The 56,634-nt window shown below is 63.3% G+C and carries 52 protein-coding genes (1 of these 52 only partly in view); 24 read left to right on the top strand and 28 right to left on the bottom strand.

Annotation, left to right across the window (positions count from 1 at the left end):
* A protein-coding gene (locus OSH12_RS21580; RefSeq protein ID WP_266345695.1) for a MurR/RpiR family transcriptional regulator crosses the window boundary here: on the top strand, positions 1-832 show its 3' portion. 104 nt of this gene lie to the left of the window's left edge; only the last 832 of its 936 coding nucleotides appear in the window; the start codon falls outside the window, past its left edge; it ends in the stop codon at positions 830-832.
* A gap of 942 nt (positions 833-1,774) precedes the next feature.
* On the opposite strand, the gene OSH12_RS21575 is transcribed toward OSH12_RS21580, so the two are convergent.
* The 7 genes from OSH12_RS21575 to OSH12_RS21545 form a co-directional block, all read right to left on the bottom strand.
* A complete protein-coding gene (locus OSH12_RS21575; RefSeq protein ID WP_266345694.1) occupies positions 1,775-2,398 on the bottom strand; it encodes a tyrosine-type recombinase/integrase in 624 nt (207 codons plus the stop codon).
* On the bottom strand, positions 2,395-2,928 hold the full coding sequence (locus OSH12_RS21570) for a lipocalin family protein (protein ID WP_266345693.1): 534 nt from the start codon (positions 2,926-2,928) through the stop codon (positions 2,395-2,397). Before OSH12_RS21570 ends, OSH12_RS21575 begins: the two co-directional genes overlap by 4 nt.
* Before the next feature lie 130 nt (positions 2,929-3,058).
* Positions 3,059-4,402 (bottom strand): metal-dependent hydrolase family protein, encoded by a 1,344-nt coding sequence (locus tag OSH12_RS21565; RefSeq protein ID WP_266345692.1) that lies wholly within the window; start codon positions 4,400-4,402, stop codon positions 3,059-3,061.
* 198 nt (positions 4,403-4,600) lie between these two features.
* On the bottom strand, positions 4,601-5,860 hold the full coding sequence (locus tag OSH12_RS21560; RefSeq protein ID WP_266345691.1) for a CaiB/BaiF CoA transferase family protein: 1,260 nt from the start codon (positions 5,858-5,860) through the stop codon (positions 4,601-4,603).
* Positions 5,861-5,863: 3 nt separating this feature from the next.
* The gene (gene acdA / locus OSH12_RS21555) at positions 5,864-7,069 is read right to left on the bottom strand and encodes a 3-sulfinopropanoyl-CoA desulfinase (protein WP_266345690.1); all 1,206 of its coding nucleotides are present in this window, start codon (positions 7,067-7,069) and stop codon (positions 5,864-5,866) included.
* Positions 7,070-7,246: 177 nt separating this feature from the next.
* Positions 7,247-7,942 carry a cysteine hydrolase gene (locus OSH12_RS21550; protein WP_266345689.1) on the bottom strand — a complete coding sequence of 232 codons (696 nt, stop codon included), beginning with the start codon at positions 7,940-7,942 and terminating at the stop codon, positions 7,247-7,249.
* A gap of 173 nt (positions 7,943-8,115) precedes the next feature.
* Positions 8,116-9,060, bottom strand: a complete 945-nt coding sequence (locus tag OSH12_RS21545) for a LysR family transcriptional regulator (RefSeq protein WP_266345688.1) — start codon at positions 9,058-9,060, stop codon at positions 8,116-8,118.
* A 302-nt stretch (positions 9,061-9,362) separates the two neighbouring features.
* Here OSH12_RS21545 and OSH12_RS21540 point away from each other — a divergent pair, with 302 nt between their 5' ends.
* The 5 genes from OSH12_RS21540 to OSH12_RS21520 all read left to right on the top strand — a co-directional run bounded on the left by OSH12_RS21540 (position 9,363) and on the right by OSH12_RS21520 (position 14,001).
* Positions 9,363-10,565: an urea ABC transporter substrate-binding protein gene (locus tag OSH12_RS21540; RefSeq protein ID WP_380224840.1), complete on the top strand. Its 1,203-nt coding sequence runs from the start codon at positions 9,363-9,365 to the stop codon at positions 10,563-10,565.
* 80 nt (positions 10,566-10,645) lie between these two features.
* The gene (locus OSH12_RS21535) at positions 10,646-11,512 is read left to right on the top strand and encodes an ABC transporter permease subunit (protein ID WP_266345782.1); all 867 of its coding nucleotides are present in this window, start codon (positions 10,646-10,648) and stop codon (positions 11,510-11,512) included.
* Positions 11,513-11,514: 2 nt separating this feature from the next.
* A complete protein-coding gene (locus tag OSH12_RS21530) occupies positions 11,515-12,582 on the top strand; it encodes a branched-chain amino acid ABC transporter permease (protein ID WP_266345781.1) in 1,068 nt (355 codons plus the stop codon).
* Entirely contained in the window at positions 12,582-13,298 is a 717-nt protein-coding gene (locus tag OSH12_RS21525) for an ABC transporter ATP-binding protein (protein WP_266345686.1), read from the top strand. Before OSH12_RS21530 ends, OSH12_RS21525 begins: the two co-directional genes overlap by 1 nt.
* Entirely contained in the window at positions 13,291-14,001 is a 711-nt protein-coding gene (locus OSH12_RS21520) for an ABC transporter ATP-binding protein (protein WP_266345685.1), read from the top strand. Before OSH12_RS21525 ends, OSH12_RS21520 begins: the two co-directional genes overlap by 8 nt.
* Positions 14,002-14,202: 201 nt before the next feature.
* Here the strand turns inward: OSH12_RS21520 and OSH12_RS21515 are convergent, their stop codons facing one another.
* The 4 genes from OSH12_RS21515 to OSH12_RS21500 form a co-directional block, all read right to left on the bottom strand.
* Complete coding sequence (locus OSH12_RS21515) at positions 14,203-15,207, bottom strand: ABC transporter permease (protein ID WP_266345684.1); 1,005 nt, start codon at positions 15,205-15,207, stop codon at positions 14,203-14,205.
* Positions 15,200-16,789, bottom strand: a complete 1,590-nt coding sequence (locus tag OSH12_RS21510; protein ID WP_266345683.1) for a sugar ABC transporter ATP-binding protein — start codon at positions 16,787-16,789, stop codon at positions 15,200-15,202. Before OSH12_RS21510 ends, OSH12_RS21515 begins: the two co-directional genes overlap by 8 nt.
* Positions 16,790-16,803: 14 nt before the next feature.
* Entirely contained in the window at positions 16,804-18,105 is a 1,302-nt protein-coding gene (locus OSH12_RS21505; RefSeq protein ID WP_266345682.1) for a sugar ABC transporter substrate-binding protein, read from the bottom strand.
* Between the two features lie 90 nt (positions 18,106-18,195).
* Positions 18,196-19,101 (bottom strand): sulfurtransferase, encoded by a 906-nt coding sequence (locus tag OSH12_RS21500; protein WP_266345681.1) that lies wholly within the window; start codon positions 19,099-19,101, stop codon positions 18,196-18,198.
* Positions 19,102-19,330: 229 nt separating this feature from the next.
* On the opposite strand from OSH12_RS21500, the gene OSH12_RS21495 reads away from it, so the two are divergent.
* Positions 19,331-19,786, top strand: a complete 456-nt coding sequence (locus OSH12_RS21495) for an RrF2 family transcriptional regulator (protein ID WP_266345680.1) — start codon at positions 19,331-19,333, stop codon at positions 19,784-19,786.
* Between the two features lie 137 nt (positions 19,787-19,923).
* Here the strand turns inward: OSH12_RS21495 and OSH12_RS21490 are convergent, their stop codons facing one another.
* Entirely contained in the window at positions 19,924-20,352 is a 429-nt protein-coding gene (locus OSH12_RS21490) for a MarR family winged helix-turn-helix transcriptional regulator (protein ID WP_380224819.1), read from the bottom strand.
* Positions 20,353-20,521: 169 nt separating this feature from the next.
* On the opposite strand from OSH12_RS21490, the gene OSH12_RS21485 reads away from it, so the two are divergent.
* A complete protein-coding gene (locus tag OSH12_RS21485) occupies positions 20,522-22,339 on the top strand; it encodes a chloride channel protein (protein ID WP_266345678.1) in 1,818 nt (605 codons plus the stop codon).
* Positions 22,340-22,587: 248 nt separating this feature from the next.
* Here OSH12_RS21485 and OSH12_RS21480 read toward each other — a convergent pair whose 3' ends face one another.
* The gene (locus OSH12_RS21480; protein WP_266345677.1) at positions 22,588-23,625 is read right to left on the bottom strand and encodes an MBL fold metallo-hydrolase; all 1,038 of its coding nucleotides are present in this window, start codon (positions 23,623-23,625) and stop codon (positions 22,588-22,590) included.
* A gap of 133 nt (positions 23,626-23,758) precedes the next feature.
* On the bottom strand, positions 23,759-24,424 hold the full coding sequence (locus OSH12_RS21475; RefSeq protein WP_266345676.1) for a peroxiredoxin: 666 nt from the start codon (positions 24,422-24,424) through the stop codon (positions 23,759-23,761).
* A gap of 134 nt (positions 24,425-24,558) precedes the next feature.
* On the opposite strand from OSH12_RS21475, the gene OSH12_RS21470 reads away from it, so the two are divergent.
* The 5 genes from OSH12_RS21470 to OSH12_RS21450 all read left to right on the top strand — a co-directional run bounded on the left by OSH12_RS21470 (position 24,559) and on the right by OSH12_RS21450 (position 29,734).
* Positions 24,559-26,280, top strand: coding sequence for a BTAD domain-containing putative transcriptional regulator (locus OSH12_RS21470; RefSeq protein WP_266345675.1), 1,722 nt, complete (start codon positions 24,559-24,561; stop codon positions 26,278-26,280).
* A 170-nt stretch (positions 26,281-26,450) separates the two neighbouring features.
* A complete protein-coding gene (locus OSH12_RS21465; protein WP_266345674.1) occupies positions 26,451-27,017 on the top strand; it encodes a tyrosine-protein phosphatase in 567 nt (188 codons plus the stop codon).
* 62 nt (positions 27,018-27,079) lie between these two features.
* Complete coding sequence (locus OSH12_RS21460; RefSeq protein ID WP_266345673.1) at positions 27,080-27,358, top strand: porin; 279 nt, start codon at positions 27,080-27,082, stop codon at positions 27,356-27,358.
* A 69-nt stretch (positions 27,359-27,427) separates the two neighbouring features.
* Positions 27,428-28,456, top strand: a complete 1,029-nt coding sequence (locus OSH12_RS21455) for a YihY/virulence factor BrkB family protein (RefSeq protein ID WP_266345672.1) — start codon at positions 27,428-27,430, stop codon at positions 28,454-28,456.
* A gap of 177 nt (positions 28,457-28,633) precedes the next feature.
* Positions 28,634-29,734, top strand: a complete 1,101-nt coding sequence (locus OSH12_RS21450) for an AI-2E family transporter (RefSeq protein ID WP_266345671.1) — start codon at positions 28,634-28,636, stop codon at positions 29,732-29,734.
* An 88-nt stretch (positions 29,735-29,822) separates the two neighbouring features.
* Here the strand turns inward: OSH12_RS21450 and OSH12_RS21445 are convergent, their stop codons facing one another.
* Together OSH12_RS21445 and OSH12_RS21440 are read right to left on the bottom strand one after the other, a co-directional pair.
* Positions 29,823-30,212: a hypothetical protein gene (locus OSH12_RS21445; RefSeq protein WP_266345670.1), complete on the bottom strand. Its 390-nt coding sequence runs from the start codon at positions 30,210-30,212 to the stop codon at positions 29,823-29,825.
* Positions 30,213-30,331: 119 nt separating this feature from the next.
* A complete protein-coding gene (locus OSH12_RS21440; protein ID WP_266345669.1) occupies positions 30,332-31,651 on the bottom strand; it encodes a L,D-transpeptidase family protein in 1,320 nt (439 codons plus the stop codon).
* Positions 31,652-31,816: 165 nt separating this feature from the next.
* Here OSH12_RS21440 and OSH12_RS21435 point away from each other — a divergent pair, with 165 nt between their 5' ends.
* The 3 genes from OSH12_RS21435 to OSH12_RS21425 all read left to right on the top strand — a co-directional run bounded on the left by OSH12_RS21435 (position 31,817) and on the right by OSH12_RS21425 (position 33,637).
* On the top strand, positions 31,817-32,440 hold the full coding sequence (locus tag OSH12_RS21435) for a YoaK family protein (protein WP_266345668.1): 624 nt from the start codon (positions 31,817-31,819) through the stop codon (positions 32,438-32,440).
* A 211-nt stretch (positions 32,441-32,651) separates the two neighbouring features.
* Positions 32,652-32,807, top strand: a complete 156-nt coding sequence (locus OSH12_RS21430; RefSeq protein WP_266345667.1) for a DUF1127 domain-containing protein — start codon at positions 32,652-32,654, stop codon at positions 32,805-32,807.
* Positions 32,808-33,133: 326 nt separating this feature from the next.
* A complete protein-coding gene (locus OSH12_RS21425; RefSeq protein ID WP_266345666.1) occupies positions 33,134-33,637 on the top strand; it encodes a DUF1993 domain-containing protein in 504 nt (167 codons plus the stop codon).
* Positions 33,638-33,658: 21 nt separating this feature from the next.
* On the opposite strand, the gene OSH12_RS21420 is transcribed toward OSH12_RS21425, so the two are convergent.
* Positions 33,659-33,934, bottom strand: coding sequence for a hypothetical protein (locus OSH12_RS21420; RefSeq protein ID WP_266345665.1), 276 nt, complete (start codon positions 33,932-33,934; stop codon positions 33,659-33,661).
* 81 nt (positions 33,935-34,015) lie between these two features.
* Entirely contained in the window at positions 34,016-35,506 is a 1,491-nt protein-coding gene (glpK, locus tag OSH12_RS21415; protein ID WP_266345664.1) for a glycerol kinase GlpK, read from the bottom strand.
* 365 nt (positions 35,507-35,871) lie between these two features.
* Between glpK and OSH12_RS21410 the strand changes: the two genes are divergently transcribed.
* Both OSH12_RS21410 and OSH12_RS21405 read left to right on the top strand, forming a co-directional pair.
* A complete protein-coding gene (locus tag OSH12_RS21410) occupies positions 35,872-37,734 on the top strand; it encodes an ABC transporter ATP-binding protein/permease (protein ID WP_266345663.1) in 1,863 nt (620 codons plus the stop codon).
* Positions 37,685-39,016, top strand: coding sequence for a glucoamylase family protein (locus OSH12_RS21405; protein WP_266345662.1), 1,332 nt, complete (start codon positions 37,685-37,687; stop codon positions 39,014-39,016). Before OSH12_RS21410 ends, OSH12_RS21405 begins: the two co-directional genes overlap by 50 nt.
* Positions 39,017-39,269: 253 nt before the next feature.
* Here OSH12_RS21405 and pncB read toward each other — a convergent pair whose 3' ends face one another.
* Positions 39,270-40,586, bottom strand: a complete 1,317-nt coding sequence (gene pncB / locus OSH12_RS21400; protein WP_266345661.1) for a nicotinate phosphoribosyltransferase — start codon at positions 40,584-40,586, stop codon at positions 39,270-39,272.
* Between the two features lie 388 nt (positions 40,587-40,974).
* On the opposite strand from pncB, the gene dapF reads away from it, so the two are divergent.
* From dapF to OSH12_RS21380, 4 genes are all read left to right on the top strand, one after another.
* Positions 40,975-41,859 (top strand): diaminopimelate epimerase, encoded by an 885-nt coding sequence (gene dapF / locus OSH12_RS21395; protein WP_266345660.1) that lies wholly within the window; start codon positions 40,975-40,977, stop codon positions 41,857-41,859.
* On the top strand, positions 41,856-43,121 hold the full coding sequence (gene mtaB / locus OSH12_RS21390; RefSeq protein ID WP_266345659.1) for a tRNA (N(6)-L-threonylcarbamoyladenosine(37)-C(2))-methylthiotransferase MtaB: 1,266 nt from the start codon (positions 41,856-41,858) through the stop codon (positions 43,119-43,121). The genes dapF and mtaB overlap by 4 nt, the downstream gene beginning before the upstream one ends.
* A gap of 3 nt (positions 43,122-43,124) precedes the next feature.
* Positions 43,125-44,468: a signal recognition particle-docking protein FtsY gene (gene ftsY, locus OSH12_RS21385; protein ID WP_266345658.1), complete on the top strand. Its 1,344-nt coding sequence runs from the start codon at positions 43,125-43,127 to the stop codon at positions 44,466-44,468.
* Between the two features lie 64 nt (positions 44,469-44,532).
* Positions 44,533-45,168: a septation protein A gene (locus OSH12_RS21380; RefSeq protein WP_266345657.1), complete on the top strand. Its 636-nt coding sequence runs from the start codon at positions 44,533-44,535 to the stop codon at positions 45,166-45,168.
* A gap of 556 nt (positions 45,169-45,724) precedes the next feature.
* Here OSH12_RS21380 and OSH12_RS21375 read toward each other — a convergent pair.
* The 7 genes from OSH12_RS21375 to OSH12_RS21345 form a co-directional block, all read right to left on the bottom strand.
* Positions 45,725-46,306 carry a DsbE family thiol:disulfide interchange protein gene (locus tag OSH12_RS21375; protein ID WP_266345656.1) on the bottom strand — a complete coding sequence of 194 codons (582 nt, stop codon included), beginning with the start codon at positions 46,304-46,306 and terminating at the stop codon, positions 45,725-45,727.
* Entirely contained in the window at positions 46,303-46,509 is a 207-nt protein-coding gene (ccmD, locus tag OSH12_RS21370; protein ID WP_266345655.1) for a heme exporter protein CcmD, read from the bottom strand. The genes OSH12_RS21375 and ccmD overlap by 4 nt, the downstream gene beginning before the upstream one ends.
* Positions 46,506-47,249, bottom strand: a complete 744-nt coding sequence (locus tag OSH12_RS21365; RefSeq protein WP_266345654.1) for a heme ABC transporter permease — start codon at positions 47,247-47,249, stop codon at positions 46,506-46,508. Before OSH12_RS21365 ends, ccmD begins: the two co-directional genes overlap by 4 nt.
* 163 nt (positions 47,250-47,412) lie before the next feature.
* On the bottom strand, positions 47,413-48,936 hold the full coding sequence (arfA, locus tag OSH12_RS21360; RefSeq protein ID WP_380224841.1) for an arabinosylfuranosidase ArfA: 1,524 nt from the start codon (positions 48,934-48,936) through the stop codon (positions 47,413-47,415).
* A gap of 91 nt (positions 48,937-49,027) precedes the next feature.
* A complete protein-coding gene (locus OSH12_RS21355; protein ID WP_266345652.1) occupies positions 49,028-49,861 on the bottom strand; it encodes a carbohydrate ABC transporter permease in 834 nt (277 codons plus the stop codon).
* On the bottom strand, positions 49,858-50,730 hold the full coding sequence (locus OSH12_RS21350; protein ID WP_266345651.1) for a carbohydrate ABC transporter permease: 873 nt from the start codon (positions 50,728-50,730) through the stop codon (positions 49,858-49,860). The genes OSH12_RS21355 and OSH12_RS21350 overlap by 4 nt, the downstream gene beginning before the upstream one ends.
* A gap of 75 nt (positions 50,731-50,805) precedes the next feature.
* Positions 50,806-52,083, bottom strand: a complete 1,278-nt coding sequence (locus tag OSH12_RS21345) for an extracellular solute-binding protein (RefSeq protein ID WP_266345650.1) — start codon at positions 52,081-52,083, stop codon at positions 50,806-50,808.
* 456 nt (positions 52,084-52,539) lie between these two features.
* On the opposite strand from OSH12_RS21345, the gene OSH12_RS21340 reads away from it, so the two are divergent.
* The gene (locus OSH12_RS21340; RefSeq protein ID WP_266345649.1) at positions 52,540-53,268 is read left to right on the top strand and encodes a FadR/GntR family transcriptional regulator; all 729 of its coding nucleotides are present in this window, start codon (positions 52,540-52,542) and stop codon (positions 53,266-53,268) included.
* 91 nt (positions 53,269-53,359) lie between these two features.
* Here the strand turns inward: OSH12_RS21340 and OSH12_RS21335 are convergent, their stop codons facing one another.
* Positions 53,360-54,109, bottom strand: a complete 750-nt coding sequence (locus tag OSH12_RS21335; RefSeq protein ID WP_266345648.1) for an SDR family oxidoreductase — start codon at positions 54,107-54,109, stop codon at positions 53,360-53,362.
* Positions 54,110-54,257: 148 nt separating this feature from the next.
* On the bottom strand, positions 54,258-55,448 hold the full coding sequence (locus OSH12_RS21330; RefSeq protein ID WP_266345647.1) for an MFS transporter: 1,191 nt from the start codon (positions 55,446-55,448) through the stop codon (positions 54,258-54,260).
* A gap of 101 nt (positions 55,449-55,549) precedes the next feature.
* On the opposite strand from OSH12_RS21330, the gene OSH12_RS21325 reads away from it, so the two are divergent.
* Complete coding sequence (locus tag OSH12_RS21325) at positions 55,550-56,449, top strand: LysR family transcriptional regulator (RefSeq protein WP_266345646.1); 900 nt, start codon at positions 55,550-55,552, stop codon at positions 56,447-56,449.
* Positions 56,450-56,634: the final 185 nt, after the last annotated feature.

Below are 56,634 nucleotides of genomic sequence, written 5' to 3'. Positions count from 1 at the left end.
AGTGGTGCGTCAGGATTTCGAGGCGGCAACACGATCGACCATCGCCGATCTCGCCGCCAAGGCGGGCGTCAGCCAGCCGACCGTGACGCGCTTCTGCCGCTCCGTCGGCTGCGCCTCGTTCAACGAATTCAAGATCGGCCTGGCGACGACGCTGACGGTCGCGGCCGTCTATCTACGCTCCGACCGTGTCTTTAGCGACGATGTCGGCCAACTGGCGCAGACGATCATGATGCGCGCCGCGACGACGGTGCGCGAGACGCTCGATCAATTGGATACGGCCGCCGTAGGCGACGCCATCGCCGCCTTTGCCAAAGCGCGGCGCATCGACATTTACGGGCAGGGCGGCGGCTCGGCAGCCATGATGGAGGATGCAAAACTGCGCCTCTTCCGCCTCGGCATTCCCGTCTCAGGCTATACGGACAGCCATCAGATGCGCATGTCGGCAGCGACCCTGCAGCCGGGTGACGCCGTCTTCGCCATCTCAAACAGCGGCCATTCAAGGGCTGTCGTCGAGGCCGTCGAGATCGCCGTGTCCTTCGGCGCGACGACGGTGGTCATGACCCGACCGGATGCGCCACTGACAAAGGCAGCGACCATAGTGATCCCCGTCGCGGTCGCGGAAGACGAGAATATCCTGCTGCCCACGCCGTCGCGCTATGCCCATATGGCCGTCATCGATACGATCGCCGCCGGCGTCGCGGTGAAGTTGGGTAGCAGGGGGCGCGAGGCGCTGCGCCGCGTCCGCTACACAGTCGCCAGCATCGGCATCGCCATCCAGACGCCCTCGACCGACCCGACCCCGTTGGCATCCACCATCAAACCGCACGAATAGGCCCATGACCACGTGGCCCGCGCATGATCACGCCTTCTGTAAGGCCCTGATCTATGATGGCGCGGGCGGTATACCATCGCGGCTAACTGGCCATCACAGGCGACCGGACTTCAGCCGCAGGACCGACCGGCACGATCGTACCGAGAACCGGCGAACCGGAGCAGGATCTAGACGGCCTGGCGCTTGCGCCCGGCTTCATTGCCGCCCACCCTATTACGACGGCATTGTGCTCGACGCACTGTCAACGGCGGTCGGATTCCTGGCCAGCGGGACGAAGTAGAGCAGGCCGATGATAACGAGACGATGCGACCTGCAAAGGGCCCGATCCTCTCCGGATCAAACCGAGCCACCTCCAGATGCAATCTGGCATCCATTCCAGTCTTGGATTTTCCCATACATTTAGAACTGACATCACATGCATATGCGGCACTCAAATGAAGCGCAGGGAAGCCGAGGGGGCATAACTGCTTGTCGGGTGGCCGCCCGATCCCTGCGCGTTTCGCTGCCTCTTCATTCCGACCACGTTCGTGCCAGTCTATCCATCGAGCGCTGCTGCAATATCGTGGAACCGATTACCTCTGAGGCACGCTTCACTGGATCGTCAGCGAGGTAGGCTTACCTGTTGGTCGCGGAAGCCTGGCTGTGCCCGAGCAACTTCCCGACTATGGAGGCGCACGCCCCTTAACCCTGCCCGCTTGGAAACGAGCGCCCACGGCCTCTTGAGATCCGAGCGTGGCCTCTCGACTTTGGCTCCCACGCTCGTGCCAGCAATCACGTAAATTCCAGTCCTCGGCAAACTACCGAGAACGATCATCGCGGGCGCATTGAGAACGATTGTCTTCTTCCAGGTCTTGCTGTCCGACAAAAGGAGTAGACCGCGCTCCAGGTCAACTTCTTGCCATTGCAGATGGAGGATTTCCCGCAGCCGGGCGCCCGTCAGCATCAGGAGACGAAGCGCCCCGGCAGGTTCTCTGTCGATGATGACGCGACGATTTTCTGCCTTCGGTGCGTGCTTGGTCCTTTTTGCTCGGATCGGGCACAAGGGATACCGACGTTCTCGCCCTCCGTCAGGGCCGCCCCCAAACTTTCCAGTTCTTCAAGGCTGAGAGGCCGCTCCCGCTTCTTGTTGGCAAAGCGCGTGACTTTGGCGGCTGGGTTCGTTCCCTCTGCGATAAAAGCGTGCTCACCGGCCCAGGAATACATCGCGCTGACGACCGCAAGCACACGGTTGGCGCTCGCTCGGTGACCATCGAGCTTGGCCTGATAGCGGAGCAAATCCGCTGGCTGGACATCTGCGGCGCGCTTGCGGCCGACGATCGGGTCAATGTGGACCTGGAACGCACTTCGATAACTGGCCGTCGTATTGGGCTTCAACTTGGGCGCGATGTGCAAACGCTCGAACTCCTCGAACAACGCCTTGACTGTTAGCGCCGCCTTGGCCGTCGATTTGTTCGCTGGATCGGCCCCCTTGGCGGCCACGCTGTAAAATGCCGGCAGCGGCCTCGCGTGATTCCAAGAAGCGGCATTCGATCCTCGGACCGCAGCCTTGCAGACCGTGTGTCTCAATGCTGGGTCCAGCGTAGCAAGCCCACGTCATAGCCGAGCGCCCGAACCTTGGCTTGCAAGATCTTGCGAACTTGCTCGGACGGCTTGGCGGTACGGGTCAGGATCCACAAATATCGGCCGGACGGCTCACCGACAATTGACCATGCATAGTCGGGTCCATGATCGAGCACCCAGTAGTCGCCGTAGAACGGCCCGAAAAAGGATACCTTCAGCTTCGCATTTCCGCTTTCTGGCACGACCTTGGCGTGGCCCTCCGCGACCTTCTTCTTTCCATCCACACCGCCTTCGCGGCAGGTGTTCACCACCCTGACCGTGCCGTCGTCGCGCAAACTGTAATCGGCTGTAACCGCCTCACAATTCCGCTCGAAGCGATTTTCGTATCGGCCAAGTTCAAACCAGCGGCCGAGATAGCGATTGAGCTCAACGATTTTGGCCGGTTGGCGAACAGACGCGTTTCCTACGGGGCCGGCCGGACTGCACGCAGCCACGATGCCGGCAGCAAGAAACGGGAGGATTCTTTTCAGGGCCATCCAATTCAATCAGATGGCTTGGCTTAGGTTCCCTCCAGAGCGGCCGCAGTGGACCGGATATCTCCGGCTATGCCGTCCCGACGCAATTGCCGTACAGCCAGGGCGTCGAGCCCAGCGGCTAGCACCGCGCCTAGTTGGCAATCAGCGAATTCTTGAAAATGCGACCATCCTTCATGATCACCAACAAGCTGCTGGATGGATCCGATAGCAGCGAAATGTCTTTGACCGGGTCGCCGTCGACCAACAGCAAGTCTGCGAGTGCGCCAACTTCGATAACGCCGAGCTTGCCAGGATAGGGATTGCGCCGGTCGGACAGCGCCAGCAGCTCTGCGTTGTCGGCGGTAGCCATTTTCAGCACCTCTGCTGGCGTATACCACCGGGTCATCGTCTGAAGCTGTGCGCCTTGCCGAGCCGCCCGCGCACCGTCGAACAGGATGTCGGTGCCAAAAGCGACCTTCACTCCGAATTCCTTTGCCAGACGATAGGCATTGTCGGTTCCCGAGCGGACCTCTGCTGCCTGCGCTCGACCGGCGGCGTCCGGTTGCGCATTTGCCATTTCATCGGCCAGGAATGGTTGAAGGCTCCACCACGTCCCGGTCTCCGCCATGAGCTTGGCAGTGGCTTCGTCGGCAAGCTGCCCGTGATCAATGACCTTGGCGCCGCCCTCGATGGCGTTTCGAATGGCCTCGGGCGTATAGGCGTGTACCGTTACATAAGTGCCCCAGTTGGCTGCAGCTTCGACCGCTGCCCGGATTTCCGGAACGCTCAACTGCACGGTGTCGATCGGTCCGTAAGGTGACGATACGCCGCCGCCAACGGTCAGCTTGATCTGGCTGGCGCCCTGCAGCAATTGCTCCCGGGTGCGCTTGCGCACCTCGTCTGGCGAGTCGGCGATAGCCGACATGCCGATCCGTTCTGGATAGCTCAGCGCATCGGGGGTAGCCGGCACTTCGTGAAGCATGCGGAAATCGCCGTGGCCACCACTTTGCGAAATCATGGCCCCTGACGGCCATATGCGTGGACCAACCACGACACCGCTGTCGATCGCCATCTTGAGCCCGAATGAAGGACTACCGAGGTCCCGAACGCTTGTGAACCCCCGCAACAGTGTCGCTTCCGCTTCCGCCCCGGCCATCAAGGTAATCAGCGTCAACGGCGCCGTTGACGCCATCGCCATTGTCGGCCGCACCATAAACGTATGCCAGTGGGCATCGATCAGCCCGGGCATAAGGGTCCTGCCGTCGCCGGCAATGCGGGTTGCCGGGTCCGCTGTCGTAATCGGCTCTGCCGAAATCGTGGCGATCCGATTGCCCTCGACCAGCACGTTCATCGGAGCCGTCACTTTTTCGCCGTCGAAGATCCGAACATTGTCGAACACCACGGGAGGCGAGAGCGCGGTCTGAGCCTGCAACGGGGTGATGAAACTGACGGCTGCCAGGCCTGCGATGAGGAGCGCGCCGATCGACTTTGCCATAGTGTTCCCTTGCCCCGTTCCATGCACCCATGAAGGCTATCCGTACCCTAGGGTCATCACACGGACAACCGCCATTAGCTAACCTCCCGCCGACTGCCGCCATGCGGGACGTCATCGGGTGCTGGCGAAAGAGAACTAGGCCGAAGGGATGCTGTTAACGCTCGCGGCAATTGCCGAAATGGGCCGAGTCCCACCCATTCATGGCACTGTCGAGGAAACGACGCCTTTGGCCACCAGATCCACTATTTCGTCATCGGCGAGGCCGGCCAATTGGGAGAGCAGCGTCTTGGAGTGTTCTCCGGCGAGCGGTGGGGCGTAGCGGTAGGAGACGGGGGTTTCCGACAACTTCAGGGGACTGCCGACCAGTGCAACTGTTCCGGAAGCGTCGTGCGGATAGGGCATCTCGATGCGCATCCCGCGCGCCAGAACCTGCGGGTCGCTGAAAACCTCGTCAATGCCATTGACCGGCCCGGCCGGAACGCCCTCCGTCTCGAGAACCGCAAGCCAGTTCGCCGTCGTTCTCAGCTTCATGGCGATGGCGACGTGCCGATCCAGTTCCACGCGATTGACCACGCGATTTGCGTTGCTGGAAAATCGTGGGTCCTCGCCGAGATGACCTAGATCGGCCAGGTCGCACCAGCGCCGGAATTGCGCATCGTTGCCGACGGCCAGAACGATAAAGCCGTCCAGCGTCTCATACGCTTTGTAAGGGACGATATTGGGATGTTCGTTGCCGCGCCGAACGGGGCGAACGCCCGAGACCAGATAGTTCGTCGCCTCGTTGACGAGCCATGAAACCTGGGTGTCGAGAAGCGCTATATCGAGATGCTGGCCCTTGCCCGTGGCATCGCGGTGGCGAAGGGCGGCGATGATGCCGATCGTCGCGTAAAGCCCCGTGGTGACATCCGCAATGCCGACGCCGACCTTCATGGGCGGCCCGTCCGGGCTGCCGGTGACGCTCATGATGCCGCCCATGGCCTGCGCGATATAGTCGTATCCGGCGCGCGCGGCGTAGGGGCCTGTCTGTCCAAAGCCGGTGATCGAGCAATAGACCAGGCCTGGAAACCGGGTTTTCAGGCTGTCATGGTCGAGTCCGTAGCGCTTCAGCGTGCCGGTCTTGAAATTCTCGACCAGCACGTCGCAGCTTTCGAGCAGGCGCAGCAGGATCGCATGGCCTTCCGGTTTGGTGAAATCGAGCCCCAGCGACCGCTTGTTGCGGTTCGCTGAGAGATAGTAGGCCGACTCTGTCGTCTCCTGCCCATCCGGCCCCTCAATGTAGGGCGGTCCCCATTTGCGCGTATCATCGCCCGCGCCGGGCTTTTCCAGCTTGATGATCTCGGCGCCGAGATCACCCAATATCTGCGTGCAGGTGGGGCCGGCGAGGATACGTGACATGTCCAGCACGCGAATGCCGGACAGGGCACCGATCGGCCTTGCTGCTTCGGTTTGGCCTGCCATGGTTCAGGCGCCCGCCTTGGTGTAGCCGTCTCGCGTCTGCGGCAATTTCCGCTCAAGCAGCTTGGAGGCCACCAGAGTGCGCAATACCTGCGCCGTGCCGCCGGCGATCGAGAACATCCGAACGTCGCGCGCCATGCGCTCGAGCGGCAGATCGCGCGAATAGCCGCGCGCGCCAAAGAGCTGGAGCGCATTGTTGACGATGGTAATCGCCGCCTCGGAGGCGAATATCTTCGCCTGCGCAGCCAGCGCGGGATCGGGAAAAAGGCTTCCATTCGGGCCGCGCGAACGCGCCGCCGCATGCAGCATCAGCCGCGACGCAGTCAACTGCGTCTGCATGTCGGCCAGCATCCATTGCAGGCCCTGAAACTCGGCGATGGGCCTGCCGAATTGCTCGCGGGTCTTGGTCCACTCGACCGCGAGTTCGAGTGCGCCCGCGGCAACACCCATGGCAACCGTACCGGCGCCGACGCGCTGGCTGTTATAGGCATTGATCAGGTCGACGAAGCCGCGCTTGAAACCGGACGGCGGCATGAGCACCCGATCCAGCGGAACAACGAGGTCCTCGAAAACGAGTTCGCCCTCGGGAATGCCGCGCAGGCCCATGGTGGGTTCGCGCTTGGCCACGCGCAGGCCGGGCCGTTCGTCGCGGATCGCCAGAAAGCCGCCAATGCCAAGCTCATCTCCGGCCTCATCGAACACCCGCGCGAAGATCAGGTGCAGTCGCGAAACGCCGGCACCGGTGATCCAGTGCTTGCGCCCGTTGAGGACATAGACGTCGCCGCGCCTGTCGGCGCGCGTCGTCATAGCCAGCGTATCGCTGCCCGCCTCCGGCTCGGTGATGCAGATGGCCGGCTTGTCGCCGGACAGGACGAGTTCCGCGGCGAGCTTCTTCTGCGCTTCGCTGCCATAGGCCATGACAGCCGAGATCGCGCCCATATTGGCTTCGACGACGATCCGCGCCGTGACGGTACACGCCTTCGCCATCTCCTCGATAACCAGCGCGGCATCGAAGAACGAGCGCCCACCGCCGCCATAGGCCCGGGGGATGGTCATGCCCATGAACCCTGCATCCGCCAGACCCTTCACGACATCCCAGGGATACTGCTCGCTGCGATCGGTTTCCACGGCGCGCGGAGATGCAATAGAGCGGGCAAAGGACCTGGCGTCCTGTCGGAGCTTTTCCTGTTCCGGCGTCAGTTCAGTATGCATGTGCAATCCCGCATGGTTGTGGCGGCGCGCTGTTGGCGCGCCTGGACGACCTTCGTCAAAAGGAGATCGAGCCAACGCCTCCGTCGTTTCCTGGAAACGCCCAACGGCTCTAGACTTTTGCTTGGTCGCGTTGGCTAACGCGAGCCGGCATCGTTGGCGCCTCGAGAAGCTCGAGCGTCAATCGGCGGAGAGATAGCGAACGAAGTCCGCCGCGCTGATAACCGGCGCAAAGAATTTGTTGATGCGCTCATAGGCGGCTTCCTGCTGGTCGATCCGCTGCGTTCCCGTCGCGTCGCCGATGACGATCGGCAAGAACCCGTTGTCACGGGCTGCGCGCGCATTGCCCTCGATGCACCAGTCGAGATGGAGGCCAGTCAGCACGATCACCTCGATACGCTTCCGCGATAGCTCGATAGGAAGCGGCGTGCCGATGAAAGCGCTCTGCAAAGCCAGTTCGTTGAATTCGAGATCGCCGGAGCGGACTTCGGCGCGGAGCGGATCGACCAGCTCATTGTCCTCAAGCCGCTTCTCGGGCGAAAAGTCGTGTCCCTCCGCCCAGGATGCGAACTGAACCTCGTCAAAAGCGGTCTTGGGCTGGCTGTCGCGAAAGATCGGCGCGCCAACCCAACTATAGGAGAGGAAGTTCGGCTGCTTCCTTGCCGCGGCGACGACTTTCAGCGTGGCTTCCAGGCTTCCGCGTTCCCATTGCTTCTCTCGTGCCTGCGCGCCCCATGGCTCATAAAGGGATTTGGTCTGGCTGATGGAGATGAAGGCGGCGGGACGGCGCAGGATCGCCGCCAGGTCGAGCTTCTTCCAGTGGGCCGCCAGTTCAGGGATGGCAGGCAGGCTGGCTGATGGATCGGAACGTGTCATGCTGGCTCCAGATATGCGATTTTCCGACAGCGCACGGGGGCGCCGGCTGTTGTCGCGTTCGATCCTGATTTCGAAATCCGGGCAGGTCCAATGCCGTTATCGCATCCATTCATCTCGTTTCTTGGTTAAACGAGCCGACGCGGCGAAACGTGCTGTCACCAGTTCAAAAACAGTCATGACGCCATCGAGGATGATGCGGAATCGAACATTTCCTTGAAATGAAAATTCTGCCCCGGATAGGAGATCCGCGCAAAATCATGGGCGAGGTTGACAAAGTCCGTGGTGAGCGACCGGACATTGCGCCGATTATCCCATATCGCCGAGATCCAGAGTCCGAGCTGACGCCCTTCATAGTGAAGCGCGGCGGTGTGCTGGTTGGGGCGCAGCCGCATGGTCGAAGGGATGATGGCAATGCCATGCCCCTCATTGGCCAGCGAAACCAACCCGTGCGGACTGCTGCTTTCGACAAGGATTTTCGGCGTTATGTAGGAGAGCGCGCAGGCTCCGTCGAAGAGCTTTCGGGTCATGAAGCTGTGACGCAGGAGCAGGAGGGGCTGATTTGCCAACTCGTCGATCTCGATCGTGCGGCGCGTGGCCAGGGCATGCCCAGGCGGCAAAACCGCCAACGCACCGAATGGAAAGAGCTCGCGCTTGGCAAAGTGCGAATTTCGCGGCAGGGCGACAAAGGCAAGATCGACGTCGCCTGCCTCGATCTTACTGATGAGGTTCGCGGAGCCGTCCTCGATCAAGGTCACGGCTATGTTGGGGTATTTTTGCCGATACTGATTGAGCACCTTGGCGACGAAGCTCTCCAGAGTCTGCGGTGTCGTGCCGATGCGTAGAACGCCACGGATACCGCCCGCCAGCTCGCGCGCATGCTCATGCAACGCCGACACTTTGTTGACGATCGCCTTGCTCTCCGCGAGCAACTCCTCGCCGGTCGCCGTCAGCTGAACGCCACGACCAAAGCGGTCAAACAACTTGATGCCGAGCTCGTCCTCGAGAATCTGAATCTGCCGGGAGATTGCCGATTGGCTGATGTTCAACTGCTCGGCTGCGCGGGAGTAGCTCAGCCCTTCGGCGACGGCCACGAAGTATCGAATGCTGCGCAGATTCATGGGACCTCATCCAGATTTTGGGCCCATTAAGCCTCTGGGTAGCCGTCGGGGGAAAGATCAGTTTCCTTGCATTGAAGCGGTTTAGAAGAAGTTTTTTGTCGCGAAACCACGGTTTCGTGAAACTTGACGCGGATAGCGCATATCTCGCGCACTCCATCCGCTAATTCGATAGGGTTTGGGCTAAAATAGCATTGGACGATTCAAGCCCCCTGCATACCCTGATCTCAACCTGAGATGGAGAATATGCAGTGTCTAGGAATGCCCTACTTCGTTTTCGAAAAGCGGCACTTGCCGGGAGTTTTCTGGTCGCGGCCGCGGTATCGACAATCGTCCCGTCATTTGCCAGCGAACCGATCAAGATCGGCGTTCTGGAGGATCAGTCGGGCGACTTCGCGCTTGCGACTTCGGGCAAGGTCGAAGCGATCCAGCTTGCCACGGACGAGATCAACGCCAAGGGCGGGATCGCCGGCCGGCCGATCGAACTGGTCATCTACGACACGCAGTCCGAGAACACCCGATACCAGGAATTCATGCGCCGGGTTCTCCAGCGCGACAAGGCCGACGTCGTCTTCGCCGGCTACTCATCGTCCGAGCGCGAGGCCTACCGGCCGATCGTCAACCAGCTCGACGGCTTCGTCTTCTACAACAACCAGTATGAAGGCGGCGTCTGCGACGGGAACATGGTGATCACCGGCGCAGTGGCCGAGCAGCAGATCTCGACGCTCATTCCCTGGATGATGAAGACCTATGGCAAGCGGGTCTACACCATCGCCGCCGATTACAGCTTTGGCTGGATCTCGGCCGAATGGATGAAGCAGATCGTCAAGGAAAATGGTGGCGAGCTGGTTGGCCAGGAACTGATCCCGCTGGGCGTCTCCCAGTTCTCGCAGACCATTCAGAATATCCAGCAGGCCAAGCCCGATTTCGTCGTGACGCTTTTGGTCGGCAACTCCCAGTCTTCCTATTTCGAGCAGGCTTCGGCAGCGCAGCTGAACCTGCCCATGGCTTCGTCGATCGGCGTCAACCAGAGCTATGAGCACAAGCGGTTCACGCCGCCGACACTGGCCAACATGCATGTGACGACGAACTTCATCGAGGAGATCGACACGCCGGAGGCCAAGGCATTCGTCGCGCGGTTCCGGGAAAAATATCCCGAGATCCCTTACATCAACCAGGAAGCCGAAAACTCCTACCTGGCGGTGTATCTCTACAAGGAGATGGTCGAGCGGGCGAAGGGGTCGACCAAGCGCGCCGATCTGCAAAAGGAAATCGCCAAGGGCGACATCTGCACCGACGCACCGGAAGGCAAGGTCTGCATCGACCCGAAGAGCCAGCATGTCTCGCACTCGATCTATCTTGCCAAGGTCGGCGAAGATCACTCGATCAGCTTCCCGGCCCATTGGGACAATGTGCAGCCCTATTGGCTCGGACAGGCAGGTTGCGACCTGACGAAGTTTGATCCGAGCACCCAGTACTCGCCCGACAATCCGCCGCCGAAGGGTTGATCCACCTACCCGCTTAACGAAGAGATCGCCCCGCGAAAGCTGCTCGGGCGATCTCCCCTTTTCTGGTGACAGGTCCCTTTATGGAAACCGGCTATCTGGCATTCGCCATGGTGATGCAATTCGCGGATGCGTTCGCGTTTCTGGTCCTGGCCGCCTGTGGGCTCGCCATCGTCTTCGGCATGATGGGCATCGTTAACCTGGCGCATGGCGAGTTCATCATGTGTGGGGCCTATGTCACGGTGGCCGCCGTTCATGCCGGGGTACCGCTCCCCCTTGCGATCGCCATCGGCGCAATTGCCTCCGCGCTCGCCGGAATGGTCGTAGAGTTTGCCTGCATACGCCATCTCTACGGGCGCCCGCTGGACTCCATCGTCCTGACATGGGGGATCAGTCTTGTCGTCACCCAGACGACCTTGATCACGCTCGGCTCGAACATGCCCAGCATCGGAACGCCCTATGGCAGTTTCGCGGTCGGGCCTTATTCGTATTCCGTCTATCGCCTGGTCCTGTTCGGGTCGGCATTGGCCGTTCTGGCGGGCCTTTACATCGTCTTCAACTGGACGCGCTTCGGCATCGCCGCGCGCGCCACGATGCAGGTCCCGCATATGGCGGCGGCGTCCGGGCTCGACACGAGACGCATCTACAGCTGGACATTCGCCATCGGCGCGGGCCTTGCCGGTCTTGCCGGGGGCCTCTACGCGCCGACCATGACGCTGGTGCCGACAATGGGCACGAGCTTCATGACGGAAGCCTTCGTCACGGTCGTCGTCGGCGGCGCGGACGTCATACTCGGCACAGCACCGGCCGCCGCCATCCTGGCAATCATCAAGGCGGGAATGACCTATTGGAAGGGCCAGCTCTTCGGCCAGATCGGCCTTCTCATCGCGGTGATCGTGGTCATCCGCATACTGCCCAAGGGCATCTCGGGCTTCCTGACACGGCAATGACCATGAACGCAGTTCGCCGCTTTTTCAGTCTGATAGAAGGGCCGCAAACGATCGGCCATGGCCGTCCGTTCTGGCTCGGCTTCGCGCTCGTCGTCGCCGTGGCGCTCGTCTTCCCGGCATTTGCCGACGGATATACGGTCGGCAATACCGTGTACTTCCTCAACTCGGTCTTTATCGCGCTGGGGCTGTGCCTGATCTGGGGCTATGTCGGCGTTCTGAGCTTCGGGCAGACCGCCTTCTTTGGCATCGCGGGCTACAGCTACGCGGTGCTGACCATCAATGTCGGCACCGCCTACGGGTTCACCTTCGCAGCACTCGCCCTGTCCGTCCTGGCGGCAGCGCTGTTCGCCACGATCCTCGGCTATTTCCTGTTCTTCAGTCGCATCAACGGCGTCTTTCTCGGCATTGTCACGCTGTCGGTGACGCTGGTCCTGGAGCGCTTCATGGCGCAGACCTCCGGACCCGAATGGAAAATCGGAACCGCCCGCCTCAACGGCACCAATGGCATCAACACCATGCCGCCGCTGACCCTGCCGTGGAGCGGCGGCGACTTCGTATTCTACCCGGATCCGCCGCTGTATTATCTCGTGCTCGCACTGCTGCTCATCGTCTATCTCTGCTTGCGGATCCTGCTCAATTCCCGGTTCGGCAACGTGCTCGTCGCCATTCGCGAGAACCCGGAGCGCGCCGAGATGCTTGGCTACGACATCCGCAAATATCAGCTGGGCGCCTTCGTAATCGGCGCCGCACTGGCCGGGCTATCGGGCGCCCTCTACACCGCCTGGGGGCAATATATCACGCCATCCAGCATGGGCATGACCGCTGCTGCCCTCCCCATCGTCTGGGTCGCCGTCGGGGGACGATCCGACATCACCGCCGCGGCGATCGGAACCTTCATCGTTCTCGCCGTGTTCCAGGCGCTGACCATATATGGCAACCAGTATGCTCTGGTCGTGATGGGGGCGTTGCTGGTCCTCACCGTGCTGTTCATGCCCGACGGGCTGATCCTTTCGGGCGCGGCGAAACTGGGCCGGATCACCCAGACATTGCGCCACCGGAGAAGCCTCTGATGGCCCTTCTTGAGATACAGGGCCTCTCCAAGCATTTTGGCGGGCTTCATGTCACGGCGGACGTCGATTTCACGCTGGACGCTGGTGAGCTCCATTGCCTCATCGGGCCCAATGGCGCCGGCAAGAGCACGTTCTTCCGGCTCATCCTGGGGGTGGTCTCTCCCGATCGCGGCAAGATCGTGCTGGCGGGGAAGGACATCACCCGGCTGAAACCGTTCCAGCGGGTGCACGAAGGCATGAGCGTGAAGTTCCAGGTACCTGGGATATTCAAGACCCTGAGCGTCAGTCAAAACCTTCAAACGGCGCTGCAGCACAATTGCGATGCCGATGCGCTTGCCGGAAAGATAGCCGAAATGCTCGACTTTCTGGGCCTTGCGGCCGAAGCGAGGAGCCCGGCCGGGAACCTCAGCCATGGACAGAAGCAATGGCTGGAAATCGGCATGGCGGTCTGCCTGAAACCTCGGCTGCTTCTCCTGGACGAGCCGACGGCGGGGATGTCGCCAAAGGAGACGGAGGCAACCGGCGAACTGGTGAAATCCCTGAACGCGCAGGGGGTAACGGTGCTGGTCGTCGAGCATGACATGGCGTTCGTGCGCCAGGTCGCGCAGCGCGTGACGGTCATGCATCTCGGGCGCATCTTTGCTCAGGGGACGGTCGAGGAGGTCATGGCCGACAGCCGCGTCGAAGCCATCTATCTGGGACGGTCGCATGCCTGACAGTGTTTTCACGGTTACCGATCTGAAGAGCGGATATGACGACAAGCCCGTTCTTCAGGGCGTCGATTTCGAAGTGCGTCCGGGGGAGATCCTTGCGATCACGGGTCGCAATGGCGTCGGTAAATCGACGCTGATGAAGACGCTGATCGGCCTCATCCCGGTCAAGGAAGGCACGCTCCACTTTCGGGGGGAGGCTGTCCAGCATTTGCCGGCGCACAAACGAGCGCGGCTGGGCATCGGTTATGTGCCGCAAGGACGCGACGTATTTCCGCGCATGACGGTATCCGAAAACCTGACGGTGGGCGCGATGGCGGTGCGCAGGCCGGACCCAGGCGACCTCCAGCGCATCTTCGAGTATTTTCCCATTCTCGCGGAAAAGCTGAACCAGAAAGCCGGCGTCTTGTCAGGCGGGCAACAGCAGCAACTCGCCATTGCACGCGCACTTGTGGCCAGGCCACAGCTTCTGCTCATGGATGAGCCGTCGGAAGGCATTCAGCCGAATGTCGCCCAGGACATCGCGCGCATCATGCTTCGTCTCAGGCAGGATATGGGCCTCAGCATTGTCCTGGTGGAGCAGAATGTCGACATGATCTGCTCGGTGGCGGAGAGGGTCTACGTCATGGAAAAAGGCCGTATCGTCGCCAAGTTCGAACCCGAAGGGCGTCTCGAGCCGGATGTCTTGAGGGGCTATCTGGCGATCTGAACTCGGCAGGCGCCAAAGGCGCCTGGATTCCCGCATACGCATGTCGGAAATCGTCCATGCCGGGCTCGGCACGAGGTCCGCAGGTTTTGATGCAGCCTCGTGCCGGCTGTCAGGTATCGGCCGGATGATCCTATCGACGCGGCGGATCCTCAGCTTAGCGTCTGAAGGGATTGCGGCGAGCAGGCCGCAATCCCACTGCTACTATTTCAAATGCAATCCGCGCTGCGAAGCCATGGTGAAGATCGCCGCCACGACGATCACCGCGCCCTTGATCATGATCTGTGCGAAGTCCTGCACACCGAGCTGGTTCAGCCCGTTGACGAGCACGGTGACGATAAGGACGCCCAGCAGCGTGCGGTGGACGCCGCCGTTGCCGCCCGAGAGCGCGGTGCCGCCGATGACGATCGCGGCCAGCGAATCGAGAAGGGCCGTCGATCCGAGCGACGGTCCACTGGCGCTGAGCTGTGCCGTCACCAGCAGACCTGCCAGCGCCGCCGTCACGCCCGACAGTACGAAGGCGAGGATCTTGTAGCGGCGGATCGAAATGCCTGAAAGGGCGACGACGCGCTCATTGCCGCCGATCGCATAGAGGTAGCGGCCGAAGCGGGTAGAGCGTGAGAAAACGAACAGGATCGCGAGGGCAACCAGGCCAAACAGCGCGCTGTTCTGCACGTTCGGGATCCACTGGCCGATGGCGAGGTTGAGCACTCCAGGCGAATCGAAGGCGATCGACCGGCCACCGATGATGGTGAGCCCCAGCCCGTTGAAGAAGGACAGCGCCCCGAGCGTCGCGATGAAGGAGGGGATGCGACCGAAGGCAAAGATCGCTCCGTTGACGAAGCCGGCCGTCGCGCCGATGGCGAGCGTGGCGAGGATCACGAGCAGCGTCGAGTCGACCCCGCCGACCAGGAGCCGCGAGAGGATGGCGCCGGTGAGCAGGATGATCGATCCCACGGAAAGATCGATGCTGCCGGTAACGATGACGAGCGTTGCTCCGAGCGAGACCAGCAGCAGGATGCCCGCCTGGCCACTCATTACGAGCAGGTTGCGGCTGCCGAGAAAGGACTCCGCCTGGGTCGCGAAGAACACCACGAGGGCGACGAGCACAAGCAGAGGCAGGACGTCGACGAAGCTGGGGCCTGACCGGAAAGGCAGGCGTTCCGTGAGGCGTGCAAGGGGCGCGATGGGGACAGTTTGGTCAGACATGGGTAATTCCTGGTGTGGTTCCCGGAGTGGATCGGATGCCCGCGGGGATCATTTCGGCGACGACGGCGGCCTCTTCCGGCTTGGCGCCCGGCGCCGCATCCAGAAGGCGGGTGGATCGTCCCTCGACCAGGATCAGGATCCGGTCGGAAAGGCCGATCAGTTCGGGAAGGTCGTCGCTGACGATCACGACGGCGACACCGCGCGCGGCGGCATCTCGAACGGCGCGGTAGATCGCCTCGCGCGCACCGGTGTCGACGCCCTGGGTCGGGTTTTCCAGCACCAGCACGCGCGGGTCGCGCACCAGCCATTTGGCGAGCAGCACCTTCTGCTGGTTGCCGCCGGAGAGCGTGTCGATGCGGCTCTCGACGCCGTTCGGCGCGCTGATCTCAAGCTCGGCGATGTAACGTTCCGCGGCCGTTCGGGCCTTCCGGCCGAGCCGGAAGCCGGCGGCGTTGGAAAAAAGGTCATGCAACGAGGGCAGCTCAAAATTGGCGAGAATCGTTTCCCGGACGATCAGACCGTCATGCTGGCGCTCGCCCGGCACAAAGGCGACGCCGGCCGCGACGGCGGCCGGCACTCCGGTGCGAAGGCGCTTGCCATCGACGCGGATCTCGCCGCGATCCGGGCTGCGCTCCCCTGCAATGGTCTGCGCGAGGCGCCGCTTGCCGGAGCCGTCGGTGCCGGCGAGGCCGAGCACTTCGCCGGGCGCGAGAGCGAAGCTCACCGGCTCATAGGCGCCGGCAATGGCGATGCCGTTCACCTCCAGGCGCGCGGGGCCTGGTCGCGGCTTCTGTCGATCCTCGCGATAATAGTTGCCTGTGCGCTCGCGCCCCACCATCAACCGGTGCAGGTCAGCGTCCGTCAGCCCTGAGGCGGGCGCGTCCGCGACGCGCTTGCCGTCCTTGAGCACGACGATGCGATCGCAGCTTCGCAGCACCTCGCCGAGGCGATGCGAGACGAAGACGACCCCGGCCCGCCCGCGCAGCCGCTCCAGGAGGCGCAGGAAATTCTCCTCATTGGCACTGTCGAGCGCAGTCGTCGGCTCATCGAACAGGATCACCGGCGCCTCGATGCCCAGAAGGTCGGCCGTGGCAACGGCGCGAGCAATGTCGAGGGCCTGGCGTTCGCCAGGCGCGAGATCGGAGATTGGACGATCGGCCGCGAGCTCGGTGAGGCCGCCCGCGTCCAGCGCCTTGCGCGCGGCGTCCAGCATGGCACGGCGATCCAGCAGTCCCAGCCGACCGGTAAAGAAGTGTTCCCAGCCGAAGAAGAGGTTCTCGTAGACGCGTAGATTGTCGATGAGCGCGGAATCCTGGAAGACCCGGATGATCCCGCTGCGGCTTGCCTCCCGATAGGTCGAGGGGGCGATCGGGGCGCCGTTGCGACGCAGCTTCCCGGCGTCGGGGGAGACGACGCCGGAGAGGATGTTAAGGAGCGTGCTCTTGCCGGCGCCGTTCTCGCCGATCAGGCCGACGATCTCGCCCGGTGCCACGCTCAGGGAGACCTTGGACAACACTTCGTTGCTGCCATAGGTCTTGGTGATATCGATCGCCTCGAGCAAGGGCGCTACAGTGGCCGGCATGGCACGCTCCGCCCTTAGGCCTTGACCGGTGACGGATCGAGGATCTTGATCTTGTAGTGGTCGCTGTAGAGCTTGGTAATGCGCTCCAGCGAACCGTCGGACCGCCCCTTGGTATAGGCCTCGGGATATACATAGCCCTCTGGCTTGGGCTGGCCGATCCAGAGCAGGTCGAGATCGGTCGGCACCAGTTCGTACTGCGGATCCCAATTGTCCGGGCTCTTCACGCGGGAAATGAGATTCGCGTCGAAATGCGCCGAGACCGGCAGGTCGATGTAGCGCGCGATGTAAGGCTCGACATTCGCGCGCGTCAGGATCTCGGCGCGGAAGGTCAGCGAGCGCTCCAGCGGATCCGGTTTCCAGCCGTTGATCCGATCATAAAGGTTGGCTGCCAGCGTGTAGCCGATGAAGGACGGGTTGTTGATCGCCGAGGCGAGCTGTGTGCCTGCCTGAATACGCTTGGCAGCGTCGCTCGTGCCGTTGGTGCCGATGACGAGGATGTCCTTGCCGGGCACCTTGCCGATGGCGCGGATGGCCGCGATGACGCCGGTGGCGATGTCGTCGTTCTGCGCAATGATGCCGCGCGTATCGGGATAGCGCGAAAGCAGTGCGCTTGCCGCACGTTGGGCCGGCTCGGGCGCCCAGTCGCCGGGCAGTTCGCCGGCGAGCTTGATTCCGGGATACTGCGCGATCACCGCATCGGCGCCGGCTGTGCGCACTACGTCGGAGGGATCGTTCAGCGTGCCGCCGACACGGACGATCGTGCCCTCGCCGCCGAGCGCGTCGAGCAGCACCCGCGTCACCTGGCCGAAGCCCTCATACTCGTTCGGCTGGATATGCAGCGCGTAGAACTCGCTCGAATCCCAGGGCGTGAACCACGTCGCGCTGTTCCAGACATGGTTCAGATAAACCTGGTTCTGTTCCGCGATGCGGGCGAGCGAGCGGATCGAACCGCCGTCCACGGCCTCGAGCGAGACGCCGTTGAAGTTCTTGGCGATCAGCTGGTTGATGCCGTTCAGCTGAGCGGAGGAATCCGCCTGACCGTCGAAGCTTTCGCCGGTGGCGCCGAGCTGCGCGGCGGCGACCTTGAACGCTTCGGCGATCTGCACCGACAGGGTTGAGGCATAGGTGTAGGGCGTAAAGCCGATCCGGGCGGCCGTAGCGGCGCGGGCGGCCGATAGGCCAGGGCCGAAGCCCGCTCCGAGGCCGAAGGCGGCGGCGCCGGCACTGAGGCCCGAGAGCTGCAGGAAGCGTCGCCGCGAAGCGGCAAATGCCTTGTTGTTCGACGCTGGATCTTGGGACGAGCGGTCCTTGGTCATGTGAGTCGGCCTTTCTGTGAGAGAAATCTCAAATCCGGGAAGGAAGTTTCATGGCTATGGTGGGCCGCCCGGGTGGCGGCAGCGCGCGCCTCAGGGCTCGACGCCGACTTTCAGCGGCAGCGAGGGATCGGCGGTCCATTCGGTGAGCGAGCCGTCATAGACGGCGACGTCCTCGCGGCCGAGCGTGGCCAGCGCCAGCGCCTCGACCGAGGCGGCAATGCCGCTGCCGCAATAGGTGATGGCGCGCTTCGAGGCGTCGAGAGCTCCCGCGCGCTCGAAATGGGCGCGAAGCTCAGCTGCGTCCCTGAGCTTGCCGGTCTCCACATCGAACAGGTCCTCGTAGTAGACGTTTCGGCTGTTCGGGATGTGGCCGGGGCGCGAAAAGGTGTTCTTCTCGCCGCGATGGGTGATCGGATCGACAGTGTTGAGCAGGAGCACGTCGTCGCGGTCGATGGCTTCCAGCACCTCCTGCTTGGTCGCGATCAAATCCGAACGACGCTTGGCCTGAAAACTCGCCGGCGGATAGATGAACTCACCGCTCTCGGTGGGGCGCCCCTCGCGCTTCCACTGGTTCAGGCCGCCGTCGAGCACGGCGACACGCTCAAAACCCTCGAGGCGCAGGTGCCACCAGAGCCGCCCGGCCCAATGCTGGTAGAACTTGTCGCTGCGCGCCGGGTCGAACTGGTCGTAGACCACGACATAATCGTCATTGGAGAGACCGAGCGCACCGATCTGTTGGGCGAAGACATCGGACGGCGGCACGGTGAAAGCGAAGCGTGAATTGGGATCCGCGAGGTCGACGAGCAGATCCGCGAAGGCAGCGCGCGGGATATGCTCCTCGGCGTAGGAGGGACGCCCTGAGGTCAGGCGGTAATAGCCGTCCTTCTCATCATCAGGAAAGGCGAGCTGGGCCGTCGCGTCAAAGAGGCGAAGCCGCGGATCATCGAGGCGCGACTGCAGCCAGTCACCGTCGACGAGCGGGGGAATGTCGGTCATGGATGTCTCCTCTAAGCAGCGGAACCTTGGCCCCGCATCGACCTCGTCATGATATCGGCTATTCACAACAAAACTTGTGAAGAATGATCCAAAGATTCGGCCGATCGTAAACGATCGTCCCAAAATATCTTTGAAATTCAATGAATTATGCCATGACTAAGAGGGTAGCCTTTTCCACTCAATGTCATATATTGAGTATGGAATGGCTCCATCTTGCCTCGGAGAGACAATGCATATTTCGGCGAAATCGGACTACGCGACTCGCGCCATGATCGAGATCGCGGCCGCGAACGGCGTGGCAATCAAGTGTGAGGCGATATCGCGCACGCAGTCGATCCCGCTCAACTTCCTCGTCAACATCCTGTCGGACCTACGCCGAGGCGGCCTCGTCAACAGCCAGCGCGGCGCCGATGGCGGCTATTGGCTCGCTCGGCCGGCGGAGACGATCTCGGTCGGCGAGGTCATCCGCGTCGTAGAGGGCGAGATGGTGCTGGTGCGCGGGATTGAGCCGCAATCGCTCGACTACAACGACCTCGCGCGACCGCTGCGGGACGTGTGGATCGCCTACCGCGCCAGCGTGCTCAAAGTCCTCGATACGGTCAGCCTGGCGGCGCTGGCGTCGGGAGAACTACCGGAGACGGTTCTGCACTTCTCGCGCCAGCCCGAGGCCTGGCGCGCCGGCTAACGCAGGTGTCGGCGCTCGCGCCACATGATGTCGAACCATGAGTTGGATCGGATCGACTTCGAGAAAAGGCAGTTAGCACGCTCCCGACCATAGACAACATCGAAGCCAGTGCGCCGAGAGCTCAGAATTCGAGAAGCTTAGTACTGAGGTCTATTCAGTTTATTCAGGATAGAAATCAGTTCGGGAGTAAGATCTCGAATTTCCTTCAAGTGAGCACCGCTCAGCTCGTGCAGAACAGCTTCGGCTTTGGCAGTCAGAGTCAAAGACTGACGGCGCTTATCACCTGGGTCAGCGTTCCGCTCCACCAGGCCGGCAAGACTCAATCTTCCGACAAGCTCCGTCGCCGTATGAGGCGCGATCAACAGCCGGTTCGCCAGCACGCCGATCGTCATCGGATCTGGCGCGTGATGTCCCTTTATCGCCAGCAGGGCCTGATGCTGTTGGCTCGGGAGCCCGACTGTCTTGGCGGCTGACGCGCTGAAATCCATAAATCGGCGCAGCGTGTAGCGCAGGTTTGCCAGCGCTTCGTAGTCGCCCTCGCTCAGGGGTTCATCCGCTTTGCCCAAGTTGCACTGCATCCTTTTAATCAGACCGACGAACGGACGTTATGCCAGATGACGGCCCGCAGCGCATCGTCCGCCCCTGTTGATTTATGTCGTAGTACGATATAATCAGACCTCGGATTGCTCAATGTGTGCTGCGTCCGAAGACGGCAGTGCTGGCCGGAGATCTGAGTTGACGAACCCTCATTCTGAACAACGTCATCAGCACGACTTCACGGGCGGGCTGGCGCGCCGTGAGGCAGGTGATTTCACGACGGACAAGCGCGTTCTGCTGTTGATCGGCATGGCGATTATCGTGGGCACGGGCGGCGCGCTGGCAGCCTGGCTGCTCGTCAACCTGATCGCGCTAGTGACCAATGCCGTTTGGTTCGGACGCGTGAGCTTTGAAGCGACTTCCTTCGCCGACGTGCCACGCTCTGCCTGGATGATCCTGGCGCCCGTTGTCGGCGGCCTGCTGATTGGCCTGATGGCGCGGTTCGGTTCGGAGAAAATCAGGGGGCATGGCATTCCGGAGGCCATCGAAGCGATTCTCATCGGCGGTAGCCGGATGTCGCCGAAGGTCGCTGTACTCAAGCCGCTCTCTTCCGCGATATCGATCGGAACCGGCGGCCCGTTCGGCGCCGAGGGGCCGATCATCATGACTGGCGGCGCCATCGGCTCGCTGTTTGCGCAATTCTTCCACATGAGCGCCGCCGAGCGCAAAACGCTGCTCGTGGCCGGCGCCGCCGCCGGGATGACAACGATTTTTGGTTCGCCAATCGCGGCTCTGATGCTGGCGGTCGAACTACTCCTGTTTGAATGGAAGCCGCGAAGCTTCATTCCCGTTGCGGTCGCGGTGTGCACGGCGATCTCATGCCGGCCCTTTCTCTTTGACGCCGGCCCGCTTTTCCCGGCGCACTTCCAGCTGAGCCTGCCCTGGTGGGGTATCCTGCTTTGCGCGGCCGTCGGGATCCTTTCCGGACTGCAGTCTGGCCTGCTGACCACCCTTCTCTACAAGATTGAAGACGGCTTCGAACGGCTCCCCATCCACTGGATGCGGTGGCCCGCGCTGGGCGGCATGGTCGTCGGCCTCGGCGGCCTGATCGAGCCGCGCGCTCTCGGCGTTGGCTATGACGTCATCTCCGATTTGCTGAGCAGCCACATCCTGGTCCAGACGGTCGTCGCCATCCTCTTCGTGAAGGCCGGAATCTGGCTGGTAGCCCTCTCATCGGGAACCTCGGGCGGCGTGCTGGCGCCGCTGCTCATCCTCGGCGGTGCATTCGGCTGGCTCGTGGGCTTGGCACTACCGGGCGAGCCGGGCTTCTGGGCCCTGCTGGGAATGGCCGCGATGATGGGCGGCACCATGCGCGCGCCCCTGACAGGAGCCTTCTTCGCGGTAGAGATAACGGGCGACATCAACATGCTCGTACCGCTTCTCGCCGCAACGGTCGCGGCCTATGCGGTAACCGTGCTCCTGCTTCGCCGGTCGATCCTGACCGAAAAGATCGCCCGACGTGGCCAGCATATCGCGCGCGAATACGGCGTCGATCCCTTCGAACAAATGCGCGCCGCCGATATCATGATCCGCGAAGTCGATAGCCTGTCTGCGTCCATGAGCGTGGAACAGGCCTGTGCGTTTTTTTCTTCGCAGGAAGCAACGCATCGCATCTATCCGGTGCTTTATTCCGACCATACCCTGGCCGGAGTCGCATCCCGCGCCGATGTGTTGGATTGGCGGGGGCGTCCTGAATTCGCCGCGCAAAGCCTGGCGGATATGATCTCGGACGGATCGCTTCCAGTCGGTTATCCCGAGGACACAGTAGGCTACATTGCCGACGTCATGGTCTCCGCCCAAACAGGCCGCGTTCCTATCGTGGATCGCGAAACACGCCGCCTGGTTGGACTGATCGCTCGCAAGGATCTTTTGCGCCTCAGGAGCGCGAACAAAACGTCTGAGACGGAGCGCCGTCCTTACCTCAGAGTGGGACTCGCAAAGCGGCCTGTACTCTAGAATATCGTCGACCAAGTTGACGACAACGTCGCTTCTGGCGAAGCGATCCAAGTTGGAACGCGGGTGCCTGGCTCCCGCATCCCGTCGCCCCTCCTGCAATTCAGGAGGCCGGCGTGCATGATGTCGTCGCTCTCCGGCAATCGACGATCAGGTGCCCCCCAAAAGGCCACGCTCGGCGCGCGACAGAAGCGTCGGCGAGCCGACGCTACCCATCGAATAGACGACCCTACCCTGGTCGAGCAGCGGATCTAGTGCACGATCGGCCCGCCGGTTTTTTTCCAGGCGTCAAACCCGCCTTCGATGTGGCTCGCTGTCTTCAGGCCCGCGTCCTGGGCCGCCTGCACCGCCATGGCCGAGCGTTCACCAAAAGCGCAGTAGAAGATGATCCGCTTGCCCGCCGCGACGGCGAGCGCATGCAGCATGCCACCGGCGTCCAGATTTTCCTGAAGCGCCGGATAGGGCGCATGGATCGAGCCCGGGATTGCGCCATGGCGTTCGCGCTCGCTCTTCTCGCGCAAATCGACCAGCGTCACGTCGGTACGGCCGCGCATGTCGAGCGCCTCACTCGCCGCAACTGCCCAGCCCTTGCGGGCGATCTCGTCCTGATGGAAGCCGATGCGCACATTGGCCGGAACCGCGACGTCCATCATCTTCGGGTTCGGCAGGTTCAGGCTGTTCATCAGCTGCACGTATTCGTCGATCGATTTCACCCGGAGGCGCGGGTTGAAGCGCTTTTCCTCGCCGATGGTGGAGACGGTGTCGCCCTTGTAGTCATGCGCCGGGTAGAGCAGCGTTTCGTCCGGCAGGCGCAGCAGCTTGTTGAAGATCGAGTCGTATTGCGCCCGGGGATCGCCGTTCTGGAAATCCGTGCGGCCGGTGCCGCGGATCAGCAACGTATCGCCGGTGAAGACCCGGTTTCCCATGACGTAGGAATAGGAATCGTCGGTGTGGCCCGGCGTGTAGAGGACATCGAGGCTCAGCCCCTCGATGGTGACGCGGTCGCCATCCGAAACCCGCATGGCGACGACGTCGGCCTTGGTCTGCTCGCCCATCACGGTGATGCACTGGGTATGATCTCGCAGCGCGCCGAGGCCGGTGATGTGGTCTGCATGCAGGTGCGTGTCGACCGCCTTGACCAGCTTCAGATCCAGCTCCCGCACTAGTTGCAGGTAGCGGTCGACCTTTTCGAGGACCGGATCGATGATCAGGGCCTCGCCGCCTGGCCGGCTGGCGAGAAGATAGGTGTAGGTGCCGGAGACGCTATCGAACAGCTGCCGGAAGATCATGGTCCGCTCCATCGGTTGGAAATGGGTTCCGCCGGGCTCAGAACGTGACGGCATTTTATCACGTCCGGGACTTCGGGTGAGCACAGCTCGGTGATTGGGCGAGGACGGGCTGGCCGTCCTCGCCGGGCTCCGGCTAGGTCAGGACCGGCTGCGGCACGATGCGGATATAGGGCTTCGGCTCCTTCCAGCCCTGCGGATAGAGCTGCTTCGCTTCGTCGTTGGAGACGGAACCGGCGATGATCACGTCGTCGCCCGGCTTCCAGTTCACCGGCGTGGCGAGGCGGTGCTTGGCGGTCAGCTGCAGCGAGTCGACGACGCGGAGCACCTCGTCGAAGTTGCGGCCAGTGGTCATCGGATAGGAGATGACGAGCTTGATCTTCTTGTCCGGGCCGATGACGTAGACGTTGCGGACGGTCTGGTTGTCGGCCGCTGTCCGGCCTTCCGAAGTGTCGCCGGCGGCGGCCGGCAGCATGTCATAGGCTTGGGAGACGGCCAGCGTCGGGTCGCCGATCATCGGGAAGTTCGGCGCGAAGCCCTGCGTTTCGCCGATATCCTTGGCCCAGCCGGCATGCTTGTCGACCGGATCGACGCTGAGGCCGATGATCTTGACGCCACGCTTGTCGAATTCCGGCTTCAGGCGGGCCATGTATCCGAGTTCGGTGGTGCAGACCGGCGTGTAGTCCTTGGGGTGCGAAAACAGGATGCCCCAGTCCTTGCCGAGCCATTCGTGGAACGAGATCGGGCCCTGGGTGGTTTCGGCGGTGAAATCCGGTGCGAGATCGTTGATGCGCAGCGACATGATGTTTCCCTTCCTGGTTGGTAGTCTCGATGGGCACACGATACGAATGCGCTGTTCCGCGAGCGTTCCCCGAAGTAACAATCGTTGCGGCGAGACCGTCCGGGCCAAGCCGGATCCGTCGCGGGCAGGGGAACATGGTGCAGCTGTTCATTCATTTACTGGGGCGCTTCGTCGTCCGTATCGACGGCGAGGAAGTTCCCGCGATCGCCTGGAAGCGCGATCGCGCCGCCGCCATCATCAAGCTGCTGGCCGTCTCGCCGCAGCACAGGATCCACCGCGAGCAGATCATGGAGGCGTTCTGGCCCGACCAGGACGTGGAGCTCGCTGGCGCCAATCTGCGCAAGGCGATCCATTTCGCGCGCCGCGCCATGGGCGCGCATGACCTGATCACGGTCAGCAAGGAGATCGTCGCCTTCGCCGACGAGGTCGAGCTCGAGACCGATGTGGAGCGCTTCGAGGCAGCGGCGAAGCAGGCGCTGCGCAGCGGCGACCCGGCCGAATGCGAGGCGGCAGCCGATCTTTATGGCGGCGTTCTGCTGCCCGATGACCGCTTCCTGGAATGGCTGGATGCCCCGCGCGAGCAATTGCAACGGCTCTATGCCTCGGTACTGCGCACCGGCCGGCTCTGGCGTCGCCTGATCGCCCTCGACCCGACCGACGAGGAAGCCCAGCGCGCGCTGATGCAGGCCGCACTCGATGCTGGAAATCGCGGCGAGGCGATCCGCCAGTTCGACCAGCTGCGCGAGCGGCTGCATGCTGAACTGGGCGTCGGTCCGAGCAAGGCCTCGATCGAGCTCTATGAGCGCGCGCTGTCGCTCTCCGGCGTCGAACCGGCCTCACCGGCCGAGCGCATTCGCGCCTCGATCGCGTGGGCGCTGGTGCATCTGCAGAGCGGCGAATTCGACAAGGCGGCCGAGCTGGCGCGCGAGACCCGTGCCCAGGCCTTCGATGGCGGCCTGGCGCGCGAGGTCGGCGAAGCCGGCGCCATTCTCGGCCTCACCGCGCATATGCAGGGACGCTGGCCGCAACTGTTCCGCAGCGAGTTCACCGAATGGGTGCGTAGCCGGGACGATTTCGTCCCATCTGTCTTCGACGGACATCTCTGCCTCGCCGAGTTCTGCCTGTGCGACGCCAAGGGGCATGCGGCGATCGCCGCATCCGCGCAGGAACTCATGTGCGTTGCCGAGGATGCCGATTCAATCGCCGGCCGCGCCCTGGCCGGTCTGATCCTCGGTGAGATCGCCCGCTGCGCCGGCGACCTCGACGAGGCGGAGAAGCATCTGACCGAAGCGGAGCGGCTGCATGTGGGCGCCAATGCGCTGTCAGGCCGGGTTCTCGTCCTGGAGCGCCTGGCCGAGATCGCGCTGGCGCGCGGCCAGAAATGGCAGGCCGGCCGGTTGATCCAGCGGGCGCTTGCCGACGCGACGCAATCCTGGCTTTCCAACCACCTGCTGCTGCGCCTGCAAGCGCTGGCGGTTCGCGCGGCGACGACGCCGGAGAAGGTCGAGGAAGCGATCCTGACCGGCGACCGGCTGCTGACGCCGGGCGCCTGCCAGCCCTGTTCGATGGCCTTGCGTATCGCCTCGGCCGTGGCGCTGACGCAAGCGGGCCAGTTGGAACAGGTCGATCGCCGCCTCAACGAGGCCGAGCGCATCGCCGGCATGTGGCAGGGCGGCCCATGGGCGGCGGCGCTTTGGGAAGCGCGCGGCGTGCAGCGTCGGGCACAATCCAACAATGTGCGAGCCTTGGCTGCATTCGCGGAAGCTGCGGCTCGCTATGGGGATCTGGGTCGCCCCCGTGACCAGGCGCGTTGCCTCGGACGTATGGCGGATGCGATGCCGGGACTCGCCCCATGATTGCCGGGCAGACATGCCTCTGGAACGTGTGATCTAGCCCACTCCCGCCTGGCGTCTCTTTGGAATGCACCCCCGCGTGGCGGTTGGTGTTCAGCTTGGCGTGGGCCATCGTTTGGGATAATTTGTTGGGATGCGGCACGGTCGCATGGCGAGCAGGATGTCGGCGACCGATGAGCAACAAGCGGTTTTGGACGATCGGCGGTGTGCTGCTGGCGCTGCCACTATCGGTTTGTCTCTATGTCGGGATCCTCGTTCTGGCGGGCAATTTCCATTCGGTCGTTGCCGGCGAACTCTACCGCTCGGCCCAGCCTTCGTCGGAACAACTGGGGCGCTATGTCCGCGACTACGGCATCCGGACGGTGATCAACCTTCCCGGCGCCAATGACGCGGCAAGCTGGTACCAGGCGGAGATCGCCGAATCCCATCATCTCGGCATCGATCGCAAGGATTTTAGGATGTCGTCGCGGGCGGAACTCTCGCAAGGCGAGGCGGCCGCGCTGATCGACCTGTTCCAAACATCGCGCAAGCCGATCCTCATCCACTGCGCCGACGGCAGCGACCGCACCGGGCTGGCATCGGCACTCTATCTCGCCGCTGTTGCCAAGCAGGGCGAGGAGGCAGCCGAAGGCCAGATCTCGATCCGCTATGGACATCTGGCGATCGCCCTCAGCCCGACTTGGCCGACCGACATGTCATTCGAGGATCTCGAACCCTGGCTCGGATTTCACGATTCATGAAATGGCGCGTTGCAGACAGCCTGTTTTGGCGCAGCGCCCCGAAAGCTGGCGGAGGGCTTCTTGTGTCGCTGGGCCTCGTGCTGGCCGCGCCACAGGCTTCCGCCGATGCATGGCTGCCGCCGCCTGCGCCACCGCAGACCAATCCGGAAAAGGCTCCCAATCCGGCAGGCGAATGGCTGCCACGGCAGACCGTCGAAACGGAACCATCCGATGAAGATCCGCATTACGCCAAAATATGCGATGCCTTCGGCGAAGGATTTGTCTATTCGGCGAGTACGGGCGCCTGCATAAAGATCGGCGGTTCGGTAAAGTTCGGCACCTCCTTCGGGCGACGGAACTAGCGCCTGAAGCCGGCCACCAGGCGCTTCGCCGCTGTTGAACCTCCACCCGACCTCAGACAGGCATGACAAATGGCGTCCGCAAAGCCCCCTTCCGAAACCCTGACCGGCGCCCCTCTCCAGCATGCCATGGAACAGGCTATCGAAGAGGCCGAGCCCGGCCGCGGTCGGCTTGCCAACACGCCGATCGACATTCCCGCCCGCGGCTGGAAGGATATCCTGTGGCGCGTTTGGGAGAGCTCGCTGGAAGACCGCGTCCTGACACTCGCTGGCGGCATGGCCTTTTTTTGCCTTCTGGCGATTTTTCCCGGGCTCAGCGCCTTCGTGACGCTTTACGGCCTGGTGGCCGATGTCACGACCATCAACAGCCACCTCTCCGGTCTGGCATTCGTGCTTCCGGCAGGCGCGTTCGAGTTGATTTCCGACCAGATCAACCTCGCGGTCAAGGCGTCCAGCGGCGCCCTCAGCCTCAACCTCGCCCTCTCCTTCCTGTTCGCGCTCTGGAGCGCCAATGCCGGAATCAAGGCGACGATTGACGGCCTCAACATCGCTTATGGCGAGAGGGAACAACGCGGCATCCTGGCGCTCAACGTCGAATCACTGATTTTCACCCTGCTGGCGATCGCTGCCGGAATCGGCGCCATTGCTTTCATAGTCGCCGTTCCGATCGCCATGCGCTTCCTCGAGATCGACCGCGCCTCCGAGGTCTGGATCAACTTCCTGCGCTGGCCGATTCTCGGCTTCTTCGTCTGGGTGGCGCTGGCGATCCTTTATCGGTTCGGCCCCTGCCGGGAGCAGGCGAAATGGCGATGGGTGACATGGGGCAGCACGGTCGCGGCGACGCTCTGGATCCTCACCTCGATCAGCTTCTCCTGGTACGTCTCCAGCTTCGGCAGCTATGACCGCAATTACGGTGCGCTGGGCGCCATCATCGGCTTCATGACCTGGATCTGGCTTTCCGCGACGGTCATCCTGCTGGGCGCGGAGTTGAACGCCGAGATGGAGCACCAGACGGCGCGGGATTCGACCGTGGGACGGCCAAAGCCGCTCGGCAAGCGTGGCGCCATGATGGCGGATTCGATCGGCAAGACGCAGGACTGATCGGAAGCCGGTCCGGGCGTCCTTCGACAGAGCCGATTATCGAGAACGGCGTGCAACCATGGAAGCGCCCGCGCATTTCCAGCGAATACGCGCGCTCGGGGCGAGTTCCGTCGTGTGTCGATGACTGATGGATCCGTCCGCTCCCGGAAGGTATTCCCTGCAAAGAGAGTTGTGCCGATGGCCGATCCGTTGAGAGTCGAAATCCCGACTACGGAGACCACACCGCTGGAAATGCCGGAGTTGACCGGTGAGGCCGGGCCGTTCTCCTCCGATCCGAAGCTCGTCATTCAGTCCTGCCTGCTGGTTCTGGCGGTTTTGACGATCTGCTATTTCGCATCGGACATCATCCTGCCGATCGTGCTCGCCATCGTGCTCAAGCTTCTGTTCCAACCGGCCATGCGGCTGCTGGAGCGTCTCCGTGTTCCACGGACCCTGGCGGCGCTGCTGCTGATACTCACCGTCTTCGGCGTCATTGTAGGCGTTGGCGCGGCGCTGTCTGGCCCGGCAACCGCCTGGGGCGAAAAGCTGCCGGGCGGTGTTCAGCGCCTGGAGGAACGGCTGAAATTCCTGAGCCAGCCGATCGGCGCGCTGCAGAAATTCCTGCATCAGTTCGATGGCGCTGCGGCCGGCGGAGGCGGCGGTCCGACGCTGGCGGAAACGCTGATGAAGGGAACGCAACACTTCGCCAGCGGATTCTTCGAGACCATCTTGATCCTGTTCTTCCTGCTGGTTTCCGGCGACACCTTCCTGCGCCGGATGGTGGAGATTGTGCCAAGCTTCAGCGACAAGCGGCGCGTCGTCGATCTGTCGCAGCAGATCGAGGAAAACGTCTCCGCCTATCTGGTAACGATCACGCTGATGAACATAGCCGTCGGTGTTGCGACGGGCGTGGCGATGTGGGCCTGCGGCCTTGGCGATCCCATTCTCTGGGGCACCGTCGCCTTCCTGCTGAACTATGTGCCGATCATGGGTCCTTTCGCGGGAGTCGGCCTGTTCCTGCTGGCAGGGCTCCTGACCATCGACCCGCTCTGGCAGGCCCTGCTACCTGCCGGACTCTACCTGCTGATCCATGTCATCGAGGGCGAGGCGGTCACGCCGATGCTTCTGGCCCGGCGGTTTACGCTGAACCCGGTGCTGGTGATCATCTCGCTGATCTTCTGGTTCTGGATGTGGGGCGTACCGGGCGCGGTGCTGGCGGTACCGATGCTCGCCATGGCGAAGATCATCTGCGACGGCGTCAAGCCGCTCAACGCCGTCGGGCACTTCCTGGAAGGCTAGGCCGCGTCAGCGGGCAAACAAAAACCGGCGCCACAGACTGACGCCGGTTCAAAGATCTTTGTGTCGCAGTCTCAGAACTTTGGAATGATCAGCACTGGGCGTTGATAGTGCCGGCTACGGAAGCGGCGGCGCCCGTCAGGATCATGCGGACCGACGAGCCTTCGACCAGGGTTGCATAGCCGGACGGCATGCCGACTTCGCCCTTGGTTCCATTCGCCCGCGTGTATTCCAGCACGACCGAAGCCTTGGCCGGGACGCCGGTGATGGAAACGCGCCATACCCGGTCCTGGCTGCCTTCGACAATGGTTTTCGAGCCAGCACCCTTGAGCTCCCAGCGCGACTGCTTGCAGGAGGCATCGCGCACCTTGGCGGGAGCATCGGGAGCGGCGGCCTTCGACTTGGCGAAGCTTTCGCCGGCGGAGAAGGCCGCGACGACCGAGACGGCGGCCAGAGCCAGCGGAAGTGCGAAGCGGTTCATTCTATGTCCTCGTCGAAATGATCGGCATAGCTAGCAAGCCGCTGGCCAGGGCGGCAAGCCTGCGCGACGCCGCTCCATCATTTTGCGCCGCGGTGTGGCCGCCAGACCGCGCCCTGCCCTCAGCGGGGCTGCGGCGGCATCGGCTGGTAGGCATCATCCACGGCGGCCGCCTCCTCATAGGGCGCGGCAGCAGGGGCCGCCTTGGCCGGGGCGATCGAAGCGGTCGGGGTCTGGTCGACAAATTCCACATCGACACCGACCCGCACCAGCTTCACCAGTTCCTGCGCGTCCCAATTGGTCAGGCGCAGGCAACCATGGCTGTTGGTCTTGTCGATCTTGCTCGGCTCTGGCGAGCCGTGAATGCCATAGGTCGGCTTGTCGAGGCCGATCCAGACGGATCCGACCGGATTGTTGGGACCGGACGCCAGGCGGAGCGCCTTGGTATTGTTGCCTTGTTGGAAGTTGACCTTCGGCCGGTACCAATAATCGGGATTTTCGGCGACAGCCTTGACGGCATGGATACCCGAGGGCGACGGCAGGTCGGCACTGCCGATCGTGGCCGGATAGGCGACAACGACGTCCCAGTTCTCGTTGTAGCCAAGCAATTGTCGCGTGCTGGCATCGGCCACCAGATGCGCCACCTTGGCCTTGGAATTGGGGCCGACATCCGCGACCGTGATGATCGTTCCGGCCTGGTTGAAATCCGCTTCCGGATTGAGATTGCGGAGGAAATTCTCGTCCATGTGGAACTTCTCGGCCAGAAGCTCCGCCGGATCGCGATAGGCGAGCTTCGGCAGCTCGGCCATTTCGGCATAGTCCTTCGGCATGACAGGCACGAAGGGGCCCGCGACGTCCTTGTCGGTGATGGCATAGTCCATCAGCACCGGACGATCGGCCGCGCTTTGCAGGATATCCCAGATATCGGGGCCCAGCCGACCATTCGGCGGCAGGCTGTGCACGCTCTGCAACGCCGAGATCGCCTTGTTGAGATTACCGCCCAGGCGTCCGTCGATGACGCCCGGCGAGACGTGGACGCGGTCGAGCAGCACCTGCAGCTTGAGCACCTGCGGATCGGGCTTGTCGCTCTTGCGCGGTACACCCTCCATCGCCGCCTCATTGGCGAGGGCAACGAAATCGGCCGGCAACGGCGAAACGGCCGGGCGCCGCGCCTGGACGGTGGGCGCAGCCGGCGCTGCGTAAAGCGGCGGGTCGCCGGCAGGCTGCGCCTCGGCGGCGTAAGGCTGCTGCGGCTCGGGATAGCGCACATCGCCCGAACGGCGCGGCTGGTCTTGATAGGACGGGGCTTCGTCCGGGTAGGACAGCTGCTGGGCCGCGTCGTCCGGATAGGGCTCGCCCCATTCTTCGGCCGTGGCGGATGCCGTAGCGAGCACCAGCGCCAGAGAGGGGACAAGCGCCACGCGTATCAGGGCGACGAACAAGGCAGGCTCTCCACGCTGTGGGATGCGACAACAATTCTCTGTATTCAGCCGCCAATTTAAGAAGACAGGGTTAATAAATCTTAAGCAGCCTGCGGTATTCATGCCCCTTCCCCTCCGCGCCATCCCCTGGTGCGGGTCAGACTCCTGCCGATCCGGTCTACGCAGATGTTGGATTATTCGAACAGACAGCGGGCGCTTGCCTGCTTCCTTGCCGGCGTGGCGGGCTATGTCGACGCGATGGGATTTCGCCATCTCGGCGGCGTGTTCGTCTCGTTCATGAGCGGCAACACGACGAGGCTCGGCGTCGATCTCGCCACCGGTGACTGGATGAAGGCGGGCGAGGTCGCCGGCATCATCGTGATCTTCGTGCTTGGGGCAGCGCTTGGCGCGCTGGTCGGCCAGGACGGACGGCGCAGCCGCCGCGCCGCCATCCTCTGGACCGAGGCCGGCCTTCTCGCCCTCGCGGCTCTTTCAGCCAATTTCCATATCGCCTTTGTCGGCACTGTCGCCATGGCGCTGGCGATGGGCGTCGAAAACGCCGTGTTCCAGCGCAATGGAGCCCCCGGCATCGGCTTGACCTATGTGACGGGCGCCTTGGTCAAGGTAGGCCACCGCCTCGCCTCAGCGCTACAAGGTGGCGACAAGTGGGGCTGGGCACCGAGCCTTCTATTGTGGGCCTCGCTCTGCCTCGGCGCCCTGCTCGGCGCCATCGCCTATGGCGCTTTCGGGCTCTCCGGCCTGTGGGTCGCCTGCCTTGTCATGGTCGTGCTGGCGGTCGCCGGACGTTAACGTAGCGGTAGCGTTCCGTTAACGGACGCGTCATCTGATTATGCTGCACCGCAGCAATTACTGCATTGCAGATGCTGCTCTGCATTCAGCGCAATGCTGGCATGATTTTTTTCATACTGCTCATCCGGGAAGGAGCGGACTAAATTCCAATCAACAAGACGGCGACAGAGAAATCCGGCGCCAGACGAAGCGGCCACCAGGAAAGGAACCGATGATGGCTACGAACCTCATGTCCTCCTACAAGACCTGGCTCAAGTATCGCGAGACCCGCAGCGAACTGTCCCGCCTGGACAACCGCGAGCTCGCTGATCTGGGCATCAGCCGCCACGACATCAAGTCGATCGCCAAGCAGGCAGCCGGCTACTAGGAATTCGAGATTCGTCAGGGAACAAACCTCCTCCCTTGTTCCCTGCGATTAGGTGCCCACAAACCTCCTCCCTTGTGCGGCACCATCAACTAAAGCGCCCGTCGACCTCCTCCCCGACGGGCGCTTTTTTTATGGCCGATCCGCAAGCCGATGTTTTGCCGGCCGGACGCCATGACAGGCCAGACGCTGAAACCAGCCGAGCGCCGCCCCTCCCCCAGCCAAATCTTCGCCAGCCACTTGAAACGGATCCAGGCGCACGCCCATCTTCCGGTCCCGCAGACGCGCGTGACGGAACCCGGCCACGCGCCCCAGCATCCGAGACAATCATGGCGCTATCGATCTATGAGGCTTCCATTCCGGTGTTCATCCGGTCGTTCGGAAATCTCGAGGCCATCCTCGACAAGGCCGTGGCGCAGAGCGCCGCCGACGGGATTGACCCGCAAAGCCTGATCGACGGTCGCCTCGCGGCCGACATGCTGACGCTCGCCGGCCAGATCCAGCGCGCCAGCGACACCGCCAAGGGCGCCGGAGCCCGCCTGTCGGGCGTCGACAATCCGAGCTTTGCCGATACGGAGACGAGTTTCGCCGAGTTGAAGGCCCGGATCCAGCGCACGGTGGAATTCCTGAAGGCGATCCCGCCCGAGGCGCTCGACGGCAGCGAGTCCAGGACGATCTCGATGCGGAACGGCGCGCTGCAACTGGACGGCAAGACCTATTTGCTCAACCACGCGCTGCCGAACTTCTTCTTCCACGTCACCACCGCCTACGACATCCTGCGGCACAAGGGCATCGCCCTCGGCAAGCCCGACTATCTCGGGAAGTTCGAGTAACGGCGGCAGCGACCCGGCGGATCAACGGACATCGGTCAACGGGCTCTTCTCCGTGTCGAGCCGGATCCAGGTCTTGTCCAGGACGGACTTGTCGTCCAGGGCGGCTTTGTCATCCAGGACGACCTTGCCGTCCAGGCCCCCGCTGCGGTCCAGAATTTCGCGGGTCGGAATGCAGCGGTCGATCTTCCTGCATTCGGCAGGGACCACCTTGGGCGGCGCATCCTCGGCCCGGGCGCCGGTGGATGCGACCCAGGAAATCGATAGGATGGCGAAGGCAATTCCGATCGTGCGGAGCATGGTGACCTCCTGACGGAAGACACCATGTTACGCATTTTCCCTTACGGAACTGTGACGCCAATCACACAGGGACGCCCTGTCTCACGCATGCGTCAGCGTACGGCGAACGGCGTCGCGCCAACCGGCCAGCTTGGCCTCGCGCCGATCGGACGCCATGTCCGGCAGGAACTTGTGGTTGAGTCGCCAGTTGGCCGCGAACCCCTCTTCCGCCGGCCAGACGCCGACCTGCCGGCCGGCAAGCCATGCCGCGCCCAGCGCCGTCGTTTCCATCACCACAGGCCGGTCGACCGGCGCGTCGAGAATGTCGGCCAGCCGCTGCATGGTCCAGTCGCTCGCCACCATGCCGCCATCGACCCGCAACACCGTCTCGCCGGGTTGCGACCAATCTAGCCGCATGGCGTCGAGCAGGTCGCGGGTCTGGTAACAGACCGATTCGAGCGCGGCGCGAACGAACTCGTTCGGGCCGGTTGCCCGCGTCAGGCCGAACAGCGCGCCGCGCGCCTCCGCGTCCCACCACGGCGCCCCGAGCCCGGTGAAGGCCGGCACGAGATAGACGTTCTGGTGCGGATCGGCCTGCTCGGCCATCGGCCCGGCCTGATCGGCGCGCTCCAGCAAGTGCAGGCCGTCGCGCAGCCACTGGACCGCCGCGCCGGCGACGAAGATCGACCCCTCCAGCGCATAGGTCGTCTTGCCGTCGAGCCGGTAGGCGATGGTCGTCAGCAGCCGGTTCTTCGACAGCACCATGTCCGCGCCGGTATTCAACAGCGCGAAACAGCCGGTGCCATAGGTCGATTTCAGCATGCCGGGCTTGAAACAGGCCTGGCCCAGGGTCGCGGCATGCTGGTCGCCGGCGATGCCGGCAATCCGGATCGACGCGCCGATGACCGACGGGTCGGTGACCCCGAAATCGGCGGCCGAATCCTTCACCTCCGGCAGAACCGCCCTAGGCACGCGAAGCAGCGCGAGCAGCTCGTCGTCCCATTCGCCGGTGCGGATATTGAACAGCATCGTGCGCGAGGCATTGGTGGCGTCGGTCGCGTGTACCTGGCCGCCGGTCAGCCGCCAGAGCAGGAAACTGTCGACGGTGCCGAAGGCCAGTTCGCCCCGCTCGGCCCGCTCGCGGGCACCGGGGACAGAATCCAGGATCCAGGCGATCTTGGTGCCGGAGAAATAGGGATCGAGCAGCAGGCCGGTCTTTTCCGTCAGACCCGACTCGGCGCCATCGGCCTTCAGCGACGCGCAATGATCGGCCGTGCGCCGGTCCTGCCAGACGATGGCGTTGTGGATCGGCTTGCCTGTTTCGCGATCCCAGAGGATCGTCGTCTCGCGCTGATTGGTGATGCCAATGGCGGCGATATCCGACAAGGCAAGCCCGGCACCGGCGACCGCGAAGCGCATCGTTTCCTGCACGGTCCGCCAGATATCTTCGGGATCGTGCTCGACCCAGCCCGAACGCGGAAAATGCTGCGGGAATTCCTGCTGGCTCACGCCGCGCACCTGATAGGTCTCATCGAAGACAATGGCGCGCGTCGACGTCGTGCCCTGGTCGATCGCCAGGATAAAGCTGCTCATGAGGTCCTCCCGAACCGTCTTGTCGATCCGGGCATGGGCGTACCGGATTTCGTCCCTGCCGGAATCCTAGAGCATTTCACCGTTTCACCAAAACGGCACAATGCGCCGCCACACTGGTTGCACGCGCTTTCTTGACGCGAACCGGTGGCCGCTTCGCTGCAAGCGCCCACGCCGTCTACCGGGCTCAAGCGCGAGACCCAGGAAACAAGGTGCCGGGGCTTCCGGTCGCACCCGGTTGTTTTGATGTCGTTCTGCAACAGTTTGACCGGGAAAGCGGCTTTGGCCGCCACACTTGACGGAATGATGCGCGTTTTCGTCCCCCCGGGCGGTATGCTCGTCTGCGCCGAAGCCGGATAATTGAAGTAATGACGGAAAGACCCGATGACACCACCGAGAACGCCGACGGCGTAACGGACGAGATCGCGGAGCTGGTCCAACAGTTCAGGGCCTTCGTCTCCGCGCTCTGGAACTCGTCCGGTCGGCGCGATTTCGTTCTGCTCACGATCGGCATCGTCACCGTCATCATCGCCACGGCCGGCATGCAGGTGGTGCTGAACGCCTGGAACAGCCCGTTCTACAACGCGATCGAGACGCGCAACTTCTCGTCCTTCCTCTACTACCTGATGGTGTTCTTCGGCATCGCCGGCGTGCTGCTGGTGCTGAACGTCGCGCAGACCTGGCTCGCGCAGATGATCACCCTGCAATCGCGGCAATGGCTGACGCGCGACCTGATCACGCAATGGCTGGCGCCGCGGCGCCTCGTCATGCTGGGCGATGCCGGCGATATCGGCGTCAATCCCGACCAGCGCGTGCATGAAGACGCCAAGCATCTGGCCGAGCTTTCAGCCGGCCTCGGCATCGGCTTGTTCCAGTCGACGCTGCTGCTCATCAGCTTCGTCGGCGTGCTGTGGGTGCTGTCGAGCGGTGTCGTGCTGACCGTCGCCGGCTACAGCTTCATCATTCCCGGCTACATGGTCTGGTGCGCCCTGATCTTCGCCTTGACCGGCTCGTGGGTGAGCTGGCGCATCGGCCGGCCGCTGATCGGCATCGGCGTCGAGCGCTATGCCCGCGAGGCGGATCTTCGCTTCGCCATGGTGCAGGTCAACGAAAACGCCAACGGCATCGTCCTCAACGCGGGCGAGGCAGACGAAAAGCAGCATCTCGACGAAGAACTCGGCCGGGTCATCGACATCACGCGGCGCTTCGTCAACGCGCTGGCGCGGCTGACCTGGGTCACCGCCGGCTATGGCTGGATCGGCCTCGTCGCGCCGATCGTCATCGCCGCTCCCGCCTATTTCGGCGGCACGCTTTCCTTCGGCGAGCTGATGATGGTGGTCGGCGCCTTCAACCAGGTTCAGAACAGCCTGCGCTGGTTCGTCGACAATTTCAGCGCCATCGCCGACTGGCGCGCCACGCTCGCCCGCGTGATGAGCTTCCGCCAGGCCCTGGTGACGCTCGAACAACCGCGCTCCCATGGCGAGCGCATCGAATATGACCTCGCGCCGCTCGGCAATCTGGAGCTCGACAACGTCGCGATCGACTGGACCGGCGAACGCGCCGTTCTCGATCAGACGCAGGTCGTGATCGCACCGGGCGACCGCGTGCTGATCGTCGACCGCACCGGCGCCGGCCATGGCGCGCTGTTCTCGGCGCTGGCCGGCCTCTGGCCATGGGGCGCCGGCAAGATCAGCCGCCCCCCACGCGCCAAGGTGATGTTCATGCCGGAGCGTCCCTATGTGCCGGACGGTTCGCTGCGCGCCGCCCTGACCTATCCGCTGGCGCCATCGGGATTCAGTGATGACGAGCTTCAGGCGGCGATGCAGCGCGTCGGCCTTGGCCGGCTTGCCGGGTCGCTCGACCGCAAGGCGCGCTGGGCCAAGGAAATCTCCTATGACGACGAGGAACGGCTGACCTTCGCACGCCTGTTGCTGTTGAAGCCGCAATGGGTCTTCACCGAGCAGGTCGTTGACGGACTCGACGAGGAACAGCGCGCGATCTTCACCTCGATCCTGAACGAAGACTTGGCCCAATCAGCCGTCGTCACCGTTTCCAGCCGCGCCACCACCGGCGATTTCTATGCGCGCACCATCAATCTGGTGGATGCCGAGCCCGACAAGACAACGGAGCGCCCCGATCCACCAGCGCCCGATCCCGCCACCGCAGCGACCCGAGCCCCGGATGAACAAACCCAAGAGCCCCAAGCATCCCGCGTCGAGCAAGCCAGCTAAGGCGGTTCGCGCCCCCAGCCTGACGGCCGCCACCACGACGTCAGGAAGACTGGACGACGACGCACTGCTGGAGCGCGTCCAGCGCCAGAGCTTCCGCTACTTCTGGGATTTCGGCCATCCCGTCAGCGGGCTGGCGCGCGACCGCACGCTTGGCAATGACGAAGTCGTCACACTGGGCGGCTCCGGCTTCGGCGTCATGGCGATCGTCATCGCCGTCGAGCGCGGCTGGATTTCTCGCGCCGAAGCCGTCGAGCGGCTGCACAAGATGATCGGCTTTCTGGAACAGGCCGACAGCTTTCATGGCGTCTATCCGCACTTCATGAACGGCACGACCGGCAAGGTGGTGCGCTATGCCCGCAAGGACGATGGCGCCGACCTGGTCGAGACAGCGTTCTGGATCCAGGGCCTGATCGCGGCGCAGGTCTATTTCGACCGCGACGACGGCAGGGAGCCCTGGCTGCGCGGCCGGATCGAGGGGATGCGCCGCGCCGTCGAATGGAGCTGGTTCACCCGGGATGGTCGCGAGGGGCTCTACTGGCACTGGAGCCCGAACCATGGCTGGGCGATGAACCATGAGATCCTCGGCTGGAACGAGTGTCTCATCCTCTTCGTGCTGGCGGCCGGCGCCGAGCAATATTCAATCCCGCCGATCGCCTATCACAACGGCTTCGCCCAAAGCCGCACCTTTATCAACCGCCGCACCCAATATGGCGTCGACCTGCCGCTTGGGCCGGATGGCGGCGGGCCGCTGTTCTTTGCGCATTATTCGTTTCTCGGCCTCGACCCGCGCGGCCTGACCGATCGCTATGCCGATTACTGGGCGCAGAATGTCGCCCATACGCAGCTGAACTATGCCTACTGCGTCGCCAATCCCGGCGGGTTCAAGGGTTATGGACCGGATTGCTGGGGCCTGTCGGCCAGCGACAATCCGACCGGCTATTCCGCGCACGCACCCGACAATGACCGTGGCGTCATCGCCCCAACGGCGGCGATCTCCAGCCTGCCCTATGCGCCCGATATCGCCATGCAGGCGTTGCGTCATTTCGACGGAATGGGCGACCGCCTCTGGGGCGAATACGGCTTCTTCGACGCCTTCAGCGAAAGCGCAGACTGGGTGGCGAAAACCCATCTCGCCATCGACCAGGGGCCGCAGATCATCATGATCGAAAACTACCGCACCGGCCTGATCTGGGACCTGTTCATGCGCGATGCGGAAGTGCGTCGGGGATTGCAGCGGCTCGATTTCCAGAGCCCGCATTTTTCGGGCACGGCGGTGGTTTGAGGCAGGGGTCAAGCTGCTTCTCACCTCTCCCTGAGGGAGAGGTCGACGCACGCAGTGCGGCGGGTGAGGGTTTACGCGCTATCCGTGAACCACCCTCGCCGTCATCCCTGCGGAAGCAGGGATCCACTCGTCCGTGGCGCCACGCTCGGCCGCAAGCGGAATGACAGATATGCGAACCTAGCCGCAGCATGGATTCCTGCTTTCGCAGGAATGACGGCGGAACTGGGCTCCAAGCCTTGCCCCGCTCCGCCCCTCAAACGAGGAGCGGCTGGGCCATCAGATCCTGGTGGCCGAAGACGCGGCGGTAGCGCGCGATCTCGTCGGCTGGTCCCGTCGCCTTGTTGGCGTTGTCGGAGAGCTTGACCGCCGGGCGACCATTGGCCGAGACAACCTTGCAGACCAGCGAGATCGCCTGCAGCCGGTCGTCCTTGCCGTCCGGCGCACAATGGCGGAAGTCATTGGTGACGTTGGTGCCCCAGCCGATCGAGAGATTGACCCGGTTGCGGAAATGCCGCGACGCGTCCTCGATCGTGTCGATGTCCATGCCGTCCGACAGCACGATCAGCTTTTCACGCGGATCGGAGCCATGCAGCTGCCACCAGGCGATGGCTTCCTCGGCGCCCTCGATCGGCGGCTTTGAATCCGGGCGCAGGCCCTTCCAGTTCAAGATCCAGTCCGGCGCGTTGCGCAGGAACTGCGTCGTGCCATAGGTGTCGGGCAGCATGACCAGCAGATTGCCGTCATACATTTCCTGCCAGTCGCGCAGCACGTCATAAGGCGCGTTGCGCAGTTCTTCGTCGGTTTCGGCCAGGGCGGCGTAGACCATCGGCAGCTCATGCGCATTGGTGCCGATCGCCTCAAGGCCGGCGGCCATCGCCATCTTGACGTTGGAGGTACCGACGAAATTATCGCCAAGCCCCTCCTGAAGCGCCTCGACGCACCATTTCTGCCAGAGATAGCTATGGCGGCGGCGGGTGCCGAAATCGGAAACCTTCAACGGGCCTTCCTGGGCAAGGACGCGCAGGCGCTCGATCTTGCTCCAGAGCTTGGCCTTGGCCTTGGCATAAAGCACGTCGAGTTCGAACCGGCTCATGCCTTTCATGGCGGCTCGGCCGCGCAGCTCGCTGACGATGGCGAGCGCCGGCACTTCCCAAAGTGTCGTCTCGCTCCAAAGCCCCTCGAAGCGCAGCTCATACTGGCCGTCATCGGTGCGGCGCAGCTCGTATTCCGGTAGCTGAAAACCTTCCAGCCACTCCAGGAAGTCGGGCTTGAAGATCTGCTTCACGCCATAGAACGTGTTGCCGGCAAGCCAGATCAGCTCGTTCTTCTGGAAGCGCAGCGTACGCGCATGGTCGAGCTGGTCGCGCAGCTCCTGTTCGTTGATGACATCGGCCAGGCGCACCGTCTTGGTCCGGTTGATCAACCCGAACGTCGCCCGGACATCGCGCGATTTTTCGCGAATGAGCTGCAGCATCAGGAACTTGTAGAAGTCCGTATCCAGCAGCGTGCGGACGATGGGATCGATCCGGAAGCCGTGATTATAGACGCGGGTAGCGATATCAAGCGACATGCAGATGTCCATCGACAGAAGAGAAGCACGACCTCGGCCCATCCCGATGGGCCGTCGAACCGTTCGTGCATTCACGAGGCGAAGCAGGGTCCTCGAGGCGGAGGGGCAGTGAAGCAGCCTCGATGACGGCCCGCAAGCCGCGCCGAGCCGAAACGACGACCTTGCGGCCAGTTTACGTTACTTCGCCCCTGTTTTGCGTAGGCTAGCTTCCTCTTGGTCGCCCTGAACGCCGGTCCCGGACGCCGGGCGACACGATTGTTGTCGCTTCAGCCCGCCAATCCGGCCTCGACGTGCGCGTCAGTATGGAATTTCTCTGATCTTTCCGCCATATATGCGCGACAAACTCAAGGCTCCGGACCCTGTCCGGAAGCGTGATGATCGGAACGTCATGAACGCCCCCTTCGCCAAGATGAACGGCATCGGCAACCAGATCACCGTGCTCGACATGCGCGAGGCCGAAACGCGCCTCGACGCCACCTCGGCGCGCGCCATCGCCGCCGACCCGCGCACGGCCTTCGACCAGCTGATGGTGATCGAGCCGCCGAAGACCGCCGGCACCGACGCCTTCATGACGATCTTCAACACCGACGGTTCGCTGTCCGGCGCCTGCGGCAACGGCACGCGCTGCGTCGCGCTCGTGCTGATGCGCGAGACCGGCCGCCAGACGTTCAAGCTCGAAACCTCGGCCGGCCTGCTCGATGTCGTGGCGAGGGACGCCGAGACCATCACCGTCGACATGGGCGAACCGCGCTTCGGCTGGGCCGAGATCCCGCTCTCCGTGCCGTTCGAGGACACGACCACGATCGACCTGAGCTTCGGCCCGGTCGACGCGCCGATCCTGTCGCGGCCGGCTGTCGCCAATATCGGCAACCCGCACGCGATTTATTGGGTCGACGATGTCGCGACAATCGATCTCGGCCGCATCGGCCCGATCCTCGAGCGCGACCCGATGTTTCCCGATCGCGCCAATATCTCGATCGCAGAGGTGACCTCGGATCATTCGATCACGCTGCGCGTCTGGGAGCGCGGCGCCGGGCTGACGCTGGCCTGCGGCACGGCCGCCTGCGCCACCGCCGTCTCCGCCGCCCGCCTCGGCAAGACCGGCCGCACTGTCGATGTCCGCCTGCCGGGCGGCGTGCTCAACATCGAATGGCGTGCCGACAACCATATCCTGATGACCGGCGCCGCCGAATTCGAGCATGAGGGCGTGATCGTCCTCGGCGACGAAGTCCGCATCGAGGTCGCGCCGGATACGGTCGCCCGCCGCGCATGACGATTGAGACGATCACCTTCGGCTGCCGCCTCAACACGCTCGAAACCGAGGTGATGCGGACGAGAGCGGCGGAAGCGGGCCTGACCGACGCGGTGATCATCAACACCTGTGCCGTCACCGCCGAGGCCGTGCGCCAGGCACGGCAAACCATCCGCCGGACCCGCCGCGAACAGCCCGATATCAAGATTGTCGTCTCCGGCTGCGCCGCGCAGACGGAAGCCGCCACTTTCGCGGCGATGCCCGAAGTCGACCTGATCCTCGGCAATGAGGAGAAGCTGACCGCCGCCGCCTACCGGCCGCTGGGCCTCCGTATTGCGGACCATGAGCGGGTCAAGGTCGCGGATATAATGGATGTGCGCGAGACGGCGGGTCATCTCGTCGCCGGCATGGACGGCCATACCCGCACCTTCGTGCAGGTGCAGAATGGCTGCGATCACCGCTGCACCTTCTGCATCATCCCCTATGGCCGCGGTCCCTCGCGCTCGGTGCCGATGGGCGCCGTGGTCGAGCAGATCCGCCAGCTGGTCGCGACCGGCAATGCCGAGATCGTGCTGACCGGCGTCGACATGACCGCCTATGGCAGCGACCTCCCCGGCAAGCCGAGCCTCGGCACGCTGGTTGCCACCATTTTGCGGCTCGTCCCGGAATTGCCGCGACTAAGGCTCTCCTCGATCGACACGATCGAGGTGGACGACGCCCTGATGCGGGCGATCGGCGAGGACGAGCGGCTAATGCCGCATTTCCACCTGTCGCTGCAGGCCGGCGACGACATGATCCTGAAGCGGATGAAGCGCAGGCATGGCCGCGCCGATGCGATCCGCTTTTGCGAGGACGTGCGAAAACTTCGGCCCGACGTCGTCTTCGGCGCCGATATCATTGCCGGATTCCCGACCGAGACCGAGGCGATGTTCGAGAATTCGCTGGCCATGGTCGATGATTGCGGGCTGACGCATCTGCATGTCTTCCCGTTCTCGCCCCGCCCCGGCACGCCGGCGGCGCGGATGCCGCAGCTCGACCACCCAACCATCAAGGCTCGCGCCGCGCGGCTGCGAGAAAAAGGCCAGGCAACGTTGACCGCCCATCTCGACCGCGAGATCGGCGCGACGCGCCACGTGCTGATGGAAAAGGGCGGCCTGGGCCGCACCGAACATTTTACGCCGGTCACCATGCCGGGCATCGCTGCCGGGACGCTTGTCCTGGCCCAAATCACTGGACGGACGGCATCGGGCCTCCTTGCCACACCACTCGCAGAGGCCGCCTGAACCATGGCAGAAGAAAAGAAGGGCCTGTTCCGCCGCTTTTTCGGCGGCGGCGCTCCCAAGCCGGTCGAGCCGGAAGTTGTGGCCGAGACCGTCGTCGCGCCGCAGCCGGCCCCGGAGCCTGTTGCGCCCGCCGCTCCGGAACCCGTCGTTTCTCCCGAAGCGGTTGTTGCTGCCGAGCCTGCCACACCGGAAGTGATCGAGCCGATCGCGGTCGAGCCGCCGGCTCCCGTCATCGTCGAGCCCGTGGAAGCGATCGAAGTCGTCGAGGCGATAGCGCCGGTCGAATTCGAGGCTGAAGTCGCACCCGAACCGATTCCGCTCGTCATCGAGCCGGAGCCAGCTCCGGTCGAAGCGCCCGTCGCGCCGCGAAAAACCGGCTTCTTCGCCGCTCCCGAAGCACCGGCCCCTGCCCCCGAGCCCGCGCCGAAACAGAACTGGTTCCAGCGTCTGCGCGCCGGCCTGTCACGCTCTTCGAGTGCGCTTTCGGACGGCATCGTTTCCGTCTTCACCAAGCGCAAGCTCGACAACGAGACGCTGGACGATTTTGAAGACGTCCTGATTCAGGCCGACCTCGGACTGACGACCGCCGCCGCGATCACCGCCGCCCTGAAGAAGGGCCGCTTCGACAAGGAAATCGACGGCGACGAAGTCCGGACGGTCCTGGCCGAGGAAGTGCGAAAAGTTCTGATCCCGGTGGCGAAGCCGCTGGTGATCGATCCGGCCCGCAAGCCGCATGTCATCCTCGTCGTCGGCGTCAACGGCACCGGCAAGACGACGACGATTGGCAAGCTGTCGGCAAAACTGCGCGCCGAAGGCCGCTCGGTCATGCTCGCCGCCGGCGACACGTTTCGCGCGGCGGCGGTGGAGCAGCTCAAGATCTGGGCCCAGCGCACCGGCTCGACCATCGTTGCCCGCGCCATCGGCGCCGACGCCTCCGGCCTTGCCTTCGATGCGCTCAAGGATGCGCAGGCCGCCGGCACTGACGTTCTTTTGATCGATACGGCCGGACGATTGCAGAACCGCACCGAACTGATGGCGGAGCTGGAAAAGATCATTCGCGTGATCAAGAAGCAGGATCCGACTGCGCCGCACAGCGTTTTGCTGACGCTGGACGCAACCACCGGCCAGAACGCGCTTCAACAAGTCGAGATTTTTGGCCGCGTTGCCGGCGTCACCGGCCTGGTCATGACCAAGCTGGACGGAACGGCGCGGGGCGGCATTCTGGTAGCGATTGCCGCCAAATTCGGCCTGCCGATCCACTTTATCGGCGTCGGCGAGGGCGTCGACGACCTCGAACCATTCTCGGCCGACGAGTTTGCCAAGGCCATCGCAGGTATCGCTGCGTGACCTGCGCCATAGATCAGCCGCTAAATTCGCCTTATCTGTTGGCGACCACCACCGAAAGCCAACCATGACAATCGAAATCGAACGCGCCCCCAACGATCCCGCCCGCAAGGAGCTCAATCCGCTCCTGAAGCTGGCGCTCGAACTCGGACCGCTCGGCGTGTTCTTCTTTGCCAATGCGCGGGCCGACATCTATTGGGCGACCGGGCTTTTCATGGTCGCGACGCTGGCAGCGCTCGCCGTCTCCTATGCGATGACGCGAAAACTGCCGATCATGCCGCTGGTGACGGGCGTCGTCGTCGTCGTTTTCGGCGGCCTGACGCTGTGGCTGCATGACGACACGTTCATCAAGCTGAAGCCGACCATCGTCAACACGCTGTTCGGCGTCGTGCTGCTCGGCGGCCTGCTGTTCGGCCGCTCCCTGCTTGGCTACGTGTTTGATTCCGTCTTCAAGCTGACGGATGAGGGCTGGCGCAAGCTGACCTTCCGCTGGGGCCTGTTCTTCCTGGCGCTGGCAGTCCTCAACATCGTGATCTGGAAGGGCGCAGACGCCTATCTCAGTGATCCGAAGGCGGCGACCGATCTGTGGGTCAACTTCAAGGTATTCGGCATCATGCCGCTGACCTTCGTCTTCACGCTGTTCCAGCTGCCGCTGATTACCCGCACGACGATCCCGGAAGAGAAGGCACAGCCGATCCGCTGAGGGGGATGCTGCAACAGGCCCTCACCCCAACCCTCTCCCGCAAGCGGTAGAGGGAGCTCACTGCACCCAGTCTCGCCGTCGACGCCACACCGGCCCAAAAAAGCCCTCGCCCGCTTGCGGGAGAGGGTTGGGTGAGGGGCTTGCTTGTTATACTTGCTGACCCCGCACTCGGACTTCCGCCCCGATCATTGCCCGCTCCCCATCATCCTGAGGTGCTTCGCGTGAGCGAAGCCTCGAAGGAGGGACGAGCAGAACGCCAGCGCTTCCTGGACCCTCCTTCGAGGCCCGGCTGCGCCGGGCACCTCAGGATGATGATCGTGCGGTTTGCGGAAAGTGGCGGACAGGCTTGCTGGGAGGCCGCCTGATGCAGAAATGCCGGTCCCTGCCAGGCAAGATCCATCTAGGTGGAATCTGACTTCTCACCTCTCCCTGATGGAGAGGTCGGCTCGAAGAGCCGGGAGAGGGTTTAGGGAACCATCCGGTGAGGCCGTAAACCCTCACCCGCCGCACTGCGTGCGTCGACCTCTCCCTCAGGGAGAGGTAAAAAAGCAGCGGCTCACGGCGCGGCCAGCGCCTTTTCGATCTCGGGCATCAGGCCGGTGGCCAGGCTCTGCTCGCTGAGCGGGCCGACGAACTTGAACAGGATCTTGCCGTCTCGGCCGACCAAAAACGTCTCCGGCACGCCATAGACGCCCCAGTCGATCGAGCCCCTGCCCTTTTCATCGACACCGACAGCCGCGTAGGGATTGCCCATCTGGCCGAGGAAGGCGCGCGCATTCGCTGCCTGGTCCTTGTAGTTGATGCCGACCAGGTTGATGCGCTTGTCTGTCGCCAGCTTTTCGAGGATCGGATGTTCCTCGCGGCAAGGCACGCACCACGAAGCCCAGATATTGACCAGCGTCACCTTACCGGCGAAATCGGCGGTATCGATGCCGGGCCGGTCAAGACCTTCCAGCGGCGGCAGAACCGTGACCGGAGCCGCGCGCCCGATCAGCGCGGACGGGATCAGCGAGGGATCGCCGCCCTGCTCCAGCCGAATGAGAACGAGGACCGCGAGCGCGGCGAAGACGGCAATCGGCGTCCAGATGGCGATTTTCCGCCCGAGGGACCGCCCCGGCCGGGTTTCGGTAGCCGTCATGACGCAGCCTTGACGTCGGAGGCTTTGGCGGCGGCCTTGCGCGCCGAACGACGACGGATGCCGCGCGCTTCGAGGTCGCGCATCTGCCGGCGCAGCAGGACGCCATCCAAGAGAATCCAGCCAAGAACAACCAGCACGATCAAGGCGCTGACGGCATAGGCCGCGAGGATAAAGCCGGCATGCGGTCCTAGGGCCTCGATCATGCCGAAACTCCCACCGGGGTTGCCGCAGCGACGAGGCGCAGCGCCCGGATACGGCGGCGCAGGATCTCGTTACGCATCGCCATCAAACTCAAGGTGAGGAACAGCAGCGTCGCACCAATGGCGCAGATCAGCAGCGGATAGAGCATGCTGGCGTCGATCGTCGAACCGCCCATGCGAAACACGCTGGCGGGCTGGTGCAGCGTGTTCCACCAATCGACTGAAAACTTGATGATCGGCAGATTGACCGAGCCGACCAGGATCAGCACGGCGCCGACGCGGCCGCCCTTGATCGGGTCCTCGATGGCGTTCCAGAGCGCGATCAGGCCGAGATACATCAGGAAAAGGATCAGCACCGACGTCATGCGGGCGTCCCATTCCCACCAGGTGCCCCACATCGGCTTGCCCCAGAGCGAGCCGGTGATCAGCGCCATCAGCGTGAAGGCAGCGCCAACCGGCGCGGTCGCCTTGGCAGCCACGTCCGCGAGCGGGTGGCGCCAAATCAGCGTGCCGAGGGCCGAGGCGGCCATCATGCCGTAGCCGAACATGGCGAGCCAGGCGGCCGGCACATGGATGAACATGATCTTGACCGTCTCGCCCTGCTGGTAATCGGCAGGCGCGACGAACAGACCGAGATAGAGACCGCAGCCGAGCACGAGCAGCGTCACGCCCCAGAGCCAGGGCAGGAGGCGATCGGTCAGCGTCATGAAGCGCGTCGGATTGGCAAGATCGATGATGGCCATGCCGATGTCATAGGGTCGTGTTGAAAAAATCGCAACGCGACCGATTGAGCCGGAGCGATTTCGACCGAGGTCGGCATCGGTTCCAGAGTGGCTGAGTCAAAAAAACGCCCGCATCGGTGAGGATGCGGGCGCAAGTCGGGCGTTCAATGGGGAACGGTCAGGCTCAGGCGTTGCCGACCGGCGTTGCCTTCGTCGTGATGACGTTGAACGAGGCGGGCTTCAGGCGGACGGTCATCCGCTCGCCGTTGATCGTCACGTCCTTGTTGGCCTTCGGCGCGACGGTGTTCGGCGCGTCCTTGGTGTTGACGGCCTTGAGGTTCGAATGGTGCAGCTCGGTCGCATGCACCAGCTCGCGGTCGGTGCCGAGGCCGCGGAGCTCGACTTCCACTTCCATCGAATCCGTCAGGCTGCGGTTGAGCGCGATGACCGTCGTGGTGCCATCGGCCGGATTGTCGATGACCGTCGCATAGAGATACGGGATCTCCGGGAAGGTCTTGGCGCTGTAGGATTCCGACTCGGCGACGCTTTTCAGCACGCGGCCATGGCCATGCTTCGAGGCGAGCGCGAACGGATGGAAAATCGTCTGGCGCCAGGCGTCGCCACCGGTTTCCGTCATGATCGGGCCGATGACGTTGACCAGCTGCGCCAGGCACGCAACCTTGACGCGGTCGGCGTTGTTCAGCATGGCGATCAGGGCGCCGCCGACGATCAGCGCGTCTTCGGTGTTGTAGACTTCCTCGATCAGCTTCGGCGCTTCCGGCCAGCCGGGGACGCGCATGTTCTCGATCTTGTGGGTCTTGTACCAGACGTTCCATTCGTCGAGCGACAGCATGATCTTCTTGTGCGAACGACGCTTGGCGCCGACCGCGTCGCAGATCGCCGCGACTTCCTTGATGAACGCGTCCAGCAGCTCGATGACGCCGAAATATTCGGCGGCGGAATCGCCGTGGTTGTTGAAGTAGGTGTGCAGGGAGATGAAATCGACCTCGTCATAGCAATGATCGAGGACCTGATATTCCCAGGAGCCATAGGTCGGCATGTTGCGATGCGACGAGCCGCAGGCGGCGAGCTGGATGGTCGGATCGACCCAGCGCATCACCTTGGCGGTTTCGAGCGCGACGCGGCCATACTCTTCGGCGGTCTTGTGGCAGATCTGCCAGGGGCCATCCATCTCGTTGCCGAGGCACCAGAACTTGATGTCGTGCGGCGCCTCGAAACCATGTTCCTTGCGGAGATCCGACAGCGCGGAGCCGCCGTCATGGTTGCAATATTCGAGGAACTGACGCGCCTCATCGGCGCCCTTGGTGCCGAGATTGACGCCGAACATCGGCTCGATATTGGCCTTCTTCGACCACTTCATGAATTCATTGGTGCCGAACTGGTTCGTCTCGGTCGAGAACCAGGCGAGGTCGCGGCGGACGGGGCGCTTGTCGGCCGGGCCGACGCCGTCTTCCCAATTGTAGCCGGACAGGAAATTGCCGCCGGGATAGCGGATGATGGTGGTGCCGAGTTCGCGGGTCAGCTCCAGCACGTCGCCGCGAAAGCCGTCCTCGTCGGCGGTGGCATGGCCGGGCTCATAGATACCGCCGTAAACGCAGCGGCCCATATGCTCGACGAAGGTGCCGAAGATGCGGCGATCGAGTTCGGAAACGACGAAGTCGCGGTCAACGATAAGTCTGGCGTTCAACATGGGATGGAAGCTCTCGAATGGGCCTTGAAGGAAACCACCGCGATCCCGTTTCGGGGAGTGGGTGCGGCGGAGGTTGAAATTTCCGGCATCAACCCTTGATGCCGGCGGAAAGCATGATCGCCTGCGTCACGCGACGCTGGAAAATCAGGTAGGCGATGGCGACGGGCATGGCCGCGAGCACGGCGGCGGCAAGGTTTCGGGCGTACTGGACGCCGAAATTGTCCTTCACCTGGGTGATGCCGACGGTGATCGTCATCGTGTCCTCGGACGTCGAAACGAGGAAGGGCCAGAGGAAGCTGTTCCAGGCACCGATGAAGGTGATGATCGCGAGCGCGGTCGTGACGCCCCAGTTCATCGGCAGGAAGATGCGGAGGAAGATGTCGAACTCGCCCGCGCCGTCGACGCGCGCCGCCTCGCGAAAATCCTTCGGCACGCTGTCGAAGAACTGCTTGTAGACAATCACCACCACCGGAACGATCAGCTGCGGCAGGATGATGCCGAGCCAGGTGTTGATCAGGCCGAGTTGGCTCATCAGCACAAAATGCGTCACGATCAGCGCCTGGATCGGCACCATGAAGCTGGCGAGCACGGTGAACCAGAGCACCGTTCGGCCGCGGAACCGCAGTTGCGACAGCGCATAGCCGCAGAGCGCGCCCATCATGACGACCAGGATCGTCACGACGACCGAGACGACGACCGAATTCAGATACCAACGGCCGATCTTCGTTGTCGTCAGCACATGCGCATAGGACTCGAGCGTCCAGGTTTTCGGCAGCAGGTTGATGCCTGGCTGCACGACCTCGAACTCGGGCTTCAGCGTCGTGATGATCGCCCAGTAGAGCGGGAAGGCCCAGACAATGGCGATGGCCAGCGTCACCAGGGTGATCAGGCGGCCCGCGAAGTCTATCTTGACAATGTTCATCGCGGCTTGGCCCTCAGAACCTGGTATTGCAGCACGGAAACAACGACGATGATCATGAACAGCGAGAACGCGACCGTCGCGCCATAGCCGCCCTTGTTCAGCTGGAACGCCTGTTTGTAGATGTACTGGACCAGCACCATCGTGTTGTTGACGTTGCCGCCAAGCGTCAGCAGATAGAGCTGATCGAAGATCTTCAGCTGCAGGATGAGCTGGATGGTGAGCACAAGCGCCGTCACCGGCCAGATCAGCGGCCAGGTGATGAAGCGGAACTGCTTCCAGCGGTTGGCGCCATCGAGCGCCGAGGCGTCATACATGTCCTGCGAGATGTTGCGCAGACCGGCGATGAACAGAAGGACGTTGAAGCCGATCGTCCACCAGATGGTGACGAAGGCAATCATCGGCATCGCCCATGCCTTGTTACGGAACACCGCGACCCGCTCGCCATAGAACGCATCCAGCGCGTACTGCGCGATGCCGAACTGGTAGTCCATGATCCATTCCCAGATCCGGAAGACGACCGAGACGGGCAGGATGTAGGGCAGGAAGAACGCGGCCAGGATCAAGCTCTGGACGTAGCCCTTCTGGCGATTGACCATCATCGCGAAGACGAGGCCGAGCAAGGTGTTCGGGATCACCGTCAGGAGAACGAAGTAGCCGGTGTTCCAGAAGGCGTTGATATAGGCCTTGTCGTTGAAGAGCCTCAGATAGTTCTTGAATCCAACCCAGCCGCCCGTGCCGATCAACGGGGCATCGGTGAAGGTGAGGAAGATCATCCTCACGGTCGGATAGAGGAACAGAACGAGATAGGCGATCACGAAGGGGGCGACGAAGGCCGCCGCGACCCAGTTATCGCGTGATTTGGTGTGCATGGGAGGCTTCCAGGCTTCAAGGCGGGTGACCCGGCCAGCGAACCGGCCGGGTCGTGAAGCGTCAGTCCGTGCGGACTACTCCTGGAGTGCCTGCAGCTCGTCGCGCAGACCCTCGGCACCGGCCTGCGGATCCATGTCGCCATTCACCGTGGTGGTGATGTTGTTGGCGGAAGCCTCGTAGACCGGCGATGCCACGCCAGCGAGCTTGCTGGTCGGATCGAAGACGGCGGTAGCAGCCAGCGACGAATAGGTCGCGTTCGGCTCCATCGTCTTGAACGCCTCGGTCTCGGTCACGGGGATATAGGCCGGGATGTGACCGGCATTGGCCCAGCTGATCGAGTGCTCGTTCATCCACTTGATCGCGGTCAGGACAGCCTTGAGCTTCTCGGGCGAGATTTCCTTGCCCTTGCGGTCCGGAATGGCGAAGGCGTGCGAGTCAGCCCAGGTGGCGGGCTTGTCGAACAGTGTCGGGATCTGGACCGCGCCCCACTCGAAGCCGAGCTTGCCCTGCTTGGAGAGGTCGGCCATCGTCGGCACTTCCCAGACGCCGTTCATCAGCAGCGGCGCCTTGCCGGACGTGAAGAGGGCGATCGACGGGTTGTAGTCGGTCTGCTTCGGCACGACGCCATCCGAGACCCACTTCGCCATCGCGCCGGCAGCCTTGGCGGCCTTGTCGACATTGTCGCCGTCGAGGAACTTGCCGTCCTTGTAGAAGTCGCCGCCCTGCTGGTTGAAGAGCGAATAGAAGATGCGCCAGACGCCGCCATCGCCGGCCGTCTGGAACGACATGCCGTAGTCGGAGCCGGCATCCTTGAGCTTCTTCAACGCCGCGTCGAAGTTCTCGATGCCGTCAAAACCCTTCGGCTTGCCGTCTTCGCCGAGCAGATCGGCCTTCTTCAGCGCGTCCTTGTTGTAGAACAGAACGATCGAGTGGATGTCGAACGGCACGGCATACTGCTTGCCATCGACCTGCGCGGCCTTCCAGTTAGCCGGCGCATAATTGGCACCCTCGATGCCGGCAGCCTTCAGCTCGTCCGCGGTGATCTCGCGCAGGACGCCCGAATCGACGCCAAGCGGCAGGCGCGACAGGTGGTAGGTCATGACGTCGGGACCTTCGCCGACGGCGGCCGAGGTCTGCACCTTGGTGTAGAACGGGATGCCCCATTCGAGCGTCGTCGCCTGGATCTCGATGTCCGGGTTCGTCTTGTTGAACTCGTCGATCAGCGACTTCATCCGCACGCCGTCGCCGCCGGACAGGAAGTCCCACCAGACAACGGTTTCCTTGGCCTGGGCGCCGGCCGTCATCGCCAGCAACGCCACCGTGGCGAGCGCCTTCGTCATAAACTTCCGCATATCGCGATTCCTCCGCTTTGCTGTCGCACCTCGGATCTCCCAACAAGACCCGTCCTCCGGCGACAATTTTTTCTTCTCGTCTTGGTCGTCGCTCGCAAGCGACCGAATTATCTTCAACGACCGGCCCGGTCCTCTGCTCCGTGCGCCTTGCCGGATCCTCATCCCAACCGGGCTGCGATACGCGGCTCCGAACACAGGGGTTGCGGGCTATCCGAGACCGGAAAACAGGGTCCGGCATCGGCATCCGATACGATTTCCCAAAGTGCCCTCTCCCCAAGGTGGCCTCAATGGTATTATCATATACGTCGATCATGGTTTTGATCTCGGGGTTTGTCAATCGGCTCGTCGCCAGCAAGCCACGCCCCGAAACCGCCCCTCGTTCCAAACCCGGAGCGGGGACTTGGCCTGTCGATCGAAAACCGCGTAAAGGGATTAGACTTGGCGGGAGAGGGTGTGATGCTGGAGCGCGAGCTTCTACCGGTTGGGACGATGAGCGCGCAGGTCGCCAATCACATTGGCGTCCGGATCGTCTCCGGCGAATTCGTGCCCGGAACGTCCCTGCCGATCGAAAGCGAGCTGTGCCAGACCTATGGCGTCAGCCGGACGACGATTCGCGAGGCGGTGAAAAGCCTTGCGGGCAAGCGGCTGATCGAGGTCTCGCCAAAAATCGGCACGCGGGTCATGCCCTTCGCCGAATGGAACCTGCTCGACCGCGACGTGCTCGCCTGGCGGCTTCAGGCGCAGTTCGATCACAAGATCGTCGAGGACATTTTTGAAATGCGCCTCTGCTTCGAGCCGCGCGCCTCGTTCCTGGCGGCGCGCGACGGCACTGCCGAGGATCTGGCCAAGATCGAGCATTTTTTTTACGAGCTGGTCGCCGCCTATGACCAGAAGCTGCCGATCAAGGCAACGTCGGAATCGGCGCTCGGCTTCCATCTGGCCGTGATCAACGCCTCGCATAACGGCCTGTTCGTGACCATCGGCAGCGCCGTCAAATCGGCGCTCCGCGTCTCGTCGGAAATGCTGCAACAGCACGCCGCGCCGCCGAACGAGGACATTGCCCTGCACGACGCCGTTCGCACCGCCATCGTCGCCCGCCGCCCCAAAGATGCGTCCGATGCCATGACCCGGCTTCTCGCCGCCTCGCGCGAAAGAATGCTGCCGCTCACCGTCGACGCCGCCTGAAACGGAAAAAGGGCGGCGATCCGATCGACGCCGCTGGTTCTCTGAGGCAGATGGCGCCTTGCTACGCCTGCGCGCTTCCCGCCTTGTCGGGCTATTTGACCGCTGCGTTGCCGCCATCGGCATACAGGGCCGACCCCGCCACAAAACTGGACATCGGTCCTGCCAGGAACAGCATCGCCTGAGCGATTTCCTCCGGCTGGGCAATCCGCTTCAGGGCATGCAGTCCTGCCGCCCATTCCTTTTGCGCCGTATCACCCGCCATCGCCGTATCGACACCGCCCGGCAGAAGCGCATTCGCCCGGATGCCCTGGCTGCCATAGTCGGCAGTAATTCCCTTCACCAGTCCCATCAACCCCGCCTTCGCGGCGCCATAGACACCCATGCCGGGAATCCCGACGCTGGTGCCAACGAAGGTCGAGGTGAAGACGATCGACCCGCCGCCGCGCTGGAGCATGGCGGGGATCTGACGGCGGCTAGCCAAGAAGGCGGATGTCAGGTTGGCGGCTAGCGTCGCCTCCCATGCCTCGACCGAGATTTCGGCGAGTGGAGCGATCGGCCCGACCAGGCCGGCATTGTTGATCGCGATGTCGAGACCGCCGAATTCGCGCAGAGCGGCTTGCGTCAAGGCCTCATGCGTTTCCGGCTGGCTCACATCGCCAACGACGGCAAAGGCCTTGCCTCCTTGCCGCCGAATTGCTTCTGCCGCGGCCTCCAAGGCTTCGGATCCGCGCGCGTTCAGGACCAGGGCAGCCCCTTCCGCGGCAAACAGGTTTGCCGCGGCAAGGCCGATGCCCGACGACGCGCCGGTGACGATGGCCACCTTGTTTCGTAGTGACGACATGAAAACCTCCATCTGTGGAGGCGCAGAACTAGAAGCGGAGAAGCGCGGCAGCGATCCGTTTGTTGCGGCCGAAGTTTGTTGGACGCTATTGGCGCCTGATTTGGAAGGAGGGGCGGCGAATACCGCCGCCCCTCTTGAGAATCGCGCTCTATTTGACCGCGGCGCATTCCGCCAGTGGCACGCCGTCTGGCCGCGCCCGCGTCATCCGCAGCGCCCAGAGCGCCACGCCAAAACCCGCCAGCGGCAGCAGCGCCGCCACCCAGGTCACTCCCGCAAGGCCGGGGCCATGATCGATCACCGCGCCACCAAGCCAGGCGCCGATGGCATTGCCAAGATTGAAGGCGGCAATGTTGAAGCTCGACGCTAGGCTCTGCCCCGCCCCTTGTGACTTTTCCAAAACCCACATCTGCAACGGCGCGACGGTCGCGAAAGCCGAGGCTCCGAGCAGACCGATGGCGACCACGGCCAGCACGCGGTTCTGCAGCGCGAACCCCGTCAGGGCCAGCACGATCGTCAGCAGCAGAAGGCTGCCGAGCATGGTCGGAACGAGACGACGATCCGCCAGCTTGCCGCCGAGCAGATTGCCAATAATCGTGCCTGCGCCGAAGACGAGCAGGATCGGCGAGACGGCGCCCTCCGAAAACCCGGTGATCTGGGTCAGCAGCGGGACGATATAGGTGAAGACGGCAAACACGCCGGCATAGCCGAGCACGGTGGTGAGAAGACCGAGCAGTACCGGCCGACGCATCAGCGCCTTCAGGTCGCTACGGAAATCCGGCACCGTCGTCGACGGCTTGTCGCGCGGCACAAGAGCCGCGAGAATGGCGAAAGCGGCAAGACCGACAAGGGCTACCGCCCAGAATGTCGAGCGCCAGCCAAAGGCCTGGCCCAGCCATGTGCCGAACGGCACGCCAAGAACATTGGCGACGGTCAGGCCGGTGAACATGATGGCGATCGCCGAGGCGCGGCGATCCGGCGCCACCAGAGACGTGGCCACGACAGACCCGACACCGAAGAACGTGCCATGCGCAAAGGCCGTCAGCACGCGCGCCGCCATCAGCGTCGCATAATCAGGCGCCAAGGCGCAGGCGGCGTTGCCGATTGTGAAAACGGCCATCAGCGCCAGCAGTGTCGTCTTCCGGGAAAGCCGGCTGGTCAAGGCGGTGAGGATCGGCGCGCCGACCACCACGCCGAGCGCATAGCCGGAAATAAGCAGACCCGCCATCGAGATCGAAACGCCGAAATCGGCGCCAACCTCCATCAGCAAGCCCATGATGACGAACTCCGTGACGCCGATGCCGAAGGCACCGGCGGTCAGGGCATAGAGAGCGAGAGGCATTTTGGAATCTCTGCGTGAACCTTGGTTGGCCAGAAGATGGACCGAAGAGGGTTCGTGAACTAGACTTGCAGCAGGCACAGGATTTGTGAATTGAATTCAGCATGAGCGAAATCAACCGCTTTGGCGAAATGTCTGTGTTCGTCCGTGTCGTCGAGTTGGGCGGCTTCTCGGCCGCGGCCCGCGCCTGCCGCATGACCCCCTCTGCCGTCAGCAAGCTGGTTTCGCGGCTCGAAACGCGGCTTGGGGCGAGGCTGATTAACCGCACGACCCGGCGCCTTCAACTCACGGCCGAGGGAACCGACTTCTTCGAACGAAGCGTACGGCTACTCGCCGATCTCGACGAGGCCGAGCGCAGCATGTCGACGACCGGCACGCCATCCGGACCGCTACGGGTCAGCGTCAATGTCCCCTTCGGCACGCAGATCCTCCTGCCGATCGTCCCGGATTTTCTGGCCTGCCATCCCGGCATCACGCTGGAGATCGTCCTGACCGATGCCGTGATCGATCTTGTCGAGGCACGGACGGATCTGGCGATCCGCGCCGGTCCGTTGAAGAGTTCCGGCTTGATTGCCCGAAAGCTCGGCGAGACGGGCAAAATCGTCGTCGCCGCGCCCACCTACCTCGAACGACAGGGGATCCCCAAAATCCCGGCGGATCTGGCGGGCCACAATCTGATTCGCCTGGGCTATTCGCGCGCTGTCGAGGCGTGGCCGTTCCGCGTCGACGGCCAGCCCTGGATGCTGACGCCGACCGGCAACACGCGGATCAGCGATGGCGAGGCGATGCGACAACTGGCGGTCGCGGGCGTCGGCGTCGCGCGGCTCGCGACATTTCAGGCCGAAGCCGATATCGCGGCAGGGCGGCTTGTCGCGTTGCTGGAGGCGTTCAACCCCGGCGACCGGGAAGAGATCCACGCGGTTTTTGTTGGCCCCGGGGGCCACCTGCCGGCGCGCGTCCGGGCGCTGCTGGATTTTTTGCATGACCGGGTCGTTTTGCGCTGAAGGGCGTGGCGAGAGCAGACGGTAGCCCGGCGGACTAGCAATCGGCTCCCACTGGCTCCCTTTCTTCCCCTCTCCCTCTGGGAGAGGGTTGGGGTGAGGGCCTTGCTTGCTGTGACTGCGTCTTGTGCTTTGGCTGTCGAGTCGCGCCGCGCTCCCGCAGTTCCCCCCCACCTTGCCCTGTCCCC

The organism is Kaistia terrae (assembly GCF_026344005.1).
Classification (GTDB): domain Bacteria; phylum Pseudomonadota; class Alphaproteobacteria; order Rhizobiales; family Kaistiaceae; genus Kaistia; species Kaistia terrae.
The sequence above is the reverse complement of the archived record's forward strand: the minus strand, read 5'-3'. Positions and strand labels throughout refer to the sequence as shown.

What these genes read in the sequence shown, in the direction of transcription:
- OSH12_RS21380 (WP_266345657.1), top strand. Translation starts at nt 44,533, where the DNA reads ATGACAATCGAAATCGAACGCGCCCCCAACGATCCCGCCCGCAAGGAG.
- OSH12_RS21535 (WP_266345782.1), top strand. Translation starts at nt 10,646, where the DNA reads ATGGAAACCGGCTATCTGGCATTCGCCATGGTGATGCAATTCGCGGAT.
- OSH12_RS21520 (WP_266345685.1), top strand. Translation starts at nt 13,291, where the DNA reads ATGCCTGACAGTGTTTTCACGGTTACCGATCTGAAGAGCGGATATGAC.
- OSH12_RS21510 (WP_266345683.1), bottom strand. Translation starts at nt 16,789, where the DNA reads ATGCCGGCCACTGTAGCGCCCTTGCTCGAGGCGATCGATATCACCAAG.
- OSH12_RS21445 (WP_266345670.1), bottom strand. Translation starts at nt 30,212, where the DNA reads ATGAACCGCTTCGCACTTCCGCTGGCTCTGGCCGCCGTCTCGGTCGTC.
- OSH12_RS21500 (WP_266345681.1), bottom strand. Translation starts at nt 19,101, where the DNA reads ATGACCGACATTCCCCCGCTCGTCGACGGTGACTGGCTGCAGTCGCGC.
- acdA (WP_266345690.1), bottom strand. Translation starts at nt 7,069, where the DNA reads ATGCATACTGAACTGACGCCGGAACAGGAAAAGCTCCGACAGGACGCC.
- OSH12_RS21525 (WP_266345686.1), top strand. Translation starts at nt 12,582, where the DNA reads ATGGCCCTTCTTGAGATACAGGGCCTCTCCAAGCATTTTGGCGGGCTT.
- OSH12_RS21505 (WP_266345682.1), bottom strand. Translation starts at nt 18,105, where the DNA reads ATGACCAAGGACCGCTCGTCCCAAGATCCAGCGTCGAACAACAAGGCA.
- OSH12_RS21365 (WP_266345654.1), bottom strand. Translation starts at nt 47,249, where the DNA reads ATGGCCATCATCGATCTTGCCAATCCGACGCGCTTCATGACGCTGACC.
- OSH12_RS21550 (WP_266345689.1), bottom strand. Translation starts at nt 7,942, where the DNA reads ATGACACGTTCCGATCCATCAGCCAGCCTGCCTGCCATCCCTGAACTG.
- OSH12_RS21475 (WP_266345676.1), bottom strand. Translation starts at nt 24,424, where the DNA reads ATGTCGCTGCGCATCAACGATCTCGCACCGGATTTCACCGCCGAAACC.
- mtaB (WP_266345659.1), top strand. Translation starts at nt 41,856, where the DNA reads ATGACGATTGAGACGATCACCTTCGGCTGCCGCCTCAACACGCTCGAA.
- OSH12_RS21430 (WP_266345667.1), top strand. Translation starts at nt 32,652, where the DNA reads ATGATGGCTACGAACCTCATGTCCTCCTACAAGACCTGGCTCAAGTAT.
- OSH12_RS21480 (WP_266345677.1), bottom strand. Translation starts at nt 23,625, where the DNA reads ATGATCTTCCGGCAGCTGTTCGATAGCGTCTCCGGCACCTACACCTAT.
- OSH12_RS21420 (WP_266345665.1), bottom strand. Translation starts at nt 33,934, where the DNA reads ATGCTCCGCACGATCGGAATTGCCTTCGCCATCCTATCGATTTCCTGG.
- OSH12_RS21325 (WP_266345646.1), top strand. Translation starts at nt 55,550, where the DNA reads ATGAGCGAAATCAACCGCTTTGGCGAAATGTCTGTGTTCGTCCGTGTC.
- OSH12_RS21455 (WP_266345672.1), top strand. Translation starts at nt 27,428, where the DNA reads ATGGCGTCCGCAAAGCCCCCTTCCGAAACCCTGACCGGCGCCCCTCTC.
- OSH12_RS21340 (WP_266345649.1), top strand. Translation starts at nt 52,540, where the DNA reads ATGCTGGAGCGCGAGCTTCTACCGGTTGGGACGATGAGCGCGCAGGTC.
- OSH12_RS21410 (WP_266345663.1), top strand. Translation starts at nt 35,872, where the DNA reads ATGACGGAAAGACCCGATGACACCACCGAGAACGCCGACGGCGTAACG.
- OSH12_RS21560 (WP_266345691.1), bottom strand. Translation starts at nt 5,860, where the DNA reads ATGGCAGGCCAAACCGAAGCAGCAAGGCCGATCGGTGCCCTGTCCGGC.
- OSH12_RS21330 (WP_266345647.1), bottom strand. Translation starts at nt 55,448, where the DNA reads ATGCCTCTCGCTCTCTATGCCCTGACCGCCGGTGCCTTCGGCATCGGC.
- dapF (WP_266345660.1), top strand. Translation starts at nt 40,975, where the DNA reads ATGAACGCCCCCTTCGCCAAGATGAACGGCATCGGCAACCAGATCACC.
- pncB (WP_266345661.1), bottom strand. Translation starts at nt 40,586, where the DNA reads ATGTCGCTTGATATCGCTACCCGCGTCTATAATCACGGCTTCCGGATC.
- OSH12_RS21355 (WP_266345652.1), bottom strand. Translation starts at nt 49,861, where the DNA reads ATGAACATTGTCAAGATAGACTTCGCGGGCCGCCTGATCACCCTGGTG.
- OSH12_RS21495 (WP_266345680.1), top strand. Translation starts at nt 19,331, where the DNA reads ATGCATATTTCGGCGAAATCGGACTACGCGACTCGCGCCATGATCGAG.
- ftsY (WP_266345658.1), top strand. Translation starts at nt 43,125, where the DNA reads ATGGCAGAAGAAAAGAAGGGCCTGTTCCGCCGCTTTTTCGGCGGCGGC.
- OSH12_RS21530 (WP_266345781.1), top strand. Translation starts at nt 11,515, where the DNA reads ATGAACGCAGTTCGCCGCTTTTTCAGTCTGATAGAAGGGCCGCAAACG.
- OSH12_RS21375 (WP_266345656.1), bottom strand. Translation starts at nt 46,306, where the DNA reads ATGACGGCTACCGAAACCCGGCCGGGGCGGTCCCTCGGGCGGAAAATC.
- OSH12_RS21435 (WP_266345668.1), top strand. Translation starts at nt 31,817, where the DNA reads ATGTTGGATTATTCGAACAGACAGCGGGCGCTTGCCTGCTTCCTTGCC.
- OSH12_RS21515 (WP_266345684.1), bottom strand. Translation starts at nt 15,207, where the DNA reads ATGTCTGACCAAACTGTCCCCATCGCGCCCCTTGCACGCCTCACGGAA.
- OSH12_RS21470 (WP_266345675.1), top strand. Translation starts at nt 24,559, where the DNA reads ATGGTGCAGCTGTTCATTCATTTACTGGGGCGCTTCGTCGTCCGTATC.
- glpK (WP_266345664.1), bottom strand. Translation starts at nt 35,506, where the DNA reads ATGAGCAGCTTTATCCTGGCGATCGACCAGGGCACGACGTCGACGCGC.
- OSH12_RS21450 (WP_266345671.1), top strand. Translation starts at nt 28,634, where the DNA reads ATGGCCGATCCGTTGAGAGTCGAAATCCCGACTACGGAGACCACACCG.
- OSH12_RS21345 (WP_266345650.1), bottom strand. Translation starts at nt 52,083, where the DNA reads ATGCGGAAGTTTATGACGAAGGCGCTCGCCACGGTGGCGTTGCTGGCG.
- OSH12_RS21405 (WP_266345662.1), top strand. Translation starts at nt 37,685, where the DNA reads ATGAACAAACCCAAGAGCCCCAAGCATCCCGCGTCGAGCAAGCCAGCT.
- OSH12_RS21565 (WP_266345692.1), bottom strand. Translation starts at nt 4,402, where the DNA reads ATGGCAAAGTCGATCGGCGCGCTCCTCATCGCAGGCCTGGCAGCCGTC.
- OSH12_RS21335 (WP_266345648.1), bottom strand. Translation starts at nt 54,109, where the DNA reads ATGTCGTCACTACGAAACAAGGTGGCCATCGTCACCGGCGCGTCGTCG.
- ccmD (WP_266345655.1), bottom strand. Translation starts at nt 46,509, where the DNA reads ATGATCGAGGCCCTAGGACCGCATGCCGGCTTTATCCTCGCGGCCTAT.
- OSH12_RS21545 (WP_266345688.1), bottom strand. Translation starts at nt 9,060, where the DNA reads ATGAATCTGCGCAGCATTCGATACTTCGTGGCCGTCGCCGAAGGGCTG.
- OSH12_RS21425 (WP_266345666.1), top strand. Translation starts at nt 33,134, where the DNA reads ATGGCGCTATCGATCTATGAGGCTTCCATTCCGGTGTTCATCCGGTCG.
- OSH12_RS21570 (WP_266345693.1), bottom strand. Translation starts at nt 2,928, where the DNA reads ATGGCCCTGAAAAGAATCCTCCCGTTTCTTGCTGCCGGCATCGTGGCT.
- OSH12_RS21465 (WP_266345674.1), top strand. Translation starts at nt 26,451, where the DNA reads ATGAGCAACAAGCGGTTTTGGACGATCGGCGGTGTGCTGCTGGCGCTG.
- OSH12_RS21350 (WP_266345651.1), bottom strand. Translation starts at nt 50,730, where the DNA reads ATGCACACCAAATCACGCGATAACTGGGTCGCGGCGGCCTTCGTCGCC.